The following is a 57,671-nucleotide window of genomic DNA, read 5'->3' as shown; positions in this document are numbered from 1 at the left end:
AAGGTTTGTAGATCTTGTCTACAACGTCATAATCAAAGGTCTCAACACAAGTTATACCTCTGTCTAAAAGATTATCAGAGATAAGTCTGTCAGCAATTCCTCCGATAAAGATTCTGAAGATGTTGCCTATTCCCAGATGAACCCAGCGAGGAGATTCAATCGTTTTACGGGCAACCTCCTGGACGTCGTAGGAAGGGAGCTTTACTCCCTTTGCTTCCCAGAAATCCTTGTTCTCAAGTGTTGCATATGAAAGTTTCATGGCAGTTTTTCCTTATTCCTCGGATGGATCAACGTCGATTAAAACTTTCATTGTGCTTTCACGATTGTTATCAATATATTCGTATGCCTTGTTGTAATCAGCAAATGCGAACTTGGCACTCTGAAGAGGCTTCAGCTTGATCTTGCCTTCGTTTACGAATCTGATTGCATCAACGAAATCTTCATGACGGTACATCATTGAGGTATTCAGATCCAGCTCTGAGTCATTAAGTTTTGCCAGATCAACATTTGCTTTCTTTCCGAATACAGCAACCAGAATGATGGTACTTCCCTTTCTTGCATTCTGAATAGCCTGGTCCATGGTGATATCGGTGCCGGCACACTCGTAGATTACATCTGCCTTATCAGGACCAAAGGCTTCTACCAGTGCCTTTGCATAGTCTTCCTTCATGGTGTTTACAACGTAGTCGGCTCCTAATTCCTTTGCCAGAGCAAGTCTGCCGTCAGAAATATCTGTTGCAAATACTTCCTTAGCGCCAAGAGCCTTTAGTGACTGAATCAGAAGAATACCGATAGGACCGCAACCTAATACTACAGCCTTTGCTCCCTTTAAGTCTGGGAAGCGTTTTGCTGCGTGAACTGTTACAGCCAGAGGTTCCATCATTGCGCCCTCAGAGTAGGTCATTTCCTCTGGAATTGGGGTGATCTTGCTTGAATCTACAGCAAAGAACTCACTTGCGGTACCGGTGGTCTGGAATCCCATCACCTTCAGTTTTTCGCACAGGTTGTATTTGCCGTGAAGACATGGATAGCATCTGCCGCAGAATACCTGTGGCTCAATGATAACCTTCTGACCAATCTTTAAATCTTTTACGTACTCACCTAAGGCCACAATCTGACCTGAAACCTCATGACCCTGGGTTACAGGATATGAAGTATAAGGGTGTGAGCCGTGATAAACATGGATATCAGATCCGCAGACACCGATTTTCTTAATTTTTACCAGAACCTGATCTGGACCTACTTTTGGTACTGGAACATCTCTAAAGGTGATTTTTCCTGGAGCGGTCATTACCTGCTGGATCATTGTGTCTTTCATTTTTTACTCCTTACTAATTATTTTATATAGGATTTTTTCCTGTTTATTTTTTGAAATCTTTTTCTAGTTCCTGGAATCTTGCCTCGCAGGATGGCTCGTAGGCGATAAGCTCTGCATAGCATGCGTCACACCACAGAGCCAGTTCTTTCTCAAGTCCGTATACACGGGCTATTCCCCGGGACATTTTCCATATATCCTCTGTGGTTCTCTGGAATTTTTCATCGTCAGAGGCTTTTTTCAGACCAAAGAAGCTTGATGCATACTTTGCGCTCTTGCAGGTTGACAGGTATCTGCGTACTGCATTGCGCATTTCAAGGTACAGCTCTTCACGCTGTTCGTCATTAAGCTGCTCTCTTAAAAAGAACTCATCTATGGTCAGATTGACCTCTCTTAAGGTCGCTTTCTTTAAAAACTTGCGACGGTACAGTCCTGGCAGGTAGACGCATTTGAAAAGCCACAGATCTGCGATACGGTCAGGTTTACGTCTGAATTCAAAGCGTTTTTTGTATAATTCACGGCGGAAACTTGCCTTATCCTTATCTATTTCCTCTAAAAGAGCCTTTCTTTTTTCAGGATCAAGTTCTTCAAAATACTGTCTTACCTGTTCTTCCATTTTTATTCCTTTCTATCATTTACCAGTTCATGGCCTTGATAGCAGCCTTTTCAACTTCAAGACCTGCTACATAATGACGGGTAAATGTTTCAAAACCTTCTACCTCTTCAGGAGTTGCCATAATTACTTCTCCCTTGAGGTTCTTAAAGATGCGGTTATTGAGGAAATCCTCAAGCTTGCCATCTTTCTTGCCGTCTGCAAGATAAGCTGCAAGCAGGGCAATACCCCAGGCGCCGCCTTCTGAAGCGGTCTCCATAACTGCAACCGGAGTGTTGATAGCTGCTGACAGAATTCTCTGCATTACTCCAGGAGTCTTGAATAGACCACCATGACCGAGAATCTGTTCAAGCTTAACTCCTTCATCCTTAAGCAGAATATCCATACCCAGCTTTACTGCACCTAATGAGGTATAGAGATTTGCTCTCATGAAGTTTGCCAGGTTAAATCTGCTGTCAGGCATTCTGGCAAACAGAGGACGCCCCTCATTGATAAAGGTGATATTCTCACCTGAATAGTATCCGTATGACAGAAGTCCACCGCAGTCCTTATCTCCGGTCAGGGCATGATTATACAGCTTGTAGTAAAGTTCGCCTGCATCAGCCTTGATTCCCATCAGATCACAGAACTCCTTGAACATCATAATCCATGCATTCAGATCAGTGGTTCCGTTGTTGGCATGAGACATTGCACAAGGGAATCCTGATGGTGTTGCCACCATGTCAATTTCTCTGTAGACCTTGGAAAGCTGCTTCTCTAATACCACCATTGCAAAGGAGCTCGTACCTGCAGATAGGTTACCGAAGCGAGGGGCAACACTGTTTGTGGCTGTCATGCCGGTTCCAGCATCCCCCTCAGGCGGACATAAAGGAATTCCTGCTTCAAGATCACCTGTCTTGTCTAATAGTTTTGAACCCTCGGCGGTTAGTTTTCCTGCATCATCACCTGCAACCAGAATCTTAGGGAAAACTTCTCTCAGTTTAAGCTTTGAGCTCTTTGAAGACAGCAGAGCATCAAACTTGTCTGCCATCTTCTGATCGTAATCTTTAATTTCTGAATCGATAGGGAACATACCTGCGCCATCACCGATTCCGATAACCTTGCAGCCGGTCAGCTTATAATGAATCCAGGCAGCTAGGGTAAATACTGAAGCTATCTTTTCAACATGTTCCTCTTTGTCTAAAAGTCTCTGATATAAGTGAGCTACTGACCATCTTAAAGGAATGTTGTAGTTAAACAGTTCTGTCAGTTCATCAGCTGCAGCTGTTGTATTGGTATTTCTCCAGGTCTGGAATGGGGCCAGCTGTCTGTCTTCCTTATCAAGTGCAATGTAGCCGTGCATCATGGCACTGATACCTATGGCTCCGATTTTCTTTAAGGTAACCTGGTATTTGTCTGAAACCTCTTTTTTCAGGTTTGCATAGCAGTCGCTAAGTCCGTTTAAAGCATCTTCAAGGGAATAGGTCCAGATTCCGTTTACAAGAGAGTTTTCCCACTCATGAAATCCTACTGCCAGCACATTGCCTTCGTAATCTGTTAATACACCCTTGATTCTGGTTGAGCCCAGTTCAATTCCTAATGCTGTCTTTCCTTCTGTTATAACTGTAGCAACTGACTTATCCATACTTGTTCCTATTTGTTTAATTGATTGAAAATTATTATTTTTTTTACTTATCTGTTTTGTTTTGTCAGTCCGGTACAGAGCGCGGTACCGGACTGTGATTGAGTTATGTCTTATCTCTTGCGACGCTTCTTGGACATACAGTCGATACCTACGGCTACAGCCAGTACCAGACCTTTTACCACCATCTGGGTGTATTCACTAACGTCCATCAGAATCATACCGTTGGTCAGGGAGCCGATAATCAGAACACCTGCGATAACACCTGACATGGAACCTACACCACCGTATACTGATACACCGCCCAGTACTACGCAGGTGATAACGTCGAACTCAAGACCTTTACCTACGGTGCTCTGTGCTGAGTTTGCACGTGATAGCAGTACGATACCAGCTAAGCCTGCAAAGAAGCCTGAGAATGCGTAAATCAGATACTTAACACGGTTTACGCGGATACCTGACAGTTCTGCTGCTTCCTCATTACCACCGATAGCATAGAAGTAACGGCCGAAATAGGTCTTGTTCAGAATGAAGCTGCCAAGTGCAAAGCAGATAATCATCAGAATTGCGCAGATTGGCAGGAAGTCAAAGGCTGACCAGCGACCGAAGATACCGAAGTCTGAATCAAAGCCTGCAATTGGACGACCACCTGAAATCAGATAGGCAACGCCTTCAAATACAGTCTGAGATGCAAAGGTTGCAATCAGAGCAGGAATACCTACTGCTGCCACCATTACTGCATTGATAAGACCGATACCGGTAGCCATGATTAGAGAAATGGCCACAGCAACCCACATGTTTACACCAGCAGCTACCATCAGCCAGGCACAGACTACGTTTACCAGGGTGATGATGGAACCGATTGACAGGTCGATATCTGCAATCAGAATAACGAAGGTCATACCGATTGCAGCGATTCCATAGTAGGAAACCTGACGTGAGATGTTGATGATGTTTCTTCCTGTAATAAAGGTTCCATCACTGGCAATAGCGAAGATGATGATTTCAGCGATGAAAACCAGCCAGATTGCGTTCTGTTTTAAAAAGTTTGCGTTTAACATTTATCGAGACTCCTTTGCCTCATCAGTGATACCGGATGCATACTGCATAATCTTGTCTGAGTCGAACTCATCTTTCTGTAGTTCGCCAGTGGTGCGATTTTCTGCAAGAACGATGATGCGATCCGACATACCCATTAACTCTTCCATTTCTGATGAAATCATCAGCACACTGCGGCCTGATTCAACCAGCTCATTGATAAGTTTGTAGATTTCATATTTGGCACCTACGTCAATACCACGGGTTGGTTCATCGAAAATAATCAGTTCACAGTCAGCGGCCAGCCATTTGCCTAGAATAACTTTCTGCTGATTACCGCCTGAAAGATTCTTAACCAGCTGATTCAGTGTAGGACACTTAATCTGGATTTCCTCACGGTACTTCTGAGCAATTTCTTTTTCCTTTTTGGAGTTTATTACACTCAGTTTGGAAATACGCTCATAAATAGGCATATTGATATTGTTCTTGATGGAAATTCCTAAAAGAGCTCCATGACGTTTTCTGTCTTCTGGTACCAGGGCGATTCCAAGATCAATTGCCTCTCTTGGAGACTGAGGATTGATTTCCTTTCCGTTGAAAATAATGGTTCCTGACTCTTTTGGCTTAGAGCCGAAAATAATCTCGGCAAGCTCGGTTCTTCCTGCGCCTACCAGACCACCCAGACCTAAAACCTCACCTGCATGAAGCTTCAGAGAAATATCCTTATCTCCGTTGCCGGTAACATTCTTAAGTTCAAGTACCACCTTGTCCTTGTTTACGCAGCTCTTGCGTGGTGGATATTTCTGGGTAAGCTCACGACCAACCATCAGCTTGATGAGTTCATCTACGGTTGCTTCAGGAGTGATCAGTGTTGTTACGTATTCACCGTCACGGATAACCTCGATTCTGTCTGATAATCTGAAGATTTCCTCAAGACGGTGTGAAATATAAATGATGGATACGCCTTTCTTTCTTAAAAGCTCAACTACCTTAAACATATTCTCAACTTCGTTTGAGGTAAGAGGCGCACTTGGCTCGTCCATAATCAGAACCTGTGCGTTCTGCTGTATTGCCTTGGCAATCTCAATCATCTGCTGGTAGCCTACGGTAAGGTTCTTTACCAGCTCTTTTGGATTGATTTTAATGTGCAGCTGATCAAAGGCCTTCTGGGCTTCTCTTTCCATAGCGGCTCTGTCAATTATCATTCCTTTGCGGATTGGTCTGCCTAGAAATAGGTTTTCTGCTGCTGAGAGTTCACCAACGTTGTTGAACTCCTGATAGATAACTGCAACTCCGTTCTCAGCTGCAAGCTGAGGACTCATTCTGTCGAATTCTTTTCCGTTGACACGGATTTTTCCTGATGTTGGAATCTCTGCTCCGGTACAGCATTTGATCAGTGTGGATTTACCTGCACCGTTCTCACCGATAAGACCTAATACCTCTCCCTTTCTAAGTCTGAGGGTAACGTCTTTTAGGGCTACTACACCTGGGTATTCCTTTCTTATATGTTCAAGTTCCAGAACATAGTTCTCGCTCATTCCCAATCTCCTTATGCAAGCCTTCCCATTTGAATGAGAAGGCTTTTTTTTTCTGTTTGGCTAGTTATTTATTATTTCATGCCAGAACTGATTTTTTCTACATTTTCTTTGGTAATAGGAGCTACACCACGAATTACGTTGTGCTCTGGAAGCTTGTTCTCAAGAATTAAAGCGAACATGCTTGCACAGCTGGTAGCTGTATCAACGTCTGAACCCTCAAAACCGATGATGCCCTTAGCAGGATAGGTAGGATCTGATAGGTGCTGTAACTGCTGCTTGGTTACGTCAGTTGTAAATACACCCATATCCTCTGGGATCTTGCCGTTTGTTGCGATCTGTAAGGCTTCATCTGCACCGATCATAGGACCTGCACCGATACCGGTAACAACCTTGCAGTCTGGTTCACGCTGTAAAATAGTTTCGATTGCTGTCTGTGCCTCGTTTGGACGTAGAGCTGCCTGACTTGCAACAATTTCATACTTGCCGTCAGCAACGTTCTTCATACCCTCACGGATACCTTCTTCACGCTCTAACAGGATCTTGGTCTGAGGGAAGCCTAAAACTGCAACCTTTGCCTTCTTGTCTGTGGTGTAGTGCTCATTGATGAAGTTACCAGCCAGCTCACCGATTGCAATACCCAGGTTGGTGTTGTTTAGAATCCAGTTACCGTCGGTATTGGTCATAGGATCATCCCAGCACATTACCTTGATGCCCTGCTTTCTTGCTTCTGCACATGCATCTTCAACTGCAGCTGCATCTGATGGGTGAACCAGAATGAAGTCACAGCCTGATGAGATGAAGTTCTCGATCTGAGCTACCTGCTTTGCAGACTTGTCATCGCACTCAACAATAGTGAATTTTGCTCCGTTGGCACTTAGAACATCTTCTAAAGCAGCCATAACACCAGCCCAGTATGCGTTACGCAGTGACTGAATGGTAATGCCGATCTTCTTGCCTTTTAAAGCACTCAGATTTGCCTTTGCATAGAACTCAGGACTTGCCTGGATACCCTGTGTTTCACTGGTAGTTGCAGCGAATGAAGGTGCTGTAAATGCTAGTGTAGCTGCACAGAAAAGTGCTGATAATAAAGTTTTTTTCATTTGTAAACTCCATGTATGTTTGTTGTTATATACTCTTGCGAGCGAGATTAGAAACAGGTGAATGCACCATCAACTATTACATCTGAACCGGTTGTAAATGAGCTTGCATCACATGCAAGATATAAGGTTACAGATTGTAATTCCTCTGGTTCGCCTAAGCGGTGCATTGGAGCCATCTCATTCCAGGTCTTGATTAGAGGAATCAGAGTTGGGCTTGCTTTAACCAGTTCAGTTCCGATGTAGCCTGGGCTGATTGAGTTAACTCTGATACCGTGCTTTGCCCATTCAATAGCTAAAGACTTGGTTAACTGAATTACACCTGCCTTTGATGCGTTATATGCGCACTGTGGCTGTGGAACGTTAACGATATGAGCAGACATTGAAGCGGTATTGATGATTGAGCCCTTGATACCCTTGCGGATCATGTACTTACCTGCTGCCTGTGCAGTCAGGAAAACACCGGTCAGGTTGATATTGATAACCTTGGACCACTGCTCAAAGGTCATTTTGTCTGCTTCTGCATTGATACATATACCTGCGTTGCAGAATGCGATATCTAATCTTCCAAATTCCTGATCGATAACGTCTATCAGATTGTTAACGCTATCAGGATTGGTTACATCAGTCTTGACAGCAATGCTTTTTACCTTGTACTCCTCGCTGATGAATTTAGCGGTTTTCTGAGCCTCTGCCTCATCAAGATCAGCGATTACGATATTTGCTCCTGCCTGAGCAAAGCCCTCTGATACAGCTTTACCAATGCCGCGGGCACCACCGGTTACAAAAGCGGTTTTACCTGTTAGTCTGAATTTATCTACTAGATTCATGAAGAAACTCCTTACAAATACGTATGTTTGTTAAATATGGAATATTATTTTTGTAAATTTCCTGTAAAATACTTTAACAAAGTTGTTTTAATAAAGTAACTTTTATTATATGACTTTATATAAGTAATTTGATATAAGTCAAAAAACAATAAAATTACCCCTAAAAAACGAGATATAAATCATGTTTTATGGCTTTTTTCGATTTTTTTTGCACCGTCTATACGGTACATTATTTTTATGAAAGCTATAAAAAGGATGTGGATGTGAACGATTATTATATAGACCCTAAAAAAGCTAATAAGGAAAGGATATTAGGTCTGTTCTTCCTGCATGAGGCTCTCTCAAAACCTCAGATTGCAGAGCTCACAGGCTTCAGTCTTCCAACCATTAACGGTCATATGAAAGATCTTGAGAATATGGGAATGATTGGTCCTGGTGAACTTATGGATTCCTCAGGAGGCAGACCTGCAATTTCATACAGACTTCTTCCTAGATCAAAACTTGCTCTTGGCGCTGAGATCAGAAAGGATTTTGTGAAAATCTGTCTTTGTGATTTAAAAGGCGAGGTGGTGAAGCTCTGGAATATAGGCATCGAATATAAGAATGAGAAAGCCTACTCCGCGAAGCTTAACAGTTTACTTAAGGAAGCAATTTCTACCTGTGGTTATCCTCTGGACAACATACTCGGTATCGGTGTTGCCATACAGGGTGTGGTCAACAAGGCTGGAACCGAGATTATTTTCTCAAAGATTCTGGATACCTCAGAGCTTGATCTAGAAATAATTAAAAAGGATATCTCAATTCCGGTCCGTCTGTGTCACGATGTCAAAACTGCAGCCTTAGCAGAACTTTGGCACAACCGAAAGATCTCCAATGGTATATACATAGCGATGTCAGAGCATCTTGGAGGTTCCCTGATAAAAAGCCGCTGTATTGAACACGGCCGTTCCGGATATGCCGGTTCCTGGGACCATGTGACCTTTTCAAACAAGGGAAAGCTCTGCTACTGCGGAAAACGCGGCTGTATTGATACCTACTGTAATTTTGAAACCCTGTTTGAGGGAGAGAGCATTCCTGATTTCTTCTTTAAGTTAAGAGAGGAGAAATCCAAAGAATATAAGGTTCGCTGGTCAAAATATCTGTCAACCATTGCTTTTGGTCTGTATCAGGCCTGGCTGATTCTAGAGCGACGAATCATTCTAGGCGGCGAGCTGGCTATGTGGCTTAATCCTGAGGATGTGGCCTTTGTTGAAAGTGAAATTATCAACAGGAGTACCTTTACCTGCAGACCTGGCTTTGTGATTAAGGCAAATGTAGAACATCATGCCTGTGCCATAGGTGCAGCACTGCCATATCTTGCTGAGGAGATCCCTGAGCCGGTAAGACCTATTGAGGCCTGGTCAACCTACTGCAAACCAGAAATAACAGAATATTAAGCTTTAAAAGATAAAAATATAAACATTTTTCAAGGAGTAATTTAAATGAACCCATATATTGGTCATGCTTCCCAGCTTTTTGGAGTTGAAGAGCATCGTCTTGTCGGCGGCAAGGGTGATGGAATGCGTATTTTTGAAATACACAACGGCAAAGGTATTGATCTGACTGTCTGTGCTGATCGCTGTGCCGATATTTCAAGACTTCGCTTTAAGGGACAGAACCTGAGCTACATGACAGCCTGCGGTTATGTTGCACCTGCATACTATGACAGCATCGGTGCCAACTGGTTAAATTCATTTACTGCAGGATTCCTGACCACATGCGGTTTTCAGAATGTTGGTATTCCAAATGAGGATGAGGGCGAAGAACTTTCACTGCACGGATCAATCGGCAACACTCCTTGTGAGCACATCTATTACCGTGAAGAAGGAGATGAACTCAATATTTATGCAACAGTTAAGGACGAGACTATTTTCGGCCGCAAACTGGTTTTAGAGCGTAAGATCAGTGTATCCACCAAGGAAAACGTCATTGTCATCACCGATAAGATTCTGAATACCGGAGACATGGATGAACAGGTTGGTATCCTTTATCACATGAATATGGGCTATCCTCTGTTAGATGAGGACAGTATCATCACCATTCCATCAACCCAGGTTATTGCCCGTAATGCTCATGCCCAGGAAGATATTGAAAACTGGATGAAGGTTGAGAAGCCAACTCCACACTATGAGGAGCGCTGCTACTACCACTACTTCAAGGATGGCAACGGCTATGCCTCTATTGAACAGCCTAAATCAGGAATGAAACTTGAGATTTCTTATGATGCAAAGACTCTTGATCATTTTGTTCAGTGGAAGATGATGGGCGTTCGTGATTATGTAATGGGGCTTGAGTGCGGTAATACCCTACCAGAGGGCAGAGCCGAGATGCGCAGACGCGGTCAGCTCAAGTTTGTAAAACCTGGTGAGTCTCTGGATTACAAGGTAACCATAAGATTAAGCTAGTCTGATGTTCTTCTTCGTTGTTGCAGCATATCATTTCAACGAAGAATTAAGGCCAGTGAGTTTTTCTCACTGGCCCTTTTTAACTGTACTTTCTGTTAACAGCTTAAATCTATTTTGCAAGTTCTGCCATCAGGTAATAAATATCTCGGTTCTGGAAGGTCTTGAAGTTACTCTTTGTAATCAGTTTCTGAGGTGTTACTACTACACGAGGAATCATCTGACCTTTGAGAATTCTGGCAACTACCTGTACGGCAATAGCTCCGGTAACCTCAGGGAAGGAGTCAACAGTTCCGGTAAGTTCTCCCTTTGCAATTGATTCATAGGCAGGAGAAATACCGTCAGTTCCAAAAACTGAAATACTGCCGAGTCTGTTTTTCTTCTTTAAAGTCTCAACGGCACCTAAGGCCATAACATCGTTATGACAGTAAATGCCGATGACATTTGGATGCTTAGAAATGATTTCCTCGGTAAGCTTCTTTGCATCTTCAAAAGCCCAGTTGCCGCAGACCTTTTCCACAATCTTGAAGTCATGATTCTTCTTAAGGGTATTGATAAAACCACGTGAACGCTGGGTGGTTGCATAAACCAGAGGCAGACCTTCGATAACTGCAACCTCACCGCCGTGTGGATATTTCTCTAAAAACCACTCTGCTACATCCATACCGTTGCGGTAATGCATGCCGCCTACGAAATAACGGGTCTGAGGTACAACTGCGTCTGAAACGTTAACAAATGGAATTTTTGCACTTAAGGATTCCTCAAAAGGCAGCTGCAGAGTCACATCTGTCTGAGGTGAAGCTAAGATAGCGGTAACATTTTTGGCAAGCAGCGTTTCGGCAATATCCAGCTGTCCAAGAGGATCATCCTCATTTTTAGCAGCTAGTGATTCAAGCTTTACTCCCATTTTCTGAGCCATAAACTCATAGCCTTTGTTGATGCTGTTCCAGAAAGGGATGTTCGCGGTTTTGACAATGGCACCTATAAAGGTATCCTTTGGGAAATCAGGGGCTTTTCCGTATTTCTGTTCAAGCTTAATCCAGCTTATGCGGTCAGCTTCAGTATCAGGACTTAAATCGGTTAACTCAGCACTGAAAGCTGTTAAAGAGGTAAAAACAAGAGAGGCCACAAAGAGTTTTAGGCCGGTTTTCAGGTTTTTCATAGACCACCATACACAAATCAAACAACGCAACGATTATAAATTAACCATTGCATAAGGAACGATTTTCTATAAAAGAAAAAAGTATATAAGGAAATTCACCTTGAATTATAGGCTAAGTTTTTGTCATGTAAAGCTGAAAATGATGTTTTTTTTAAAAATAATATATGGCTTGTGTCTGATGTTTACGGGGTTTATATGACTTTTATAAAGTCACTTTTATAAAATACAGTTGACTTTTATAAAGTGCACAATTTACTTAAAAGGAAAATAACTTTCAGACAATAGTATGATTTTATCTGAATATTGAAAATTTATTTCTGAATATTTTTTTCTGAAATGCAAACCTCCTCCTGAGATGAGAATAAGTCAGGCAGGAGGTTCACACTGTAGGATTTTCTCAAAGTATATTTCTATAGGTTGGCTCCATTGGAGGCAATTACCTCCTTATACCAGTAGGCGGAGTCCTTAAGAGTTCTTTTCTGGGTTCTGTAATCCACATAAATCAGACCGAATCTTGGATCATAACCCTCGGCCCATTCGTAGTTGTCCATGATTGACCAGTAGATATAGCCGATTAGTTTGTATCCTTCATCAACCGCTTTTTTTGCTGCCAGCAGATGTCTGTGGATGTAGTCAATTCGCTGAGGATCATGAACCTTGCCGTCAAGCATTACAAAATCATTGTTACACATGCCGTTTTCTGTGATAAGAACCGGCAGATTGTATCTCTCATTGAGGAATCTTATCGCCCAGTACATACAGTCAGAATCAATAGGCCAGCCAAGAGAGTTTCTTGGACAACCGATGTATTCATTGGTTTCATAGGCCTTATTGCCGTCCTTGTGGCCTGCTGCGATATAAATATTGAATCCCAGGAAATCCAGAGGCTGTTTTATCTCTAAAAGCTCTCCGTAGGTGAACAGTGGTTTTCCGAAATAATCATCAAGACCAACAGGATTTTTGCCCAGGATAACCGGATCAATCCACCAGCCGGTGGAGAATGGTCCTTTGATATCATTGGAGAAGGTCTTCTCATAAGCTATTCTGATTGCTTCTTTTGAATCATTTTCCGGTTTAAAGATAGGACCGGTTGGAGCAAAACCAACTACTGGTTTGGTCCTGGCATATTCTCTTATTGTTTTTACAGCTCTGGCATGGGCAAAGAGCACATTTCTGGTACATGGATAGAGGGCATCCTTATCGTGAAGGAATGGAGCATGAGTAGCACCAAAGTAGCTGATACCGATAAAACAGTTTGGCTCATTGATGGTCATCCAGTATTTAACCTTGTTGGATAGAGCTTCTACAACAACCTTAACATACTGTTCAAACCATTCTGGAGATTCGTCATTCTGCCAGCCGCCTTTCTTGTAAAGCTCATAAGGCAGATCCCAGTGATAAAGGGTAATCATAGGTTCAATACCGGCCTTGAGCAGTAAATCTACAAGCTTTCTATAGAAATCCAGACCTTTCTGATTAATACTTCCGGTACCTTCTGGCATAATTCTTGGCCAGCTTACAGAGAATCTGTAGTATTTAAGGCCAATATGCCTCATGTTTTCAACGTCCTCTTCAAGACGGTGATAATGATCGCAGGCTACATGAGGGGAATCATTGTGTTTGGTGTGCCCATCGTAAAGTACGTCCCAGATGCTTAATCCTTTACCGTCTTCGTTATAAGCACCTTCGACCTGGGCAGCAGCTGATGCTGCTCCCCATATAAAATCTGATTTAAATGCCATCTCTTATCCTTGAAAATTAAAATAATCTATCCTGTACAAATATATAACTTTTTTTGTATTCCGTTGCTCGCAAAAACTGTTTCTGCTCAAATATCTGAAGATTTGTGTTCTTAAATATGTTTATATTTCAGCTCATTTCTAGAACATTACTCCGGATAGAGCTAGAATATTCTGAAAATACAGAATATTAAACAGAATGTAAGCTGATTAAATCATTATGCCTTTTGTCCGTTTTCTGATCCTGGCCGTCTGTATAAATTCCTTCTGCGGCTCTTTTATGGGATCATCAATATTTATTGCAATTCCTGCTCTGTCCTCTGATTTCCATGTGCCTCCGGAATATATAACTGCGGTTATCAATGCCTATGTGATTGCGGTTACCGCTTTTCTGGTTCCAACTATAGCCATAGTTCAGAGAATAGGGCATAAACGTGGTTTTGTTATCGGATCAGTTGTCTCTGCCATAACTTCGGTGCTTATTGCTCTGTCTCCAAACTTTTATTCTCTGATTGCCTTCAGAACTCTTCAGGGGCTTTCAAACGCCTTTATTTTCAGTACAACCTATGCACTGCTTATAGACAATATCGACAGTAAATCCAAGGGCAGTGCTATCGGGATGACTACAGCATGTGTTTATGCTGGAATATCCTGTGCTCCTTTTTTAGGCGGTTTTCTGACTGATACTATTGGCTGGTGGTCTATGTTTATTATCAGTGCCTGCGGAAATTTTTCAGCGGCTCTGTTATGCAGAAATATTCCAACCGATAATCCTGAGCCACATAAGCTCGCCTATCTTAAAGGAATACTGTCTCTTATAGGTTTCGTAACCTTCTTTACCGGTCTTTCCATGTTTATCAATAATCATGATGGCCTGTATCTATTGGCGGCAGGTATTGTACTTCTGACTTTTTATGTTTATAGAGAACTTACCTCAAAAAATCCTCTATTGAAACTCAGCGTGGTGCTTGAGAATCGGATCTTAAACGGAAGTCTTCTAAGCTCCATGTTTCATTATCTGTCCACATTTGCCATAACCATGCTGCTGTCAATGCATCTTCAGCTTATAAACGGCTATACGGCCTCAATGGCAGGCATAATCCTGGTGATTCAGCCGGTGGTTCAGTGTCTGGTTTCTCCGTTTGCAGGAAAGGCTGCGGACAGATTCTCTCCGCATCTGATTTCTTTTATTGGGCTAGTGATCTCAGGTTCATCTCTTTGTATTCTGAGCTTTATTGAGCCTAAAACACCTTTTTATATGATTGCGCTGGCTCAGTTCATGTCCGGTCTTGGCTTTGGGCTTTTCTCAGCTCCTAACTCCACTATCATCATGAGTTCTGTACCTCGTGAGTTCTATGCCATGGGCTCAGGACTGCAGGCTCTGGTTAGAAACAGTGGTATGGCCTTCTGTATGGCCATGGTTACCTCGGTACTGTTTTATGCCATTAACTCCGAGGAAGGTACCACCTTATATATAAGAGAGTTATCAGCCGCAATGCAGATTATCTTTACTTTTTCAGCAATTCTGACCCTAATCTCTGCACTGTTTCTGTTAAGAAGCTTCAGAGCCATAAAACAAAAGCCATAAGTATCGGATTGGTTGGGATTTTTACTGAGAGTTTTCACACGCTTTGAATCCCCTATAATTTCTGTGTCTGGATAATTGTGCTAGTATGGGCTGAAACAGAATATTTTTAGGAGATTAAAATGCAGGAAGATACAGTCTCATCAAACGAACAGCACCCAGTCAGGATCAAGTGGATTCAGCGTTATTTTAAAATTGCCGAGCAAGTAAGCTCCTGGTCTAAAGATCCTTCATCAAAAATCGGTGCCATCATTGTTGGAGACAAGGGGCAGATCATATCTCAGGGATATAACGGTTTCCCTCGTGGAGTTATAGATAGCGAAGATCGCTACAATCAGCGTGAAACCAAATACAAGCTGGTGGTGCATGCAGAAATGAACGCCATTTTAAATGCTTTATACAACGGCTCATCCGTGGAAGGAGCTACTCTATATGTTCACGCGCTTCCGGTCTGTCATGAATGTGCCAAGGCAATTATTCAGGCAGGTATCGCCAAAGTATATATTGATACCAATATCAATGAACGCTGGCAGGAGAGCTGGCATTACACCAAGACCATGTTCTCTGAGGCAAAGGTGGAATGCTATTACTACAATGATGAAGACGGCTCAATAACCAGACAGTGTTAGCCGTTTCCTCAGAAGGCTGAGTCCGTTTTTAATAAATGATAAAACATGAGGAGTTTAAAGTGAGTCTATATAAAACAGTGCTGGTAACAGGTGCTTCTGCTGGTTTTGGCTATGCTATAGCAGAACTTCTGGCAACGAACGGTTATAAGGTTGTGGCCTGTGCCAGAAGAGCAGAGAAACTAAAGGCTCTTGCCGCAAAGAGTTCAAACATTTATCCCTTTGAGCTGGATGTAACCGATGAGAAGAGTGTTGAATCAATTCTGTCTAAACTTCCTTCTGAGTTTCAGAAAATTGATGTGCTTGTAAATAACGCAGGCCTTGCTTTAAGTCAGGATAAAGCCTTTGATTGCAAGGTTGATGAATGGAAAACTATGGTTAATACCAACATCAACGGTCTTTTATACATGACCCATGCATTGCTGCCTCAGATGGTAAAAAGAAATCATGGGTACATTATCAATATCGGCTCAACAGCTGGCTGCTGGCCTTATACAGGTGGCAATGTCTATGGTGGTACCAAGGCCTTTGTAGAGCAGTTCAGCAGAAATCTTAGAACTGATCTTAAGGAGACAGCAGTAAAAGTTACTGTTTTAAAGCCTGGTCTGTGCGGTAACACTGAATTCTCAAATGTCCGTTTCCATGGAGACAGTGCAAAGGCTGAATCTGTATATACTGATACCAGATCAATTGGTCCTGAGGATATCGCCAATACAGTGCTTTGGCTTCTGAGTACACCTGCCCATATGAATGTCAATGACATGGAAATCATGCCTGTCTGTCAGACCTATGGTGGACTTGCCGTAACCAGAAAACTGAACCTTAATGAAATTTAACAATCATTTCTTATAATTCTGATGCTGACGTTTTTTTTTAATCTGTCAGCATCTTCCTAATTCTCTCCTTATTCAATAAAACTCATAAATCCTTATAAAAGTGAATTTTTTTATAGTCGTTAATATGTTAATTTTTTATTAAAATTTACATAAAATACCGAGATAATGACATATATGTCATTATCGCAAAATGTGCACGGTTAGTCTTTGTGGTGTTTAATGGATTAAACAAGATGAAAAAATATGAAGAAAATTTTTATTTATTTTTAATGACAAAAATATGCAAGTCCGTCAGCATTTGAGAAATAGGATTTCAATACGTTAGAAATAAAATGTGAATATTTTATACAAGAAATAATGTATATAAGTAGTGAAAAATCAAATATCGAGGAGCATTTTTTCTCAGAAACTCTCTTTCTTTTCTCCTGAATGAGGATGTTTGATCCTCAGTCTGCATTTTTCAGTGACAAACGGATTGTCATTTCCCTGAATCTTCTGAATCATGTAATTACGTTTGCACTCGTTGTCTGTTGGTTTGTATTTCTGATTCCACTCTCTGTAAAGACGAAGATGCTCACTGTCAAGATGAAGACCGTAGCGGGAATACATGTAAAGATATGCTCTGGCAATAATTCCTCTTGCTCTCTCTGTAGGCTCAGCAAGATAATTACTTTTATTGAAATACATCAGGCACTTACCAAAGCCCTGTGGATTATCCCTGTTGGTGAGTTTATCTACAAAGGCATAACTGCTTCGTCTTTTATTAACCTCACCTACTGCAGGATATAGATTGTGCAGATCTGCTTCAATCCGGTTGAAGCGTTCATCCGAATTTTCGCAGTTGTCTCTTCCTTCTCCTTTTGGCGCTGAAGTCCAGCATCTCATGCTGTGGGCAAATTCCCATACTGGAACAATATGTTCTGCCTCGATTCTGTTTCCTCTTTCGTAATCCTCGTCAATCTCGTAGCCACAGCTTTTAAGATCGGGCTTATAGCCACGCTTCGTGAAAACAATGCTGCAGCCGCAGTAGAGTGTAGTTGGCTTGTTTAGTTTGTTGAAGATTTTTACCATCTGCTTTTTTGCTTCCATAAAATTGGCTGGAGGCTCACTGCTGTTTGCAAAAGCTGATGGAATAAGAAACATAAGACTTAAAGCTGTAAGTGTTTTTTTCATGATAATGCTGGATCTAGAATCTTTAACTGAACATAGAGGAGTATAGATGATTTTTTTGTCAAAAACTCAATAGAACACTGCAGGTTTAATATTCTAATGTTTTGCTATGTTTTCATCATTATTATCTGTCTAATCCATCACAAACAGATCAGACTGTAAAATTACGGAGAAAAGGTTAAAAAAATGGATAAAGCTAAAAGAATGAAAGCTCTTGAAGGTTATAGAGATTTTTTGGATGTATATCTGAACCGTCCGATGAATGCTCAGGAACAGCAGATTTTCGATGACTGTGCCGACTGTAAAATCAGCTTTGAAGCGTATAAAGATAAGCTGATTGAGCTTACTATGGAGCAAGGCAGAAAACTTACCTGCCTTTTCTCTGATAATGATGAAGCAAATGAAAGCAGAAAAGCAGAAACTGCCTGCTAGTCAATTCGAGCTATCGCCGGCTGTCACCCACATAGCTGCAGATACCTTTCTTTAGAGAATTAAGATTATGCGAAAAAAAATCCTGCACAAAGCTGTGCAGGAATGAGGAGATTTTCCCTTTTAATGCATCATATCTGGAACGAATGTGATGATTGAAGGGAAATATGTCAGAACGAGTAAATCGACAATGAACATTGCCAGATAAGGCAGAATCTTTGCGGTTACTTTGTCTACGGAAATACCGGTAATTGAAGATACCACGAACAGATCCAGACCTACAGGTGGGGTTACACAGCCGATAGCCAGGTTAACAACCATCAGCACACCGAAGAACATAGGATCGATTCCCATGCCGACAGCAACTGGCAGTAGAATAGGGGTAAGAATAACAACAGCTGCAGAAGCGTTAACCAGAGTACCGATGATCAGTAACAGAACGTTAATCATCATCAGGAATACGAACTTGTTGTCGGTTACGCTTGCAAAGAACTCTGCCAGCATGTGAGGTACATGTGCGTTGGTCAGGATCCAGCCGAACAGGTTAGCGGCACCAACCACGAACATGATCATGGTGGTATTGTAAGCAGCACTTAGAAGAGTTTTTGGCAGATCACTCCACTTTAACTCCTTGTAAATGAACAGACCTACAACTGCACCGTAGACAGCTGCAACTGCAGCAGCCTCAGTTGGGGTGAACAGACCCAGATAGATACCGCCTAGAATAATAACCGGCATCATCAGTGCCCAGAAACACTCCTTGAATGATTTTGCTACCTTGATAATTGAGAAGCTGCCTTCTCCGCTGTATCCGTTTTTCTTGGAAATGAACCAGGAAACGATACACATGGTAATACCCATCAGAATACCAGGAGCGAAACCTGCCATAAACAGATCTGCAACAGATACGTTAGCGATAGAGCCGTAAACCACCATGGTGATGGATGGTGGAATAATAATACCCACCGTACCGCCTGCCGCCACAACAGCCGCTGCGAAGGCTCTAGGATATCCGCGTTTTTCCATCTCATCGATCATAGAGGCACCGATAGCTGCGGTAGTTGCTGCAGATGAACCTGACAGGGCAGCAAAGAACATACCTGCAACTGATACCACCAGTGCCAGACCTCCTGACAGAGAACCTACCAGTGACATTGAGAAATCAACGATTCGCTTGGTAACGCCACCGTCAGACATGAAGGCTCCAGCCAGCATGAAGAAAGGCACTGCCATGAAGGAGAAGGAGTCCACTGAAGTGAACATACGCTGTACGATAACCAGAAGCGGAGGCATATGTTCGCCGAAGAATAAACCCGCTGCAGAAGCCAGACCCAAACCAACACCAATTGAGGCACCGGTAGCCAGGATTACTGCAAAGGATACTAAAACGATTAAAAGAACCATATTTTCCTAAGCTCCTTATACTATTCACTGCCCTTTGGCTTAATCTCTGATGCTGGTGTTTTCAGTGTCTTGATAAGATTTGCGATGACATAGATAAGCATAACTGCACAGCCAAATGGTATTACCACATATACATATGACATAGGGAGCTGCATAGCAGGTGAGGTCTGGAAGCTGGTCCTTGATACCATGATACAGCCGTAGTAGACCATTATCCCCAGGAATACAATTGAGAATACGTCGGCGACAATATTAAGGAACTTAAGAGTTGCGCCCCTAACTCGACTGGTTAAGGTTTCAATACACATGTGTCCGCCGTAGCTGGCTACAAGAGGCATTGAAAGGAAAACGACCCAAACGAAAAGATAGCGAGCCAGCTCTTCACCCCAGGCAGGAGTCCAGCTGAAGATGTATCTGGTGATTACCTGAGCGAAAACCAGGAGCAGCATCAGTCCGTTGGCGAATGTAACCAGAAGCTTTAGGAATTTTTCTAATGCCTGAAATAAAGCTAGCATAAAATCATCCTTGAATTCTGTTAAAAAAATCCTCGCCCTGAGGCGAGGAAGTAGGTTTTATTTTACGTTTACAATTGCGTCAACGGTTTCGTTACCGAATTTCTTAGTATAGAGTTCCCAGACGCTCTTGGTTGCATCGATGAAGGCCTGCTTATCAACATCATCGTTGATCTGAGCACCGCCCTCTACGATGGTCTTGGCGAACTTGTCCTCAAGATCACGGCATAGCTGACGCTGCCAGTCTTTGGTCTCAAGTGCTGCCTTGGAAATGATTTCCTTCTGGGAATCATTCAAGCCGTCCCAGGCAAACTTGCTGATCAGAACAACTTCTGGTGCATAGGTGTGAGCTGTTAGAGAAACATACTTCTGAACCTCGTAGAAATGCTTGGTGGCAATCTGACTTAATGGGTTCTCCTGGCCGTCGATAACGCCCTTCTGAAGTGCTGTATATAGCTCACTCATTGCCATTGGGGTTGGGCTTGCCTTAAGTGACTTCATAAGTTCAATGTAAACAGGCTGTTCCATAACACGAACCTTCAGACCTTCCATGTCTTTAGGTGTCTTGATTGGACGCTTGTTGTTGGTCATATGACGGATACCGTTTTCCCAGATGGCCAGTGTAATCATGCCTTTTGGCTCAACATATTTCTTGCACAGATCCATACCGATGGTGTCCAGTGCCTTATAGGCGTGGTCGGTATCTCTGAACAGGAAAGGAAGATCGAATACTGAAACTTCTGGAGCAAAGTTTCCTAATACAGCGGTACCTGTCAGGGTCATCTCAACAGTACCTAAGGTTAGACCTTCAACAAGATCACGCTGGTTACCTAGCTGTGATGAAGGGAATACCTGAACCTCTATGTCTCCGTTTGAATAGTTCTTAACCAGTTCTGCAAAATGCTCTGCTCCCATGCCGTATGGGTTTGAAGGCTCTGCGATATGTCCCAGTTTAAGAGTTACTGAAGCAGCATTTGCAGCACTTAGAGAAAACATGCAGGCTGCAATGCAGGTTGCAACAAAACGAAACTTCATATGAGCTCCTTTATATCTGTAAAAAACGTAATAAAAACCTTAAAAAGTTTCAGATATGTTCAGAAAACGACGCCTGTGCACGTTTAATAAAACATACATCCGTTGTCAAAATTAAAATTTAGAGGGAAGTTAGTCAAGAAACATAAGTATTTATGTATAACATCTGATAGCTTTCTCACACTTGAATTAATTTCTAAAAAATATTTTTGAAGTGTGTCACTTTGGGGGAGGTTTTTTGAAAAAAAAAGCCTGCAGACGTGAGCCATGGACTGCAGGCAAAACAATAAAGACTTAAAACTAGAAACTATTTGTAGTACTGAGTAGCCATCTTCTCAAGATCAGCCTCAGTGGTGTCCTCACCGATGCAGATAAGCTCAGTGCCTGTTAACTTGGCGAACAGAGCGATATCCTCACGGGTCAGAGCGGTTGATACAACGCTGTGGTGAGCACCACCGGCGTAGCACCAGCCTGCAGTACCGATACGGAAGTTTGGCTTGTGACGGTACATGATTCTTGCAACTGGAAGTTTTGGCATTGGCTTAGGCTGCTTTACAAGCTCGATATCAGCACAGATGATTCTAAAGTGGGTGCCCATATCAACTAAGGTTACCTGAATGCCGTCACCTTCAACACCGTCGAAGATCAGACGTGCAGGATCTTCCTTGCCGCCGATGCCTAAAGGTAGAACATCAATCTCAGGCTTGGTTGCAGCGAAGGTTACAGGAACCTCAAGCATGTGAGACGCAAGCTCAAGTTCCTTGCCCTCGGTTAAATCGTAGGTGTAATCCTCGATAAAGCCAGTTGCACCTTTACGTCCTTCTGCCATGTTCATCAGAACAGCTGACAGAGCTGAAATCTTGTAGTCACCCTCAGGACCAAAGCCGATACCCTTGCCCATCAGATTCTGAGCTGCAATACCTGGAAGCTGCTTTAGACCATGCAGATCCTGGAAGGTATCAGCAAATGCACCTAGCTTTCTTGCTGACAGGAACTTCTCTAAACCAACCTCATAGCGGGCCTGTTCACGAACTGCTGCAATGTTGGTGGTCTTCATGGTGTACTTTGAGGTGTACTCATTCATCTTGGTATCAACTTCAGCTTCTGAAACAGCATTGATTTCCTTAACCAGATCACCCAGAGCAAAGTAGTTGCACTCCCAGCCGTAACGGATCTGAGACTCAACACGATCACCATCGGTAACTGCAACTTCACGCATGTTGTTACCGAATGATGCAACCTTCAGGTGTCTTGAGAAGTTGATTGCTCTTGCAACATCAACGAATCTTGAAATTCTGTCGATTACGTCCTGGTGCTCATAGTAGCCTGCAACAACCTGGTGAGGTATACGCAGACGGGCTAGAATAAAGCCGTATTCACGGTCACCGTGGGCAGCCTGGTTCAGGTTCATGAAGTCCATATCAATTTCGTCGTATGGTAGCTTCTCATTTGCCTGAGTGTGCAGGTGAATCAGAGGCTTGCGCAGCTCCTGTAAACCCTTAATCCACATTTTTGCAGGAGAGAAAGTATGCATCCAGGTCATAACACCGATACAGTCATCATCAGTGCTTACCTTTCTCATGTCTTCAATACAGGTTTCTGAGTTAACAACGGTTGGCAGAAGCTCTACCTTAACGCCCTGAAGTTTCTTGTTAAAGAACTCGGTCATTCTGGCAGCATCTGCTGCAACCTGCTTTAAGCACTCATCACCGTATAGATCCTGTGAGCCTACAACGAAATATAACTTAGCCATAATTTATGTTTATCCTTAAATGAATTTGATTGAAAAAAATTATTCTTATTGTCCAAAAAACACCCCGCATAAAATGCGGGGGAACTGCTACTTGATAACGTGAATTGCTTTTCTGTCGGCAAAGATTGCTACGAAGATTAAGAATACGATACCCTCGATTAACTGCATCATTGGGATGCTGAAACCGATCATGTTCAGGCCTGAGTTCAGAACTACGAACAGCAGAGAACCTACGATGAAGTTACCGAATCTTGCCATAGCACCGCCAGAGATTGGCATACCGCCTAAAACTAGAGCGATAAGGATCTGGGTCTCTAACTGGTTACCGCCTGAAGAGGTAACAGAACCATTCTTGATTGAAAGAATGAATGCTGCGAAACCGGTAATAGCACCTGATAATACGTAAACCAGGAACTTGATTCTGTCGGTACGGATACCTGAGAACTTGGCAGCCTTCTCACCAGCACCGATAGCCTTTAGGTAGGTACCGAACTTGGTGAAGCAGAAGAATACGAAGCCAACAGCAACTACTGCAGCAGTACAGCCAACCTTAAGTGCGGTGCTGTCCAGCTCAATCAGTTCGAATGAACCTGCAACAGGAGCCTCAGTGGTCAGATACTTGATTAAGCCTCTGAACAGGAACATGGTACAGATTGTTACAATGAAGGATTTGATCTTACGGTTTACGTAGAAATATCCGTTGATTGCACCGATTGCTGCACCGGTCAGAATACCACCGATGATTGCCAGAGGAATGCTGTACTCAGACAGTGAGCAGACCACGATTGCGGATAAGCCCAGAATCGAACCCTGTGAGAAGTCCAGACCGCCCATGGTCATGATGAAGAACACGCCCATTGATGCAATCATGATTACGTATACCTGAGACATAGCCAGTGGCAGTTTTGCCATCATCTTGCCGTCGGTCAGGAAGTTGAACAGGAAGAATACTAAAAAAAGTCCAACAATTGGCAGTAGAGAACGAATCATTCTCATTCTGCGAAGTTTTTTCTGTTCCAGTTCTTTCTTGTTGTTATTCTGGTCTTTATTTCCTAGTGTGTCTGACATGGTCTGGCTCCTTAAACCAATATCTAATGTTGTATTGTTTGCAATGTCTGTCATTTTTTGTTATTGCTCCGTTAAACCATCATGGAGATCAGGCTGTTTTCATTCAGTTCGCGAGAACGTGGCAGCTCACCTTTCAGAGCGCCGTCCTTCATAATGATGATACGGTCGCACATACCGATAAGTTCCATCAGCTCCTCAGAGATCATGATGATTGACTTACCTTCTTTTCTCATGCGGTTCATCAGCTGGTAAATATCCTGCTTTACCTTGATATCGATACCACGGGTAGGGGAATCAAGTACGACGATGTCTGAACCCTTACCAATCCAGCGAGCCAGAACAACCTTCTGCTTGTTACCGCCAGACAGTTCAGATACAAACTGATCGGTATTTACCATCTTTACAGACATTTCCTTTGCATAGTCGATTGCAAATTTCTTAATCTTGCCCCAGTTTAGAATACCGGCATTGTTTGATAATTCACTCAGTGAAGGTAGAGCAATGTTGTCACGGATACTCTGATTCAAAACAACTGACTCATTGTCTCTATCCTTTGAGGTGTAGGCGATAGAGTGGGTGATTGCTGTTGGAATATCGTTAATCTGTGTGCCGTCTGCAAGTACAACAGAACCTTCTCTGTCAAAGCTTGCACCGAAGATTGCCTTGCCGATTTCGTGCATACCGGACTCTGACAGACCACCGAAGCCTAAAATCTCACCCTTGTGAAGATCGAAGCTTACGTTGGAAATCAGACCTGGAACAGTAACGTTCTTAACTGAAAGCACAACCTCATCGCTTACCTTCTCACCGTAGTCTGAACGGTAGTAGTCACCGGTAACCTCACGGCCAACCATCAGTTTCTTCAGATCATCCTCATTTACATCCTTGCTCTTTACGGTGTCGATGTACTCACCGTCACGAAGGATGGTAATGGTGTCTGACTTGTCCAGAATTTCTGACAGGTCGTGGGAGATGAAGATAACTGTATTTCCCTGCTCACGGATGCGGTTCATGTGCTTGTACAGCTCTTCACGGCCTTCCTGTGAAAGTGCAGTGGTGGTCTCATCGATAACTACAATCTTTGGATTGAAGTAGGTTGCTTTTACGATTTCGATCAGCTTTCTTTCCTCGAAATTGTAGTTGTCTACAAGATCGGATGACTTGATGAAATTGAATCCGTATTCGTTTAACAGGCGCTGTGCCTCTGCATTCATAGCAGCGGTATTTCTGAATCCGTAGGTGATGAATCTTTCCTCATGACCTAAAAAGATGTTCTCTGCAACGGTCAGACCTGATAGAGTACCCAGTTCCTGAACAATGATGGATACGCCTCTGTTGTTGGCATCAACCTGATTCTTTGGATGGATATCCTCTCCGTCTAAGGTAAAGGTTCCGCTTTCCATTGGATAAATACCGGTTAACATGTTGGTCATGGTTGACTTGCCAGAGCCGTTTTCACCGATAAGTGCGTGTACTTCACCTTTGTTGATATCAAAAGAAACGTTATTTAATGCTCTGTTGATACCGAAATGTTTGGTAATGTTTCTAACCTGTAATCTTACTTCGCTCATTTTTCTTATCCTTATTACTTAACGATTTCGCCCTTAGATACCTTGGTGGTTAATGTGATGATTACCAGCAGAGCAAGACCTGTGATAACGTCCTGAATAGCTGTTGGAGCACCAAGTGAAATGAAGCCGAAGAAGATGATGTTTACGATGAACTCACCTAAGATAATAGCCTGAAGTGGAATACCGTATTTCATGAATGCAAGACCGAAGAAGCATCCCATGGTAGGAACGAAGTTACGTGCCATTGATGACATACCGGTTGCTGCAACCATTGATGAACCGTAGCTGATGGTTAGAACAGCCATGGCACCGAAGAATGCGCCTGAAAGAATGAATGCGTATACCTTGAACTTGTCAACATTGATACCCATGTTCTTGGCTACGAACTCGTCAGAACCGATTGCGTAGGTGTAAGTACCGAACTTGGTGTAGTTAAGAATACCGTATGCAATGATGAAGGTGATTACTGCAAGGATGATGTTGCCTGGCATTGAACCGAAAGCTCGCAGTGATGAAGGCAGAGTCTGAACTACGCCACCTGCCATATAGTTGGCAATTGACTCATAAATAAGTGCTAAGCCTGCAGTAACAATCATTGATGGAATACGCAGCTTTACGTATAGAACACCGTTAACCAGTCCGACTAAAGCACCGGTTGCAATTGCACCTCCGATAAGACCGGTATAACCCATGCCAAAGTGGTTGGCTAACTGACAGCCTACAACTGCTGACAGGATGATGTTAGCACCGATAGAAAAGTCGAACAGACCCATATCCATCACGAAATAGAATCCGATGGCACCAACTGTGGCAATCAAACTTGCCTGAAAGTAGTTAAGCAGATTGTCTGGGGCACCGAAGTTGTCTGGAGTTAAAACTTTGAATATAGCCCAGGATAGAAATACCAGTGCTACTAAAACTATGTAACCTTTAGTTGCACCGGAGAGATTTTTTATTCCAGTCATGATGTTGATTCCTTTTTTGCATGTGAGGTAAAACCTGACATGGGTTTGTTTTGAGTCTTTGGCAGATGCCATTTGTTGTACTTATGCACATTTGTGCATTTCTGTTGATTTAAATGTATACGAAATTTAATTTAAAATCACGTAAACGGTTACGATAATATATGAATACGCACAAATTTTAATTAAATTTGGTCGTTTTTATGAATTAAATCACAAAAACTTTCAAAAAGATTTTATGTAACAGATGGTTATGAACCTTTGTCTTCTCTATATTTGTGAAGAAGTAGCCATATTTAATCACAGTAAATGCGCATCTCATTGCTATTACTAAAAAAATTTACAAAGCTTTTCGATGAGTTTTTGATACTGTTAAAAAAATACACAAATGTAAATTTTTAAAGAAAATATTAACTTGTTGAAATATAAGTAAAAGATATAAAAAGTTGACCTGCGGTGAAAAATAGTTTTCTGAATTTGTGATCTCCGCACACGTTTACGACTAAAAAATTTGTATTATTTACACATGTAACGAACGAGAGTTTTCTCTTCATTACGTGCAACCATATCAAGTTGCCAATCAAACATTGAAGGATAAATATATGAAATTTACTATGAAAAAATTTGCAAAAGCAATTGCTTGCGCAGCTGTTGCTACTACAATTGCATCTTTCAGCACCACTGCAAGTGCAATTGAAAACAAAGACATCAAGATTGGTGTTTCAATCTGGTCATCAACAGACGTTCTAGGTTCATGCTGTAAGAAAGTTCTTGATGCAGCTGCCAGCGCTTTAGGTGTTCAGGTTCAGTACATCGATCAGGCTCACGTATCAGAGAAGGTTACTTCTTCAGTAGAGCAGTTAGCCGCAGCAGGCTGTCAGGGTATCATTATCTGTAACTCTTCAGATACTGAAATGACTTCTGCAATTAAGACTGCAAATGATAACCAAGTATATTTAACTCAGTTCTTCCGTATTATTTCTAAGGATGCAAGCCCAGCTATCTACAAGATGGCAGAGAAATCACCTTACTACATCGGTGCAGTTCACGAGAACGAGCCAGAGAATGGTGAGAAGTTAGTAGGCATCCTGTTAGACAAAGGCTGCCGTAACATCGGTCTGATTGGCTGGGAGCAGGGTGACGCTACCTGGTTAGGCCGCTGGACTGGTTACAAGGCTGGCGTTGAAAAGTGGAACAAGGATCATCCAAATGATCAGGCTGTTCTATCAGATCCACAGTACGCAGGTACCACTTCAGAAGGTGGTTCAAAGGCTGCTGAAGCTTTAATGGCTGCAAATCCTAAGCTAGACGCTTTAATCCCAGCTGGTGGTGGCGGTGACCCATTACAGGGTGCTATTGCTGCTGTTGAGCGTGCAGGCAAGACCGGCAAGATCCAGATCGTTTCAACCGACTTCCTACCTGATTTAGGTGAGAGATTAAAGAACGGCTCAATGGCTGGTCAGTCAGGCGGTCACTACTGCGATCCTCTATTTGCCTTCATGATGACCTACAATGCAATCAAGGGCAACTACAAGGATTTCGAAGGCAAGTTTGAAGATGTTAACTTCCCATATCTATATGTATCTTCACCAGCTGACTATGCTGAGTACGAGAAGTATTTCGTAGAGAAGTTACCATATACTGCTGAAGAGTTCGTTGAGATGTCTAAGTTAGACATGGAAGGCTTAAAGGCTGCTGCTGCTAAACTATCAATCCAGGACGCAGCTGCTCGTTCAGCTAAATAATTTCCAAAACTCAATTTAAATAACGTAATGCTCCGGCTAAATAAGCCGGAGTTTTTTATTTGTAAATCTTGAATAGAACGTTGTTTAAAAGCTCAATAAGCTCTTTTTTCTCAAAGGCAATCTCACCTGACATCCAGCGGTTAATAACACCGACAAAGCCGCAGATAGCAAAGGTTCCTTCAATAATGTCCTGTCTCAGAACCTTCTCCTGCGTATCCTTGTAATCACAGCTGATGTATTTTTTAAGAAAGATATTTACTGCTCTTGCTGTGAATTCTCCATTGGAATTTCTGATTAACAGTAGGATGTTATCTCTGTTTTTTTCAAAATATTCAATCAGATATACAACCAGACATCCCACATTCTCAATCTTTTTGTCCTGAGCGTTCTGATCGTAGATTTTCTCCATGTGAGAAATAGCTTCATCTTCAATGGTTCTGACAAGATCATCAATGCTACGGTAATGCTGGTAGAAGGTACCTCTTCCCAAAAGAGCGTGTCTTGAGATTTCCGCAACGGTTATTTCGCTTGATTTCTTGTTTTTTAAGAGGTGGAAGACGCTTTCTCTTATGGCAAGTTCTGTTTTTTTAAATCGTAAATCTTCTTTCATTATCTGATCCTTATTGTCTCTGAGCGGGCAGAGTAAAAAAAAGATAATGAACACATGTTTAATAAGTGTTTATTATCAGACAGATCATATCCTACGTGAATTGACGCCTTATATATAGTTTATATACTTCTAAAAAACAGGTGTTCAATAATTTATTATCTTTAAATTATCTATCTGATTTTATGACAGAATTTTTTGTGATTTAAAGTGGATTTAAGGGTTAAATAATGAAATTTTCACGTAAGCAGTACCTGTGCGGATTTGCCGCAACCGTGCTCTTTACGGTTATTGCGATCTTCAATATAGGTATCAGCAGAGAACAGACTCCGACAAAGGTTATGCCTTTAAGAGTAAAGACAATGACTGTATCCTCGGATATGATGTCATCTTCGCTGATTTTTGCTGGTGAAATTCATAGTCAGTTTGAAACTCCATTATCTTTTCAGGTGGCAGGCAAAATTCTTGAAAGACACGTGGAAGTGGGTGATCGTGTAAGTAAAGGACAGGTTCTGTTGACTCTGGATAAAAAAGATCTGGAGCAGAGTATCAGAAATGCATCTGCACAGGTTAAGCACGCAAAATCAGCACTTGAGCTTGCACAGAAGAATCTTGCTCGTTACAGAAAACTTTTAAGTGCAGGCGCCGTAAGTAAGCTTGCCTATGACCAGACTCAACATGAATATAAATCTTCCTTATCTTCTCTGGAGCAGGCTAATGCCAATTATGAGGAGTGCAGAAATCAGCTGAATTATGCTGAGCTTAAGGCCGATAAGGACGGCATAATCATACAGACGCATGCTGATCCCGGTCAGGTGGTAAATACAGGTACTACTGTGGTTACTATGGCTGTAGATTCAAATCTTCAGGCTCAGTTCAATGTTCCAGAACAGACAGTTTCAATGCTCAAAACGGGAGATGCTGTAAAGATTTCCTCAAATTACAGTAAGGAAGAAATCGACGGCAGTATCTTTGAGATTTCCCCTATTGCAGATGAGAAAACCCATACTTTCAGGGTTAAGGCCTCTTTTGCCGATAGAGGAGCTCTTAAGCTGGGAATGACTGTAAGAGTTGCCCTGTCAGCTGCTCCTTCAGAGCAAAGCAGCTTCATACCTCGCTGTGCAGTAACAGCAATAAACGGTGAGAGTGGAGTTTACTCAATAGAGAACAGTAAGGCTGTTTTCAGAAAGGTAACCTTAGGTCGTCTTAAGGAAAATCAGGTTGAGATTAAATCCGGGCTTTCCAATGGTGAGGTTATAGTGATTGCAGGAGCCTCAAGACTGCATGAAGGTCAGCTTGTGGAGATCATGTAATGCGTTTTAATCTTGCAAAATGGAGCCTTTCACATAAGGCTCTTGTCTATTTCTTTTCTTTCCTGTTAGTCATATCGGGAATTTTCTCCTATTTATCTCTTGGCCGTATGGAAGATCCTGACTACACCATAAGGCAGATGGTTATTTATACACAGTGGCCTGGAGCTGATGCCAGACAGGTGGAGGAGCAGGTTACTGATGTACTCGAGAAAAGGCTGCAGGATCTGGAGAATTTGGATAATCTGGAAAGCTATTCCATGCCAAATTCAAGTATTATTTACGTAAATCTTAAGGATTCTGTAAATAAGCATGATATTCGCCGTCTGTGGACTGATGCCAGAAATCTTGTGATTTCGGAAACTCCAAATCTTCCTGCCGGTGTGAAAACTCCTCAGGTAAATGATCATTTTGATGATGTTTACGGAATGATTTACGCTCTGACCGCAGATGAAGGTTATACCATGCGTGATCTTAAGGATGAGGCTGAAAAGATTAAAGCTTCCATTCTTAATCTTAAACAGACCAAGAAAGTCATGCTTTTGGGTACAAGAACCCAGTGTATTTATGCTGATGCCAATCCTTATGTGATGCTTAAGTCCGACATCAGTGTCTCTGAGATCAGAAAACTTATCCAAAGTGAGAATACTGTAACTGATTCTGGAATTATATCCGGTTCACAGGACATGATTCCTCTGAGGCTTAACAATAACTTCAAATCGGAGGACGAACTCTCCCTGTTGCCACTCAACAAGAACGGAAAAGTTATCAGGCTGGCTGATCTTCTGAAGATTAGAAATACCTATCTTGAGACCGGTGAAACCGCTTTTTTCTATAATGGTGAGCCTGCCATTGGTATCGCCGTTTCCATGGTTTCAGGAGAGAATATCATTAAATTTGGCGATGAACTGGGTAAAGTCATAAACGAGTGCAGTAACTCTCTTCCCGCAGGTATGGATCTTCATCAGGTGGCTAATCAGGCCAGAAATGTTGATAATGCGATTTTTAGCTTTGTTCGCTGTCTGGTTGAAGCTCTCATAATCATTTTCGGTGTAAGTATCTTCAGTTTAGGAACACACGCAGGACTGGTGGTTGCTCTATGCATTCCTCTGGTTCTTGCCATTACCTTCAGCATCATGTATTTCCTGGGTATTGATCTTCAGAGTGTGTCTTTAGGAGGTCTGATTATAGGTCTGGGGCTTCTGGTGGATGATGCGATGATTGTTATTGAAATGATTATCGTGAAACTGGGAGAAGGTCTTGGCAAGGTTGATGCCGCAGTGGCTGCCTTCAGTGAAACCGCGGTACCGATGCTTACAGGAACTCTTATCACCTGTGCCGGTTTTATACCGGTAGCACTTGCTGAAGGTTCTGCCTCAGAGTTCTGCTGCTCTCTGTTTTATGTGATAACTATTGCTCTTATAGTGTCATGGCTTGTAGCTGGTCTTGCAACTCCACTTTTTGCCTATCATCTGATTGGAAGAATCTCAGAGAAAAAGGAAAGCCCTGTTGCCGCCTTTATACTTCGATTCAGAGCAGAATATAAAAAGCTTCTGATTTTCTGTATCGAGAAGAGAAAAGTTGTTCTCCTTTCTGTCTTTGTGCTTTTTGCAGTCTGTGCCTATGGCTTCACGTTATTGCGTACAGAATTCTTTCCTGCCTCCTCTCATCCTGAACTGGTTCTGAGAATGGAACTGCCGGCAGGAGCCTCCTACAAAAACAGTGAGGAGGTTGCCGGACGTTTTGCTAAGGCAATTCAGGAAAGTAAAAATCTTGAATACTATTCCTACACCATAGGTCAGGGGAATCCACGTTTTGTGCTTACTTTCTCTCCTGCCAATGCTAAACCTAATATGGCTGAGTTTATTATGGTAGCAAAGGGAATTGAGGAGCGAACAAAACTTGAACGGGAGGTTAAGTCTCTTATAGAAGAGAAATTCCCTGAGGTTATCGGGCATACCATGCTGATTGTGACCGGCTCTCCTACTGAATATGCGGTTACTTTCAGAATTCAGGGGCCTGACCTTAACAAGGTAAGAGATATCACCTCAAAGGTAGAGGAGATTATGTACACCTATGACAGCCTGAAGAATATCAGGAGAAAAGGAGGCGAGGAGATGATTGGCCTTGATACCAGAGCTGAGAACCTTAAACTGAAACAGTTAGGTTTAACCTCTGGCTCTATAGCCTCTCAGGTGAAGCTTTTAACCTCAGGTGAAGTTATCAGTTCAATGCAGGATAAGGATGTAACTATTCCTATTATCTTAAGACTTAAAGCAGAGAATTCTGATATTTACCAGACTCTATCGGATATGCCTATTGAACTCCCTGATGGTAAGAAATTAACCTTAGGATCAATAGCAACCCTTGAAGGAGGGGTAGAAGAGGCAAATATTCTGCGTCGAGACCGTCTTCCTGCAGTTAAAATCTGTGCAGAAGTCAAAGACGGGCTTAGTGGTGATGATGTAACCGCTCAGATTTACAGTGATCTTACGGAGTTCAGAAATTCTCTTCCGCATGGTTACAGTATTGAACTGGATGGCGGACTTGAGAACAGCCAGAAGAACACTGCTTCATTCCTAAAACCAGCACCGGTAATGGCGATTATTATTCTGGTTATTCTGATGTTTGAACTTCAGAGTATCAAGAAGGTTGTGATTACACTGCTGACAGCTCCTCTAGGAATTATCGGTGTAACCATAGGGCTTGGAATTACAGGAAGACCGGTTGGTTTTGTGGTGATATTAGGTTTACTTGCACTTTTTGGAATTATCATCAGAAACTCTGTAATTCTTATCGATCAGATTGAAAAGCATATCAGAGAGGGAATGAGTATCTATGATTCTCTGATCAGTGCCTCTATCAGTCGTCTAAGACCTATTATGCTGACAGCCATGGCTGCAATCCTTGCCATGATCCCTCTGGCCACCAACGCTCTGTGGGGGCCGATGGCTACTGCAATGGCCTTTGGTCTGCTCTTTGCTACTATTCTGACTTTACTTGTTCTTCCTGCCATGTACGCTTCTGTGTATTTGAAAATAGAGTAACTCGTAAATAGACCTGATTGTCAGCTTTTAAGCTCTCATCAGGTCTTGACTGATTATTCAACCACTACTCCTTCCTTAATAACTATAACTTCAGTAAGTTACTCAGAGTTCCATATCATAGGCTGAATACCTAATGGGAAAATCTCTTTGTTTAGGTGGATAAATAAAATCGAATGAAAAGGAAAGACAGGAAAGGAATAAGATAACTCCGCAGAGCAACTGCGGAGTTCAAAGTAAAGATTAGCCGAACTTGATTCCGAATAACTGAGTTACCATGATGAAGATAATCAGTAATGGAATGATATATTTCAGCAGAATCAGGAATGGACCAACAAGAGTGAACTTATGGGTACCATTTGAGGTAAGTTCCTGAATAAGCTGTGATCTCTGCATTCTGTAGCCAACGAACAGTGATGCGCCTAAACCTGTTAGAGGAAGAACGATCTGAGCTGTGAAGAAGTCAAGGAAGTCGAAGAAGTTCATTCCGAAGAATACCTTGACATCCCATGGTCCGTAAGACAGAGATGCTGCAATACCGACAACAAATGTACCAATGGTAACTACCAGTGCAGCGGTACGTCTGGACATATTAGCTCTTTCAGCAATGAATGCAGTACCAACCTCGTGGAGGAAGATACATGAAGTGATTGCTGCCACCAGCAGAATCAGATAGAAAGCTGATGGAATAATCCAGTTGAAGAATGGCATTGTGTGCAGAGCACTGTGGAATACGTTTGGTAATGAAATAAATACCAGACCGGCACCAGCAGATGGCTCAACTCCTGAAACAGAGAATACTGCAGGGAAGATAATCAGACCTGCCATTAAAGCAACCAGGGTATCAAGACCTGCTACTGACAGAGCTGTACGCCCAAGATTAACCTCTGATCTGAAGTATGAAGCGTATGTAACAATACCCATACCTAAGGAGAATGAGTAGAAGCACTGTCCCAATGCAGCCAACCATACATCTGGATTCTTGATTGCATCAAAGTCTGGCTTGAACAGGAATGAATAAGCATCACCTGCACCTGGCATGGTTGCAGCAAAGATTACCAGCATAACCATGATAACGAACAGAGCTGGAACCAGAAGTTTTGATGATCTTTCGATACCCTTCTGAACACCGCAGACGATAATACCGTGGATAATAGCCAGAACAATGAACAGACACATGATTGGCTTCCATGGATTGGAAATGAATCCAACGAAGTGATCTGTGAATACGTCTTTACCTGCTTCAGCAGTTGCCTGAATGGCGGCTAAATCATTAAAGGTTCCGGTTACAGAGTCCCATGCATAATATAAAACCCAGCCCACAACTACGTTATAGTAGCAGAGGATAACGGTAGCCACGGCAACAGAACCAAAACCAACGAATTTCCAGAAAGAATTTGGAGCCAGAACGCTATAGGCATTACCTACGTTAGCTCTTGAATGACGACCAATTGAGAATTCTGCAATTAAAAGTGGAATTCCGAATGAAATAATAATCAGGAAATACACCAGTAAAAAGGCTGAACCTCCGTTTTCACCACACTGGGTAGGAAAACGCCAGATGTTACCTAAACCGATAGCAGAACCGGCAGCGGCTAGCAGTCCACCAATCTTAGATGAAAAGCCTACACGTTTTGTAGAAGTCATAGTCTTACCTAAATTTGAAAAACAAAACTTATTATTAAGTCTAATAAAGCGCTCAATTATAAGGTGTTATAGCTGATAAAATAAAGAGTTATTTTATTTTGCAATTTACAAAAAGTTTGAATTAACGCTATTTATTTTAGTTTCTAAGACTATTAAAAAAAATGTTTATATGATTTTGCTGTGTTTTGGTGCAGAAAATTCTGATTATGTAAAGAAATGAGTACTGCTAGTTTCTGTATCAGTGCAGAATGAAATACCAGACAATCTATATGACTCCTTCCTCTAGTCAGTCCGTTGACTGAGAGAATGGATCCAAGTCAAAACCAACTGTTTATCCTCCATGAGCCATCTAGGTTGTTCAGAAATGTTAATGGCTTCGTTTGGGAACTTAGTTCCTCCTCAGAACATAAATATGTTATGTAAAAAAATGGAGGTGACATAAAAAATCCCCAGATACTACTTTAGCTGAGGATTTGTCTTTCCAATATTTACACAAAAATGTGCAAAGAATAGGCTTATGGTGCTTAAATTCCTAAAAGAGGTTTAATCTGACTGCACCATTCTTTTATACGCTCGTCTGTAAGTTCTGGCTGATTGTCTTCATCGATAGCCAGACCAACAAAATGATCATGGTCCAAAAGAGGAAGAGGACTGGTGAAATCGTAGCCTACAGTAGGCCAGTAGCCAATGAAATTTGCACCTCTGTACTGAAAGGTCTCATAAAGCATTCCCATACCGTCCAGGAAAGTGTCTGGGTAGCCTACCTGATCGCCTGTACCAAAGAGGGCTACTGTCTTGCCTGTAAAGTCCATCTTCTGCAGCTTAGGCATAAAATCATTCCAGTCTTCCTGAAGTTCACCGATACTCCAGGTGGATGTTCCGATAATGAGCTTCTTATAGTTTTCCATCTTATCGCCATCTTTGCTGATATTGAATATATCAACCTTATCGGCACCAAGCTCATTAACAATTTTCTGGGCAACCTCTCCGGTTACGCCTGTATAAGTTCCATAAAAGAGTGCTACTTCTTTCATAAATCTTCCGAAATCTAAAAATAACCAACACAGGAATTATATTTTTTACAAGGGAAATAAAAAAGGCTTTTTGCTAACCTTTATCATCTTTAATGAAAATTCTTTGGGTTTGTAAAAAAAAGTCTGAAAAACTGTGTTTTTCAGACTGTATCGCTTCAATGTGTCTGGCATGCTAAATAAGAAAAAAAAGATAAAATTTCAAAAAAAGAGTTTTCTATATGAAAAAGGCTCTTTTCTGATGAAAAATCATAGAAAAGAGCCTGTTTTTTGCGAATAATTATCAGAAACTATTCTTCCTTGATTACTGCTTCATAAACTGCAGGAAGATTGCGGTATCTGCCATCAAAATCCATACCGTAACCTAAAATAAAGCCTCTATCCAGCTCAAAACCGTAGTAATCAATGTTAACGTCAACCTCACGGCGCTCTTTCTTGTTGATCAGAGCACAAAGTTTTACTGACTTGGCTCCACGCTCAATGAATACTTCCTGTACTCTCTTCATGGTCAGACCTGAGTCAATCAGATCCTCAATGATCAGAACATTCTTTCCTGCCATATTGAATTTAACGTCTTCAATAATCTTTACAACTCCAGAGGTCTCGGTTGCGCTACCGTATGAAGATACACGCATAAAATCCAGTGAAACTCTGGTGGAATCAATATTCTTCAGCAGATCTGAAAAGAAGATTACTGCACCGCTCAGAACACCAACACAGATGAAGTCCTTTCCTTCATAATCGCGGGTGATCTGTTCACCTAGCTCTTTTACTCTTTTCTGAATCTGTTCTGCTGTAAAAACTGGTTTTAATTCCTGAATTGTAATCATATTGAAAACTCCAGACAGGCTTTTCCTGTAGGTTATATTCAGGCAGAGAGGATCGCTCTCGTACCTATAAAAATCTTTGTCTTATCACAATAGTATGGTTTACTATTGCAAATTTTGAAGGGCTAATTATATCACCATTAGGCAGATAAATCGAAAAATGTGAGGTGAATTACAGTATTTTCAAGAGTTTCATAATTTCTGGTTTTTTTTCAGTGAAATATGATTAAAGTGGGGGTACTTAAAAAGGAAGAGTTCTTGTCATGAATCTCTTCCTTTGTACATCCTCTAAACCAGATTGAATCTTTCTGGTTCTGACTCTCTTTCAATAGAATCGGAAGAAAGATTTCCTTCTTTGAACCTATCCTTCCAGCTGCGGACGCTTTTGATCATGTGTATTTATGACTTTTTTCTATTGCTTCTATTTTCTGTTTCTAGAGACTGCATTTTATAAGGTAAAAATAATCCTCAGAAGCTATGCTGCTGAGGAGCTGATTTTTGCATCAGTTGTTTTACTGATCTGTACAAATAAACTATTTACAGTTTTAAGCTTGAATTGTAGCTTTGTTTTCTGTAAATACGTATGGACCTTCACCGTATTTGTTAGGACCCTGAGTACCAGGGAAGATAAAGTAGATGGATAAGGCTATACCGCCAAAACATCCAATAACCAGCATAAATACAGCCAGGTACATGATAATTTCGCTCTGTCCTGAAAAAGCTAAGGCCAGAACAATACCGCCCAGAATAATCATTAAAGCTGGAGCAAGCAGAAGCCATCCGGTTCTGTTCAGATCATGACAGCGTCTTACGGCTACGGTTATGCTTGGAATAACAAGCGCAAGAGCGATTAAAATTCCGATTAGAGGAATAAAGTTGGCAATAAAATTAACAATATAGCTAAAAAGTATAAACCACCAGTACTCAGAACGGCTGGCTCTGCCCTGAACTGAGATGTATTTCTGCATTATGCAGGTTTTGATTGATTCAACGAATGTCATTTTTGATCCCCAATTTTCAATGTGTACGTTTTATTCGAAGGACAAGTTTCTTAAATAGAAAAACTAAATGAAAATTATTTTAATTTATAGAAGATGATAAATTAAAATTTATTACATTTTTTTTGCGCTCTGAATTTACTCTTTGAAACTTAGAGGAAAATTAGCATAAGCAAATTTTGAGCTGATGCTCCTTTTTACTACATATTGAATAATTAGAAAAATAAACAAGAATAATTATCAATAAGAAAAAATAAATATACAAATAAAAGTATCATGTAGCTGAACAGTAATTTTTTTTTCAAAAGCGTGAGAATTGAATCATAGTAAATGCCTTATCATTTCTTTATTATTTGCTCACGTTCTTAAAGAGTTAGAGATATTTATATGACAAGTTTTATTGTAGATGAAAGCAAGTTCATGATTTCAGATGAAGAGAGTGATGCTTTTTTTGATTCTGAATATAAGCTTGCATCTGGTATTGTAATCGGTGAGCTTGAGGATGAGTCCGATACCTGGCAGCTGTATATAAGTGCTGATGGCAGACATTATATTCTTGCAGTTCTTCCTGAACTTCGTGATAAATGGGTTGAAAGCCGTTTACTAAAGGACAGAGATTTTGAATGTGTTGAGGTTAATTCAAGAAAACTTTATCTTTTATTTTCCTCCTCAGTTCATAGAGTAACCCGTCTGACCAATATCAGAGTTAATAATTCTCTGCGTTATGCTCATGCTCTTTTCTCTGCCTTTGTTCATACAAGACAGTTTGATCTTGATTCTAATTTAAGAGATGGTCTGTATTTTGAAGCTCATTCAGTTATTCTTCCAACCTATTCTCTTGTAGGTAAGGTTTCAGACAGATGTCTGTTTGAAAATGCGTTAAGAGGGAAGAATGATCCCGAGAAGCTGACTGCTCCTGATGGGCTGAATGATTCCGTATCCTATTTCTATTTCAGAAAATATCTTTCTGACCATGGATATAGGATTAATGCAAATGAACCTTTATTTGAGGCAGGTGAAATTGTTGATGATTTCCTGCTTGGAGAAGAGAGTAATTCAATGATTACCGCTCCGCTTATTATCAGAGATCACTATCAGCTCTTTGATACTACCTCAGACAGCTACATTCTGATGATTGACAGTCTGTGGGGAGAGGCTCTGATTGCCTCTAATCTGGTAAATCAGATTCAGATGAACTCATTCCCAATCAATTCTCAGAAATACTTTGTCTTATCCTTTAAAAAGGATCAGATCATTGAGTGTATGGATAACAGACACGGTGGCCTTAACAAGGAGAATGCCTTTGAGCTGACTGAAGCTATCAGAAGAACCCGTGCGCTGCTTCCTGAGTGCGACCTGACTAATGCACTGTATATTCAGAAACTAGGCTATCTCCTGCCAGAAAAATTCACAGCTTCAGAGAATACCAATGACAGGGAGCTTCTGGTTGACTGTCTGTCTCATGGTCCATTTGCCATGGCTCCGCTGATGGATGATATCAACCATGATCTTGTAACTATTCTGATTCATCAGTAGAAATATTTAATTCGAGCAAAAAAAATGGTCACTATTTGCAGTGACCATTTCAACAGAACCCTTTCTTAAATACTAATCTTCTTCTTTAGCTTCTTTTATCTGAGAAACAACTTTCTCCTGATGAACTTTTGCCTTTTCCTGTTTTACATCGGCTGGAACATACTTGGTGAAGTATCTCATGATCAGCACGAAGAATACAGGAACATAGAAGATAGCAAGTACAGTTGCTGTCAGCATACCACCGATAACGCAGATACCGATTTCGTTACGTCCTGCAGCACCTGCGCCTGAGGATACAGCCAGAGGCAGCACACCTAAAATAAAGGCCATAGAGGTCATGATGATAGGACGGAAACGCAGTCTTGCAGCATGTACAACAGCCTCGGTAAGTCTTTCACCTCGGTCGTACAGATCCTTTGCGAACTCAACAATCAGAATTGCGTTCTTAGAGGCCAGACCTACAGTGGTCAACAGACCAACCTGGAAGTATACGTCGTTGGTAAGTGATGTAACAAACGGAATATACTGTGTCAGGATTGCAGATGCGATAGCACCGATAATACCTAAAGGTACAACCAGCATTACAGCAAAAGGAATTGACCAGCTTTCATATAGAGCAGCCAGTGACAGGAATACAACCAGCAGAGAAACGAAGTAAAGCATAGGTCCCTGAGCACCTGCCAGTCTTTCCTGATAGGAAACGCCTGTCCAGGAGATGCCAAAGCCAGGAGGAAGAACCTCTTTTGCTATACGCTCCATTTCGTTCATTGCCTGACCTGATGACACTCCAGGTACGGCTGCACCCTGAATTTCCATTGCAGACTGACCGTTGAATCTTTCAAGACGTGGAGAACCGTAGGTCCACTCCATGGTAACAAAAGCGCTGAATGGAACCATGCTGCCGTTATTGCTCTTTACATACCATTTCTTAAGATCGTTCTCGGTCATACGATCCTTTGCGATACCCTGAACGTATACCTTCTTAACACGGTTTCTGTCCATGAAGTTATCAACATATGCTGAACCCCATGCAGTAGAGAAGGTATTGTTGATCTGTGCTGCAGTCAGACCTAGAGCCATACCTTTTTCGTAATCAATCTTGATCTTTAGCTGAGGGGTATCATCCATACCGTTGGCACGGACCTGGGTTAGAAGTTTAGACTGTGATGCAGCATAAAGAAGCTGATTTCTGGCCTCGGTCAGTTTCTCATGACCCTGTGAAGCACCATCAACAAGATAGAAGTCAAAACCGTCAGCAGTACCTAGTTCTGGAATTGCAGGAATATTGAAAGCAAAAGCCAGGCCATCACGAATACCGCCTAAAAGAGGCATCTGAGCACGGTTTGAAATCATGTCAGGATGCTGTTCTCGTGAAGTACGTTCTGACCAGTTTTTAAGCTTGATAAATCCCATACCGGTATTCTGGCCCTGACCTGCAAAGGAGAAGCCTGCTACGGTCAGAATACTTTCAACATTCTCTGTTTCTGCGTGCAGGAAGTACTCTGCTACCTGATTCAGAACACCTTCGGTCTTTTCCTTGGTGGAACCTGCAGGCAGGCTTACCATGGTCAGCAGCACACCCTGATCCTCACTTGGAAGGAAGGCTGTAGGAATTCTGGTGAAGCCGAATACCAGAGCAATACAGATAATTGTGTAGTAAACCAGATATCTGCCGATTCTGTGAACAATTACCAGTACCATATCCTGATATTTCTGGGAAACATAGGCAAAGAAGTTGTTCCACATTGCAATCAGTTTACGTACAGGAGCGTAGAACTTGTCGAATCTGTAGACAATATAGGTAAACAGGTTGCGTTTTTCTGGCTTGTATCCTGGAGGCAGAAGGATGGTTGCACACAGTGCAGGGGTCAGCACGATAGCAATGAATACTGACAGCACCATGGCTGATACGATGGTAATTGAGAACTGACGGTAAATAATACCGGTAGAACCACCGAAGAAGGCCATAGGCACGAACACAGCTGACAGTACCAGAGCAATACCTACTAGAGCACCGGTAATTTCATCCATGGACTTAACTGTTGCCTGTTTTGGTGTCAGATTTGGTTCTTCATGAAGAATACGCTCAACGTTCTCGACCACAACAATAGCATCGTCAACCAAAAGACCGATTGCCAGTACCAGACCGAACATGGTCAGAGTATTGATTGAGAAGCCAAAGGCCTGCATGATGGCAAATGTACCTAAAAGTACAACCGGCACTGTGATAGATGGTATCAGAGTTGCACGGAAGTTCTGCATAAACAGATACATAACCAGAACCACCAGCAGAATAGCTTCAAACAGGGTGTGATAAACCTCGTTGATAGACACATCAATGAACTCGGTGGTGTCGTAAGGATAGGTCAGCTCAACCCAGTCCGGGAAGTACTGAGCCTTTTCGCTTACAACTTCCTTGACTCTCTTGGCGGTTTCAAGTGCGTTGGCACCTGATGCCAGCATGATAGCCAGACCAGATGATGGTTTGCCGTTGTATTTTCCACTGGTATTGTATGATTCTGAGCCTAGCTCAATCTTGGCGACATCCTTTAGTTTTACCATGGTGCCGTCAGGATTTACCTTCAGCAGAATATTCTCAAACTGATCAACAGTTTCAAGTCTCTTCTGACCGGTGATTGTATAAGTGTACATCTGACCGGCAACAGCAGGAGTACCACCTAGAGAACCGTAGGTAACCTGAGCATTCTGTGCCTGAATTGCAGCGGAAACTTCAGCTGCTGAAATTGAAAAGTTGTTTAGCTTTTCTGGATCAAGCCAGACACGCATTGCATACTGGGCACCGAAAACCTGCAGGGAACCTACACCGTCAACACGAGACAAAGGCTCTTTAAGGTTGGTTTCCATGTAGTCTGAAATATCGGTTGAGTTATGCTCATTGTCTGTTGCTGACATGGACACAATCAGCAGGAAGGCATCGGTTGATTTTGAAACATCAACACCGTTCTGCTGAACTGTGGTTGGCAGCTGAGACTGTGTCTGCTGCATCTTATTCTGTACCTGAACCTGAGCAATATCTGCATTGGTACCTGGTTCAAAGGTGATAGTAATGCTGGAATTACCGAATGAATCTGAGGATGAGCTCATATACATGTAGCCATCCAGACCTGTCATGTTCTGTTCGATAATCTGAGTTACTGATCTTTCCACTGTCTGGGCATCAGCACCTGGATATGATGATCTGATGGAGACGGATGGAGGTGCAATTGTAGGATACTGTGAAACAGGCAGAGTATTAACTGCGAATATACCTGCAAGCATAATACAGATTGCAATCACCCATGCGAAAATTGGGCGGTTAATAAAAAAACGAGCCATCTACTGTTTTTCCTCGTTACTATCTTATTTCTGCTGTGGCTGTGGCTGCTGAGCCTGCTGTCCATCCTGAGGTGCCTGTCCTGGAATGATTGGAGTTACAGGTACACCTGGGCGGATTTTCTGGGTGTTGCTGGTAATAACCTTGTCACCTTCTTTTAGTCCGTCAATTACCACGTATGCGTTTTCGCTCTGAGCTCCAAGCTTTACGTTGATTCTCTGAACCACATTCTGATCATTTACAGCATATACATAGGTGATACCGTTAGCCTCACGCTGAACACCGTTTGCTGCAACGGTCAGAGCCTGTGGCATAACACCCTGGTTGATTTCACCGCGCAGGAAGATGCCTGGCAGCAGAATATGTTCTGGGTTAGGAACCAGAGCTCTGAGGTTAACCATGCCGGTTGACTCATCTACGCTCATTTCTGCAAACTCAATGGTGCCTGAATGGGCATACTTGGTACCGTCAGACAGGAAGATATCAACCTTTGCCTTACCATCGTTCAACAATTTGCCGTCGGTCAGATTCTTACGTAAAAGAATGTTTTCCTCAGCGGTCTGACCTAAGTCAACATATATAGGGTCAAGCTGCTGAATGGTAGTCAGAGGGGTAACCTGTCCTGATGAAACCAGTGCTCCCTCGGTAATGTCTGAACGGCTGATGGTTCCTGTAATAGGAGCGTAAACCTTGGTGTATGCAAGATTAATGTTGGCGGTAGCAAGATTTGCCTCTGCTGACTTAACATTGGCATTTGCGGTCAGATAAGCTGCCTGAGCATCATCATAATCCTGTTTGCTTACAGCCTTTTTCTCAAGAAGGCTTCTGTATCTTTCTGCCTTCAGACGGGTTGAGTGCAGGGTTGCCTTGGCACTTGCAAGGGCTGCTTCAGCGGATTTTACATTTGCCTCATAGACAGAAGGATCGATCTGATAGAGCTGGTCGCCCTGTTTTACGATAGAACCTTCAACAAAAAGACGTTTCTGAAGAATGCCTGTAACCTGAGGTCTTACTTCAGCCTTACGGGTTGCTGAGGCTCTTCCTGTCAGTCGGGAAATAACTGCAACATCGGCTTTTTTAACCAGTGTAACATCAACTGGTAGAGCTCCGTGCTGCTGATTTTCTGATTTACCACATCCTGCTAAAGAAACGATTGCGGCTGCAATCGCACAAGGTAATATGAATTTGTTTGCTCTGAACAATAACATACACAAGGGTCCTATGGGTAATGAGGAGTTATTTATAAGTATAGTGTGAAAATGCTTAATATATAGCAGGTTGTAATTATGCAACTTAAATCGCATTTTGTTATTAAACACAAATAAGACAAATGTATGTCATTTTGCTAAAAAGCTTTAGTTTTTTCAAAAGATTATGTGGATTTTGAGATTTTTTCTTGAAATTAATCTGCATATGTCAGTTTTATACATTAATAGATTGTGTAATCTAACTGTTGCATTAATAAGGGGTATTTATGTTTTGAACTCCTAAATTCATTGACAAATACCACAGATTTCATAAAATCTAGCTAGATTTACATACAAAAAACAGATTCTTGTTCAAATTATATAATAAAAGGTGATTTTTATGCCTCGCAGAACACAGGAAGACTCCCAAGCTACAAGAAGAAAAATCCTTGAAAGTGCTCAGAGATTATTTACACGCAGAGGTTATGAGAGAACCAGTCTTTCTGATATTGCTAAGTATGCAGGGGTTACCAGGGGTGCTATCTACTGGCATTTTGAGAATAAGGAAGAGCTTCTGGTTAATCTGATGGATTTTATGGATAAGGAGAAGTTCTCTATTGATCTTCTTCACGATGCCTCTGATCCAGATGAAAAAGATCCATTTGGCAAACTTAAATCCTGCATCAGATCAATGGTAGATGAGGAAGGAAACAAATTCATCAGTTCCTCTCTGATGTCCATGATTATCTCAATTATGAGCGGATCTGCCGGCAATGACGAGGTAAGAGAAAGAATTCTTGATTTTATAAAATCAAGACATGAACTTATGCACAAGATTTTAAGAAACTGTATTTCCAAAGGGCAGCTTCCAGCAAATCTTGCCGTTGAAGCTGCAGCTGAACATCTGGCTATTTTCTGTGTAGGTTTCTTCCATCAGTCCAGACTTGGCTATACAGAGAATGTTAAGAAGAATTTTGATTTCTTTATTGATAGAGAATTTGAGGAGATCAAAACTTTAACCACTGACGTTCTATAAACATTGAAACTGACAGATTGTCTCTGTCAGTTACTGTCAGTTTTTCAGCGTACCGTCGCTGTTCAGGCCTACTCTGGCCGCATCAATTCCCTGTTCAGCCACAATCTTTGCTGTAGGAGGCAGAGGTTTTGGCTTTCCATCCTTATCCACGCTTACATATATAAAGTTAGCTTCGGTAACCAGATATCTATCCACGTGTTCATCTGTAGGTGAGACTATAAATTTCTTTACCCAGATTTCCATATGTACCTTAAGTGAGGTGTGTCCTACATGGGTACATTTACCGTAGCAGCAGACTATATCTCCTACAGCAACAGGCTTTAAAAATGACATACCCTCAACCGCAACGGTTACAACTCTGCCGTTGGCTACCTCTCTTGCAAGCAGGGCTCCAGCTATATCCATCTGCGACATGATCCAGCCGCCGAAAATATCTCCGGCCGGATTTGTATCTCCAGGCATTGCCAGGGTTCTTAATAAAAGGTTTCCTACAGGAGGATGTTCTCTTTGTAAGCAGTTATCCATGATATACTTCTATCCAAATCTTATTTTTATATTTTTCTGTTGACTGTATCATTATAGAAAATTTTGCGTGACGGGGTTTTTTCAAAGTGTTAACTGAAATTGATTTTTCTTCTCAGCAGGAACACCTGAAAAATGTTTCAAGAACCTTTGCTCTTACTATTCCAATGCTTCCTGAAGCACTGGTAGATTATATATCAAACGCTTATCTTTTATGTAGAATTGCTGATACCGTAGAGGATGATCCCAAAGCAGCGGTGGATAAAAAAATCTCCTGGTTAAAGTCTTTTTCTCTTTTCTGCAAGGAAGGCTTTAATGATGAAATGGAACTTTTAAAACTACACAAGCAGGCAGTTGATCTGGTTCGTGACGGGGCTGTAGATAAGGAATTTGATCTGATTTCCGATATGCCTGCCGTTGTTAAAAGGACTCTTACCTATCCGGTAAAGATTAAAAATATTCTTTCCAGAGGTGTTTCTATTCTTTCTTTGGGAATGTCCCGCTCCCTTGAGGGAACGGAGATTAAAGACCTAAATGATGTGGATCATTACTGCTATTATGTGGCTGGTGTGGTCGGTGAACTTCTTGCGGCACTGTTCTATGAGCACAACCATGATATCGACAGAAAAGAGCTGATGGCTCTCTCTGTAAGCTTTGGTGAAGGTCTGCAGCTTACAAATATCCTAAAGGATCGTCTTGTTGATAAGGATCGTGATGCCTGTTTTCTGCCGATTGCAAAGGATGGATCCAATGCGGCTGATGTTACCAGGGAATATATTTCAATCTGTCAGGGTCACCTAGATGATGCTCTGAGTTTTATTCTCATGATCCCTACCAAAGAGTCGGGAATAAGATTATTCTGTCTCCTCAATATTGCAATGGCTACTGCTACGCTGAAACTTCTAAGTGAAGCGGATGTGGCCGAAGACAGGAATGTTAAAATTTCCCGAAGAACCGTAAAAATACTTTATATTTTAAGTAAAATGGTGGTAAAGAATAATATTCTTACAAGAATGTTCTTTTCCTATATCAGTCGAGGGGTTAAAAGAGTAAAGCGTGACCCTCACGAACTGCGCAGCAGAGTTTCCTGCTGGGAAAGACTGCCTTTTTAATTAAGGATTTACTGATGTTTAAGAATGCATTTAAAGTTTTTCTGGCTCTAACAGTCGGTGTGTTTTTAGTAAACAGTGTTTCTGCAAAGGAATACAAGCAGGGGTCTGATTACAAGATTGTAACAGAGCATATCACCACTACTCCTCAGATCAGAGAGTTCTTCTCATTTTTCTGCTCCCACTGCTATGCTCTGGATCCAAGCTTTAATGAGATAAAAAAGGCTTTTGCCGGCAAGGCTGAGTATATCTATAATCCAGTAGGTGTCATCGGCGGAGATGCCGGAGTCGAAACTCAGAAGGCCTATGCTGTTGCTCTGAATCTTGGAATTGGTGAAGAATTAAGAGAAGAGCTTTTCGAAAGAATTCACGTTAAGGAAAAGTTTCCTGAAGGGCCTGAATATTTCACTGATCTTTTTGAAAGTCTTGGAGTTTCCAGGGAAAGATATGAGCAGGAATCTAAATCCTTTATAACTGCAGCAAAAATCTCAGAGTTTGATCGCTATGTAAAGGAGTATGGCATTGAGGCTGTGCCTGAGATTGTGGTGAATGGCAAATATCTTGCCATGACAGACAATATTGATACTGCAGAGCAATATATTGAACTAATCGGATATCTTCTGACGCTTAAGTAGACTTCAAAAGAATTCGTCTATTTAATACAAAGGCTAAACGGTGATTTCGTTTAGCCTTAGCATTAGATTGGAGTAGCTCAATTTCGTTGATAGCTCTCTCTCTCTTTTTCAGCTCATAAGACGTACTTAAGATATAAACTGAACTGCTATTTAATCTCGTCAATAAACTCCTGATAGTCCATACGGGACTTAACTTTTATCAGAGTCCCCTTTGGTACTATAAACTCACTGACTCCGACGTGGTTTTTAGAGTTGCTGTTCCAGTCATAACAGTATCCCAGCTGAGTAAAAGGATAGGCAGGGGTACCCTGATATGACTGCATTTTTAGGTTCTCAAACCATTCTCTGTATTCAGCTTTAGTGCCAGCAGGATATTCAATTGAGGCAACACTGTCGCTTGTCTCCGGATCTTTTGCAGGTCTGAATATTTTTTCTGCATCTGCATAAAACTCAACTACAACTGAATAGTGGCTATCCTGAGGGATGCCAACCAGCTGCTGCATTCTGATCATCTTTTGGGTATCGCTCAGCGGTTCAAATTCCTTTTTAAACCTGCTCCATTCTGAAGGGACGCTGACCCAGCAGTCAACTCCGACTTCAAATGGTTCGTCATTCATCCAGTACTTTAGAAACTCATCTTTAATCACTGAAGTAACAAGTACCATATTCCGGCCGTCTACAGTAATCCATTCCTGTCCTGAACTGTTATCAGGTCCCTTTATCTGCACAAGTTCTGAATATACTTTGCTTCTGTCAGGAATAACCGCATCAATGACGGCATTCTCATAATCTCTTGTAAGTAGTGACGCATCTGAGAAATATTTATCCTGTGGACTCTGTTTTAAAGTCGTACAGGCAGTCAAGGTACAGACAAAAAGGTAAGTGAGCAGCGATATTTTTTTCATAGGGGGAGCTCTTCAGTTAATTTGAACAAGACTGTTAGAAGTTTTATGTATCCAGAAGGTCTTGTCTAGAGAAAAGCTAATGTTTTGTGAGAGATAGATGATTATTTAAAAAATAAGCCAAGCAGAAAACTGCTCGGCTTAGACTATCACACATACTACCAATTACTTGAATAGGTTTACTTGAATTTAGATTTTGCTGAAAAAAGTGCTAATTCAGTGATTAGCACAAAAATCAACATAGTGATTGGAATTCACTATCTATCAGGTGGCCTCTGATAACAAAAAAAAGGTGGCAAATATAGCCACCTTCCTGAAAAAACGGATAGTTATTTGTTATTTTTTCTGCTGCGATAGTCGGCTTCCATCTCATCTAATAGCTGATCTTTCTTTTCCCACAGTTCACGCAGATACATGGTGAAATCGTGCTTGAAGGTCTTGTCTTCAAGATAATTACCACGAAGACGGTCGTTCTTTTCTATGATTTCGATGTTTACATAAACATCCTTGATCTTTCCGAACATCATATCCATGAAAGCTCCCTTTGAGTTTTCAGGATAGTAGAAGGTGTTATTGAAGATGTACTCTACCTCGTCATAGATTTCTGACAGGGCAACACCTAAAGATGCAGCCTTTGGAGGCATCAGGTGTCTGTAGGTTGATTTTGCCTTCTTGGCTTTTTCCGGGGTAAAACGTGTACCTTCACAGAAGTTAATCAGTGATGAAGGGTATTTTATCAGATCCTTGCATACCTTCTTGGTGGTCTCAACATCCTTGGTTCTTAATGCGGGATTCTTTAATAGCTTCTCTTTTGGATATCTGCGCAGGAAAGGCATCCCAAGGGTATAGCAGGCTAGACCTACAAAGGGAATATAGATAAGGTTCTGTTTCATGAAGAACTTGGTGATAGGAATTCTTCCGCCATATACAGAGCCGATGAAAAGAATATCAAGCCAGCTGATGTGATTTGACATCACGATACAGGATTTACGGGTAAATGGGATCTCATCTCCTGTAATATGCCATTTGATGTCATTGGTCAGAGCCATCAGCATTCTGTTGTTCACTACCCAGACCTTATAAAGGTAATAGTTACAGTTGTCTACAAGGCGCAGAATGAAATCAAAAGGAAGAATAATCTTGACTATTCCAAGTATCAGAATTGGCGTAGCAATCAGGATTACATTTATTGCAATCAAGAGACTGTTGATGATAAACAGCAGCGGAGCTGGTAAAAAAGACAGCATATTAATAGTTAACCTTATACGTTGGATAATTGAGTTCACATTCTACCACTTTTTGAGCATAATTCTATTTTTGCAAAAAAAGGAACATAATATTAACTATGTTTCATTTTTTGAGATATAATCAGATTAGACTTCAAATTAAAAAAATTGCTTCAGACCATGATTTATTTGGCAATTTTGGTTTGAACAAGGTGATAGACTTTTCAGAACTTACGTTCGATTGAAATAACAAAAGGGGATTAAAAATGGACTCAGATACAACTAAGTTTATATGGTTCAACGGAAAGATGGTTCCATGGGCTGATGCCAAGGTTCACGTAACCGCTCATGCTCTGCACTATGGTTCAGCTGTGTTTGAGGGTATTCGTGCATATAAGACTGCAAAGGGACCTCAGATTTTCCGTCTTAAGGAGCATATCGACAGATTATTCAATTCTGCAAAGATCTACAGATTCCCTGTTGCTCAGACTAAAGAAGAGATGATGGATGCCTGTAAGAAGGTTATCACCGAGAACGGTCTGGAGTTTGGCTACATCCGTCCTCTGATCTTCATGGGTGAAGTTGGTCTGGGTGTTAAGTTCAAGAAAGGGGTTAATGCCGATGCAATGGTCTGTGCTCTTCCATGGGGTGCATACCTGGGTGAGGAAGGCTTGAAGAAAGGTATTAAGGCCTGTGTTTCCTCATGGCGCCGTCTTGCTCCAGATACCATTCCTACAGAGGCTAAGGCAGCTGGTAACTACCTGTCATCAATTCTGATTGCAAATGAGTGCACCAACAATGGCTACACCGAGGCAATCGCTTTAGATTCAAACGGTTATGTTTCAGAAGGTTCAGGTGAGAACGTATTCTTTGTAAAGGATAACGTAATCTATACCGCTCCAACCACAGCCGGTCTGCTTCCTGGTATTACCCGTGATGCTGTTATCAAGGTTGCTCAGGATTTAGGCTATGAGGTTCGTACACAGCCTCTTCCACGTGAGTTTGTATACCTGGCTGATGAAATGTTCTTCACCGGTACCGCTGCAGAGATCACTCCAATAGCCTCTGTTGACGGAATTGATGTTGGTCAGGGCTACAGAGGTCCAGTTACCGAGAAGCTTCAGAATGCATTCTTTGCAATCGTAAGAGGCGAGACTGAAGACAAGTACGGCTGGTTAACTCCTTGCAAAGCCTAATCTAAAAAAACAAGACTGCTCCTTAAATGGAGCAGTTCTGTCTTTGAATACAAAATAACACATGCATCAGTAGAATTGCGCAGATAAAAAAGGAAACCGCATATGTCAAACAACTATCGTTCTAAGGTAACCTATGAAGGCAAAATCATGGCCGGTGCCCGTGCTTTATGGAAGGCAACCGGTGTAAAGGACAGTGATTTTGGAAAGCCAATTATTGCGGTTGCAAACTCATTTACCCAGTTTGTACCAGGACATGTTCATCTTCACGAGATTGGTCAGCTTGTAGTTGAGGAAATTCAGAAGGCTGGCGGTATTGCCAAGGAATTCAATACCATTGCTGTTGATGACGGTATTGCCATGGGCCACACCGGTATGCTTTATTCTCTGCCAAGCCGTGATATTATTGCCGACTCTGTTGAGTACATGGTAAATGCACATAAGGCTGATGCTCTGGTCTGCATCTCAAACTGTGACAAGGTAACCCCTGGTATGCTGATGGCTTCAATGCGACTGAACATTCCTGTAATCTTTGTTTCAGGCGGTCCAATGGAAGCCGGTCGTATGGATGGCTGTGACCATAAGGTTGATCTGATTGATGCCATGGTGGTATCAGCTGAACCAAATGTTACCGATGAAGAGGTTCGCGCTGTTGAATCTGCAGCATGTCCAACCTGCGGTTCATGCTCTGGCATGTTTACCGCAAACTCAATGAATTCCCTGACCGAGGCCTTAGGTTTATCCCTACCTGGCAACGGTTCACTTGTTGCAACTCACGAGTACAGAAAGCAGCTGTTTGTTAAGGCTGCTCAGCGAATTGTAGAAATGGCCAAGGCTCACTATGAGCGCGGTGACAATTCAGTGCTGCCTCGTTCAATTGCAACCAAGAATACTTTTGAAAATGCCATGAGCCTGGATATTGCAATGGGCGGTTCTACCAATACCGTTCTGCATCTTCTGGCTGTAGCTCAGGAAGCCGGTGTCGATTTTACCATGGCAGATATCGACAGATTATCAAGAAAGGTTCCTCACATCTGCAAGATGTCCCCTTCAACTCCCCTATGGCATATGGAAGATCTGCACAATGCCGGCGGTATCATGAACATTATGGCTCAGCTCAAAAAGAAAGGTCTGCTGCATGAGGATTCAAAGACCGTTCTTGGTATGACCATTGGTGAGCAGATTGATAAGTATGATCTTGAAAAGAATCCATCTGAGGATGTTAAACAGTTCTACAAAGCCTGTGCCGGCGGTAAGTACAATATCAAGGCCTTCTCTCAGAACAATACCACTGACAAGCTGGATACCGACCGTGTAAACGGCTGTATTCACGATATCGACCATGCCTACTCAAAGGACGGCGGACTGGCTGTACTGTACGGTAATCTTGCTGAGAACGGCTGTATCGTTAAGACTGCCGGTGTTGATTCATCTATTCTCAAGTTTGTCGGTCCTGCACGAATCTTCGAGAGCCAGGAGGACGGTGTAGACGGAATTCTGGGCGGCAAGGTTAAGGAAGGCGATGTCGTAATTATTCGTTATGAAGGTCCTCGCGGCGGTCCGGGTATGCAGGAAATGCTGTACCCAACCTCATATATTAAGTCTGTTGGTCTTGGCAAGAAATGTGCTCTGGTAACCGACGGCAGATTCTCCGGTGGTTCTTCTGGTCTTTCCATCGGACACGTTTCCCCTGAAGCTGCAAACGGTGGAAATATCGGTCTTCTGGAGGAAAACGATCTGATTGAGATTGATATTCCAAACAGAACCATTCGTATGGCGGTTTCAGATGAGGAACTTGCAGCAAGACGCGCCAGAATGGAAGAAAAAGGAAAGAACGCCTGGCAGCCAGTAAGCCGTGACAGAGAGATTTCCTTTGCACTTAAGGCTTACGGTAAGTTAGCCTCAAGCGCTGATAAGGGCGGTGTGCGTGATCGCAATAAATTAGAAGGATTATAAGAATATGGCAGAAAAACAGTTAGATGCACAGGGCTATCTTAAGAAAACTCTATTAGCCCGTATTTATGACTTGGTGAAGGTTACTCCTCTGCAGAGTCTTGACTCTCTTTCTTCAAGACTGGGTGTGAATGTACTGCTCAAGAGAGAGGACTATCAGAAGATCCATTCTTTCAAGCTTCGCGGTGCCTACCACAAGATCAAGAATCTGGACGAGGCTGCTTTAAAGTCAGGTATTATTACCGCATCCGCAGGCAACCATGCTCAGGGTGTTGCCCTTTCTGCCAAGAAGCTTGGCATCAAGGCTGTAATTGTAATGCCTACAACCACTCCTGATCTTAAGATCGATGCCGTTAGAAATTTCGGTGCCGAGGTTGTGCTTTACGGTGACAGTTTCAATGAGTCCTATGATTATGCTCAGCAGCTGTCTAAAAAGAAGAATCTGACCATGATCCCTCCTTATGATGATCCTGACGTGATTGCAGGTCAGGGCACAATTGCTCATGAGCTTATCGGTCAGTGCGACAATATCGATACCATTTACGTACAGATCGGCGGCGGGGGTCTTGCAGCCGGTATTGCCTCCTATATCAAGGCAATTCTTCCTCACATCAAGGTTATAGGTGTTGAAGCTGAAGGTTCTGCCTGTATGAAGGCCGCCTTAAAGGCTGGTGCTCCAGTGGATATCGGTTATGTTTCACACTTCGCTGACGGTGTTGCTGTAAGCAAGGCCGGAACCGAGACCTTCAGAGTATTAAGCAAGTATCTCGATGACATCATTACCTGTTCAAATGATGAGATCTGTGCTGCTATGAAGGATATCTTTGATGATACCCGTGCTATTGCTGAGCCTAGCGGCGCCTTATCTCTTGCAGGTCTTAAGAAATATGTTCGCGAGAACAACATCAAGAGCGGCAACCACATTGCAATTCTGTCAGGTGCCAATGTGAAGTTCCATTCTCTGCGTATGGTTGCAGAACGCTGCGACGTTGGTGAGATGTCAGAGGGTATTCTTTCAGTGGAAATCCCTGAGAAGATCGGTGCCTTCCTTGATCTGGTGAAGTCCCTGGGTGATCGTGTGGTAACCGAGTTCAGTTACAGATATAATAAGGACGACAGAGCACGTGTGTTTGCATCAGTTGAACTGACTGAAGGCAAGAAGGAGCTTAATGATATCTGCAAGTCGTTAAAGAAGAACGGATATCTGGTTACCGATCTGACCGATGACTCCCTGGCAAAGGATCATCTGCGTTATATGGTTGGCGGCCATCCTTCATCCAAGCTCAATGAGAGACTGTTCCTCTTCGAGTTCCCTGCAACCTCAAATGCACTGTTAAGATTCCTTGAAACTCTGGGTAACTCCTACAACATTACTCTGTTCCACTTCCGTATTACCGGTCTCGAGTTCTGCTCTGTACTGTGCGGACTTGATGTAACTGATAAGGAAGAAGGTGTTAACGAGTTTATCAAGGCTATTAACTACCCTGTAGAGGAGGTAACCTCCAATACAGCTTATCAGCAGCTTGTAAGGTAACTTTGTTTATGAAGAAGCTTTTTTCTCTGTTTCTGATCTTCCTTTCTCTGAGTGCCGCTGCGGCAGTAGAGGATTTTGAAGAGGTGATAGTAGGGAACAAGGCTTCATACTACGATGAGCAGGGAGGCAAGAATGCTTCTCTGCAGATCCTCGATCCAATCGTTAATCTCTCAACTACCAAACAGTATGCCCAGTATATGATGGACTCCTATCAGGGCTGGGATTTAAAAGCTGTTGTGGATTTGAGAGGTTTTGCCTTCAAGTATGTGGATAATGCTCCTTGCTCAGGTCTTCTGACTTACTTTGACGGAAGATCATATCTTTTCTTCCTGGCCTGCGGAAACTTCGAGAAGGATGAGCTTACAGCCCTGTATAAAAAAGCCAATCAGGCCCTGAAAGTAAGCGAGATTCTGAAGCTTCAGGCCCGTCCAAACCTTTACTGATCTGTGAATACAGCTTGTACAAGATCCTAACGCGCTAAATTTCAAATAAAAATCTGCCTTATATCTAATTTTTCTACTCTTTTCTTCAAAAGAGATGAATATGTTCACATTCCTGATATTTATCTGATATATCAACAGCTCCGACCACAAATTGGTTTCGTATAATAGAGTGACCAATTTCGGGTATTTTTATGAAGGACTATATTATGAAACTAAACGTATTGGCTGTTGCTGTTGTAACTGCTTTTGCTGTTGGTTCAGCAAATGCTGCATTACCAGACTCATGGACCGTTGGCGGTGCTTTAGGCTGGGCTCATATGTATGATCATAAATTCCCTAAGAGCATGACTTACGACGATGTTGATGTTGCTATGGATTGGGGAAGAAATGGCTATGGCATCAAGCTGTTTGGTGAATATAACTTCACTGACTGGTTCGGTCTAGGTCTTGGCTATAACTATATCGGCGGTCAGGATGGCTATCTGAAGGGAACCTATGCTGGTGAAGCCTTTAAAGAAGGCTCAAAGATGCACTTCAACATTGCCGAGCTATATGGTAAGTTTGGATATACCTTTGATGATAACGGTTCAGACGTATTCTTCAAAGCCGGTCCTACCTACAACTGGGCCTCATGGGCAGGTGAGAAGTCTCATAAGGTTGGCGGTGTAGTCGGTGTTGGTGTTACCTATGCATTTACCAAGAATCTGGCAATCCGTGCCGGTTATGATTACTTCTTCCGTGTAGCTAAAGTCGATTTCTCTGATGTTAAGGGATATGACGATGAGCGTATGGACGAAGGCTTACTATATTTAGGCTTCCAGTACACCTTCGGTGGTCCAGCAGCTCCTGCTCCTGTACAGAAGGTTAAGGCAACCCAGACTCATACTCTTGACGCAGGCGTCCTGTTCCCATTTGACAGCGCCAAGTTATCAAGTGAAGGCCAGAGTGCTGTAGCTAATGTTGTTCAGTCTGCAAACAGCATGGAGAATCCAGAGTTTGAGGTATACGGCTATACTGATCGTATCGGTTCAGACGCTTATAACCTGAAGCTGTCTGACAAGCGTGCAGATGCAGTTAGTGCAGAACTTCAGAACAATGGTGTAACACCAAAGGTATCTGATGGTAAGGGTAAGGCAAATCCTGTAACTGGCAACAAGTGCGATGGTGTAAAGGGACGTAAGGCTTTAATTGACTGTCTTGCTCCTGATCGTCGTGTAGAAATTGTTGTTACCGGTGAGACCACACAGGCTAAGTAGTTTTTAACCTCTAAATAAATGTAAAAGCTCTGAGTAAAATCAGGGCTTTTTTTATGGGATTGAGCAGACGATGAAAAGTTCTTCGAAATCCCTGGTAAAGGCAATAAACATGTCTTTGAGCACAGGAGTTAAAGCTTCTTTAATTCCTGCTGGCAGAGTATCTAAAGGAAGGGGCACTTGTTATAGCTGTCCTCCAGCATGATTTTTATGGCATCGATGTGCTGCAGCATAACCTGTTTGATACGGTTGCCAGCCTTACCATCATTATCGTCATATAGGGAGGTATCAGAAGGCATAAAGAGATCTGCTATAAAATTGTGAATAACCTTCTGATTATCTGTCATTTCCTGCTGAGGATCGGTATTAAAGTAAGGTCTTATTTTTTTCTGACTCTATACAGGAATTCTAAGCTGTGATTTTTTGCAAAGTATATGTGGTTATAGGGGGCTTAAACTGTAAATTATGCCTGCTGTACAGATAAAAACAGTCTCAGATTATGATTAATTGCAGCTTTTTTTAGCAAAATGTTCATAAATGATCAAAAAAAATTTTTTTAGTCGAAAAAAATGTAAATTTTGCACGTAATACTTCACATTTTAGAAAATTCAGCTCTCTTTGTTTCTTTTTGATTTATTTTGCAACTGTATAATAGGTTAACTAATCTATTTAGTTTACTAATACAAAAGGAAATATATTATGAAATTAAATCTATTAGCAGCAGCTGTTGTAGCAGCTTTTGCTTTCGGTTCAGCTAATGCAGCTTTACCAGATTCATGGACCGTTGGTGCTGCTGGCGGTTACTCATACGGTTATGATCATTCTTTCAACAATGCAACTATCAACGGCATTAAGGCAAAGGATGTTGTTTCTTTCGATAAGGAAGGCTATGGCTTAAAGCTATTCGGTGAGTACAATATGTACAACTGGTTCGGTTTAGGCTTAGGCTATAACTATATCGGCGACCAGAATCTTCGTTATTCAGGTGAAGATGAGAACGGTAATGAAGTTTCAGGCGGTTCAAGCCTTCACTTCAATATCGTAGAGTTATACGGCAAATTCGCATATACCTTTGATACCAAGGGTTCAGACGTATTCTTCAAGATTGGTCCTACCTATAACTGGGGTTCATGGGATGGCGAGTCAGAGCACCGTTTCGGTGGGGTAGCTGGTGTTGGCGTTCAGTACGCATTCACTCCTGCATTCGCAGTTCGTTTTGGCTATGACTATTTCGTAAATACTGCTAAGTTCGAATTAGACTCAAAAGAGCGTCTTGACGAGAGCTTACTATATTTAGGCTTCCAGTACACCTTCGGTGGCGCACAGCCTGCAGCTCCTGTAGCAAAGAAGAAGGTTAAGACCACTCAGACCCACACCTTAGATGCAGGTGTTCTATTCCCATTCGACAGCTCAAAGCTATCTGCTGAAGGTCAGAGCGCAGTTTCAAATGTTGTTCAGTCAGCAAATCAGCTAGAAGAAGCTGAGTTTGAAGTATACGGCTACACCGACCGCATCGGTTCAGACGCATACAACAACAAGCTGTCTCAGAAGCGTGCTGACGCTGTTACCGCAGAACTACAGAACAATGGCGTAGCTGCTAAGGTTTCAGAGGGTAAGGGTAAAGCAAATCCTGTAACCGGCAACAAGTGTGATGGCGTAAAGGGTCGCAAGGCTTTAATCGACTGCTTAGCACCAGATCGTCGTGTTGAGGTTGTTGTTTCAGGTTTAACTTCAGAAGTTAAGTAATTAACGTTTTCTCTGAGATTACATCAAATCCAGTGTCCTGACAGATGCTGGATTTTTTTTTCTGTATATTCAGAAAACTGTTTTATGTGGTGTCAAAACAAATCCAAATTAGTGATATCTCTCCTCCTTTAATCGTACTTTTCTCAATTTGTCTTTGTACTCGTCGATAAAAAAATATAAGAAAACTTCATTCGTTAAGTATTAAAAAGCAGAGTTTGTGAAAGCCAAAAATCTTGGAAGTTTCTGTATATCCTTTTTTTATTGATTTTGGGCTGTTAAGAAGAGCTTTTTTAGTTAAATGAAGGTCTTTTATCTATACTTAAATTAAAAACTGTTTTATCAGTGACTCATACCTGTGTATTTAGGTGGAAGTCATAGAAAAATAATAATTAAGACTGATTCTGTTTGGTGGCATGCATGGTTGGTTAAGCATTTTTAGGCATCCTTGGAGTTTTAGATACAACCTCAATTATATGTCTAATGCTTTTACCTCTCATGCGGTTAGTAAAAC

At 42.0% G+C, this 57,671-nt stretch carries 49 protein-coding genes (1 of these 49 running past the window's edge); 19 read left to right on the top strand and 30 right to left on the bottom strand.

Features of this window, described 5'->3' with window-relative positions; all coding sequences use genetic code 11:
- From QZU45_RS01835 to QZU45_RS01800, 8 genes are all read right to left on the bottom strand, one after another.
- Positions 1 to 259, bottom strand: partial view of a mannitol dehydrogenase family protein gene (locus QZU45_RS01835; RefSeq protein ID WP_295350911.1) — the beginning only. Its footprint begins 1,349 nt before the window's first position; the window shows 259 of its 1,608 coding nt (coding positions 1-259); it begins with the start codon at positions 257 to 259; the stop codon falls past the left edge of the window.
- Between the two features lie 12 nt (positions 260 to 271).
- The gene (locus tag QZU45_RS01830; RefSeq protein WP_366925479.1) at positions 272 to 1,306 is read right to left on the bottom strand and encodes an alcohol dehydrogenase catalytic domain-containing protein; all 1,035 of its coding nucleotides are present in this window, start codon (positions 1,304 to 1,306) and stop codon (positions 272 to 274) included.
- Positions 1,307 to 1,361: 55 nt separating this feature from the next.
- Positions 1,362 to 1,931 (bottom strand): DUF6553 family protein, encoded by a 570-nt coding sequence (locus QZU45_RS01825; protein ID WP_074840460.1) that lies wholly within the window; start codon positions 1,929 to 1,931, stop codon positions 1,362 to 1,364.
- Positions 1,932 to 1,950: 19 nt separating this feature from the next.
- A complete protein-coding gene (locus QZU45_RS01820; RefSeq protein ID WP_295350904.1) occupies positions 1,951 to 3,552 on the bottom strand; it encodes an FGGY-family carbohydrate kinase in 1,602 nt (533 codons plus the stop codon).
- A gap of 110 nt (positions 3,553 to 3,662) precedes the next feature.
- Entirely contained in the window at positions 3,663 to 4,610 is a 948-nt protein-coding gene (locus QZU45_RS01815; RefSeq protein ID WP_074840457.1) for an ABC transporter permease, read from the bottom strand.
- On the bottom strand, positions 4,611 to 6,125 hold the full coding sequence (locus tag QZU45_RS01810; RefSeq protein ID WP_294998533.1) for a sugar ABC transporter ATP-binding protein: 1,515 nt from the start codon (positions 6,123 to 6,125) through the stop codon (positions 4,611 to 4,613). It lies immediately after the preceding gene.
- 71 nt (positions 6,126 to 6,196) lie between these two features.
- Positions 6,197 to 7,225: a sugar ABC transporter substrate-binding protein gene (locus tag QZU45_RS01805; RefSeq protein WP_074840453.1), complete on the bottom strand. Its 1,029-nt coding sequence runs from the start codon at positions 7,223 to 7,225 to the stop codon at positions 6,197 to 6,199.
- A gap of 47 nt (positions 7,226 to 7,272) precedes the next feature.
- Entirely contained in the window at positions 7,273 to 8,052 is a 780-nt protein-coding gene (locus QZU45_RS01800) for an SDR family oxidoreductase (RefSeq protein ID WP_074945221.1), read from the bottom strand.
- A gap of 263 nt (positions 8,053 to 8,315) precedes the next feature.
- Between QZU45_RS01800 and QZU45_RS01795 the strand changes: the two genes are divergently transcribed.
- The gene (locus QZU45_RS01795; RefSeq protein WP_295350897.1) at positions 8,316 to 9,488 is read left to right on the top strand and encodes an ROK family transcriptional regulator; all 1,173 of its coding nucleotides are present in this window, start codon (positions 8,316 to 8,318) and stop codon (positions 9,486 to 9,488) included.
- Positions 9,489 to 9,533: 45 nt separating this feature from the next.
- The gene (locus QZU45_RS01790) at positions 9,534 to 10,496 is read left to right on the top strand and encodes an aldose 1-epimerase family protein (RefSeq protein ID WP_295350894.1); all 963 of its coding nucleotides are present in this window, start codon (positions 9,534 to 9,536) and stop codon (positions 10,494 to 10,496) included.
- A 109-nt stretch (positions 10,497 to 10,605) separates the two neighbouring features.
- On the opposite strand, the gene QZU45_RS01785 is transcribed toward QZU45_RS01790, so the two are convergent.
- Together QZU45_RS01785 and QZU45_RS01780 are read right to left on the bottom strand one after the other, a co-directional pair.
- Entirely contained in the window at positions 10,606 to 11,655 is a 1,050-nt protein-coding gene (locus QZU45_RS01785; protein WP_295350892.1) for a substrate-binding domain-containing protein, read from the bottom strand.
- Positions 11,656 to 12,065: 410 nt separating this feature from the next.
- Positions 12,066 to 13,397 (bottom strand): family 1 glycosylhydrolase, encoded by a 1,332-nt coding sequence (locus tag QZU45_RS01780; protein ID WP_295350889.1) that lies wholly within the window; start codon positions 13,395 to 13,397, stop codon positions 12,066 to 12,068.
- A gap of 217 nt (positions 13,398 to 13,614) precedes the next feature.
- Between QZU45_RS01780 and QZU45_RS01775 the strand changes: the two genes are divergently transcribed.
- The 3 genes from QZU45_RS01775 to QZU45_RS01765 all read left to right on the top strand — a co-directional run bounded on the left by QZU45_RS01775 (position 13,615) and on the right by QZU45_RS01765 (position 16,441).
- Positions 13,615 to 14,982 (top strand): MFS transporter, encoded by a 1,368-nt coding sequence (locus tag QZU45_RS01775; protein ID WP_295350886.1) that lies wholly within the window; start codon positions 13,615 to 13,617, stop codon positions 14,980 to 14,982.
- A gap of 119 nt (positions 14,983 to 15,101) precedes the next feature.
- Complete coding sequence (locus QZU45_RS01770) at positions 15,102 to 15,608, top strand: dCMP deaminase family protein (RefSeq protein ID WP_295350883.1); 507 nt, start codon at positions 15,102 to 15,104, stop codon at positions 15,606 to 15,608.
- Positions 15,609 to 15,667: 59 nt separating this feature from the next.
- Positions 15,668 to 16,441: an SDR family NAD(P)-dependent oxidoreductase gene (locus QZU45_RS01765; protein WP_295350880.1), complete on the top strand. Its 774-nt coding sequence runs from the start codon at positions 15,668 to 15,670 to the stop codon at positions 16,439 to 16,441.
- A 402-nt stretch (positions 16,442 to 16,843) separates the two neighbouring features.
- Here the strand turns inward: QZU45_RS01765 and QZU45_RS01760 are convergent, their stop codons facing one another.
- On the bottom strand, positions 16,844 to 17,614 hold the full coding sequence (locus QZU45_RS01760; protein ID WP_295350877.1) for an endonuclease: 771 nt from the start codon (positions 17,612 to 17,614) through the stop codon (positions 16,844 to 16,846).
- 183 nt (positions 17,615 to 17,797) lie between these two features.
- Here QZU45_RS01760 and QZU45_RS01755 point away from each other — a divergent pair, with 183 nt between their 5' ends.
- Entirely contained in the window at positions 17,798 to 18,043 is a 246-nt protein-coding gene (locus tag QZU45_RS01755; protein WP_295350874.1) for a hypothetical protein, read from the top strand.
- 120 nt (positions 18,044 to 18,163) lie between these two features.
- On the opposite strand, the gene QZU45_RS01750 is transcribed toward QZU45_RS01755, so the two are convergent.
- From QZU45_RS01750 to QZU45_RS01720, 7 genes are all read right to left on the bottom strand, one after another.
- Positions 18,164 to 19,444 carry a TRAP transporter large permease gene (locus QZU45_RS01750; RefSeq protein WP_074840430.1) on the bottom strand — a complete coding sequence of 427 codons (1,281 nt, stop codon included), beginning with the start codon at positions 19,442 to 19,444 and terminating at the stop codon, positions 18,164 to 18,166.
- Between the two features lie 20 nt (positions 19,445 to 19,464).
- A complete protein-coding gene (locus QZU45_RS01745; RefSeq protein WP_295350870.1) occupies positions 19,465 to 19,959 on the bottom strand; it encodes a TRAP transporter small permease in 495 nt (164 codons plus the stop codon).
- Positions 19,960 to 20,016: 57 nt separating this feature from the next.
- Positions 20,017 to 20,991: a DctP family TRAP transporter solute-binding subunit gene (locus tag QZU45_RS01740; RefSeq protein WP_295350867.1), complete on the bottom strand. Its 975-nt coding sequence runs from the start codon at positions 20,989 to 20,991 to the stop codon at positions 20,017 to 20,019.
- A 304-nt stretch (positions 20,992 to 21,295) separates the two neighbouring features.
- A complete protein-coding gene (gene araA / locus QZU45_RS01735) occupies positions 21,296 to 22,741 on the bottom strand; it encodes an L-arabinose isomerase (protein WP_294998574.1) in 1,446 nt (481 codons plus the stop codon).
- Between the two features lie 87 nt (positions 22,742 to 22,828).
- Positions 22,829 to 23,809, bottom strand: coding sequence for an ABC transporter permease (locus QZU45_RS01730; RefSeq protein ID WP_295350863.1), 981 nt, complete (start codon positions 23,807 to 23,809; stop codon positions 22,829 to 22,831).
- Positions 23,810 to 23,880: 71 nt separating this feature from the next.
- The gene (locus tag QZU45_RS01725; protein WP_295350860.1) at positions 23,881 to 25,380 is read right to left on the bottom strand and encodes a sugar ABC transporter ATP-binding protein; all 1,500 of its coding nucleotides are present in this window, start codon (positions 25,378 to 25,380) and stop codon (positions 23,881 to 23,883) included.
- Positions 25,381 to 25,394: 14 nt separating this feature from the next.
- Positions 25,395 to 26,345 (bottom strand): ABC transporter permease, encoded by a 951-nt coding sequence (locus QZU45_RS01720; RefSeq protein WP_295350857.1) that lies wholly within the window; start codon positions 26,343 to 26,345, stop codon positions 25,395 to 25,397.
- A gap of 599 nt (positions 26,346 to 26,944) precedes the next feature.
- Here QZU45_RS01720 and QZU45_RS01715 point away from each other — a divergent pair.
- Positions 26,945 to 28,087: a sugar ABC transporter substrate-binding protein gene (locus QZU45_RS01715; RefSeq protein ID WP_295350855.1), complete on the top strand. Its 1,143-nt coding sequence runs from the start codon at positions 26,945 to 26,947 to the stop codon at positions 28,085 to 28,087.
- Positions 28,088 to 28,142: 55 nt separating this feature from the next.
- Here QZU45_RS01715 and QZU45_RS01710 read toward each other — a convergent pair whose 3' ends face one another.
- A complete protein-coding gene (locus QZU45_RS01710) occupies positions 28,143 to 28,697 on the bottom strand; it encodes a TetR/AcrR family transcriptional regulator (RefSeq protein ID WP_295350853.1) in 555 nt (184 codons plus the stop codon).
- Between the two features lie 227 nt (positions 28,698 to 28,924).
- Between QZU45_RS01710 and QZU45_RS01705 the strand changes: the two genes are divergently transcribed.
- Entirely contained in the window at positions 28,925 to 30,007 is a 1,083-nt protein-coding gene (locus QZU45_RS01705) for an efflux RND transporter periplasmic adaptor subunit (protein WP_295350850.1), read from the top strand.
- Positions 30,007 to 33,051, top strand: a complete 3,045-nt coding sequence (locus tag QZU45_RS01700; protein ID WP_295350847.1) for an efflux RND transporter permease subunit — start codon at positions 30,007 to 30,009, stop codon at positions 33,049 to 33,051. Before QZU45_RS01705 ends, QZU45_RS01700 begins: the two co-directional genes overlap by 1 nt.
- Before the next feature lie 240 nt (positions 33,052 to 33,291).
- On the opposite strand, the gene QZU45_RS01695 is transcribed toward QZU45_RS01700, so the two are convergent.
- The 4 genes from QZU45_RS01695 to QZU45_RS01680 all read right to left on the bottom strand — a co-directional run bounded on the left by QZU45_RS01695 (position 33,292) and on the right by QZU45_RS01680 (position 37,554).
- Positions 33,292 to 34,695 carry a sodium-dependent transporter gene (locus QZU45_RS01695; protein ID WP_295350844.1) on the bottom strand — a complete coding sequence of 468 codons (1,404 nt, stop codon included), beginning with the start codon at positions 34,693 to 34,695 and terminating at the stop codon, positions 33,292 to 33,294.
- 524 nt (positions 34,696 to 35,219) lie between these two features.
- On the bottom strand, positions 35,220 to 35,729 hold the full coding sequence (locus QZU45_RS01690; RefSeq protein ID WP_295350841.1) for a flavodoxin: 510 nt from the start codon (positions 35,727 to 35,729) through the stop codon (positions 35,220 to 35,222).
- Positions 35,730 to 36,016: 287 nt separating this feature from the next.
- Entirely contained in the window at positions 36,017 to 36,556 is a 540-nt protein-coding gene (gene hpt, locus QZU45_RS01685; protein WP_294998599.1) for a hypoxanthine phosphoribosyltransferase, read from the bottom strand.
- A gap of 542 nt (positions 36,557 to 37,098) precedes the next feature.
- Positions 37,099 to 37,554 carry a DUF805 domain-containing protein gene (locus QZU45_RS01680; RefSeq protein ID WP_295350837.1) on the bottom strand — a complete coding sequence of 152 codons (456 nt, stop codon included), beginning with the start codon at positions 37,552 to 37,554 and terminating at the stop codon, positions 37,099 to 37,101.
- Positions 37,555 to 37,938: 384 nt separating this feature from the next.
- Between QZU45_RS01680 and QZU45_RS01675 the strand changes: the two genes are divergently transcribed.
- Entirely contained in the window at positions 37,939 to 39,087 is a 1,149-nt protein-coding gene (locus QZU45_RS01675; protein WP_295350834.1) for a hypothetical protein, read from the top strand.
- A gap of 72 nt (positions 39,088 to 39,159) precedes the next feature.
- On the opposite strand, the gene QZU45_RS01670 is transcribed toward QZU45_RS01675, so the two are convergent.
- Together QZU45_RS01670 and QZU45_RS01665 are read right to left on the bottom strand one after the other, a co-directional pair.
- Positions 39,160 to 42,423 carry an efflux RND transporter permease subunit gene (locus QZU45_RS01670; protein WP_295350831.1) on the bottom strand — a complete coding sequence of 1,088 codons (3,264 nt, stop codon included), beginning with the start codon at positions 42,421 to 42,423 and terminating at the stop codon, positions 39,160 to 39,162.
- Positions 42,424 to 42,447: 24 nt separating this feature from the next.
- A complete protein-coding gene (locus QZU45_RS01665) occupies positions 42,448 to 43,629 on the bottom strand; it encodes an efflux RND transporter periplasmic adaptor subunit (RefSeq protein ID WP_295350828.1) in 1,182 nt (393 codons plus the stop codon).
- 379 nt (positions 43,630 to 44,008) lie between these two features.
- Between QZU45_RS01665 and QZU45_RS01660 the strand changes: the two genes are divergently transcribed.
- Positions 44,009 to 44,644, top strand: a complete 636-nt coding sequence (locus QZU45_RS01660; RefSeq protein WP_295350825.1) for a TetR family transcriptional regulator — start codon at positions 44,009 to 44,011, stop codon at positions 44,642 to 44,644.
- A 36-nt stretch (positions 44,645 to 44,680) separates the two neighbouring features.
- On the opposite strand, the gene yciA is transcribed toward QZU45_RS01660, so the two are convergent.
- Positions 44,681 to 45,169 carry an acyl-CoA thioester hydrolase YciA gene (gene yciA / locus QZU45_RS01655; RefSeq protein WP_363667948.1) on the bottom strand — a complete coding sequence of 163 codons (489 nt, stop codon included), beginning with the start codon at positions 45,167 to 45,169 and terminating at the stop codon, positions 44,681 to 44,683.
- Positions 45,170 to 45,255: 86 nt separating this feature from the next.
- On the opposite strand from yciA, the gene QZU45_RS01650 reads away from it, so the two are divergent.
- Together QZU45_RS01650 and QZU45_RS01645 are read left to right on the top strand one after the other, a co-directional pair.
- Positions 45,256 to 46,278: a squalene/phytoene synthase family protein gene (locus QZU45_RS01650; protein WP_295350822.1), complete on the top strand. Its 1,023-nt coding sequence runs from the start codon at positions 45,256 to 45,258 to the stop codon at positions 46,276 to 46,278.
- A gap of 14 nt (positions 46,279 to 46,292) precedes the next feature.
- On the top strand, positions 46,293 to 46,910 hold the full coding sequence (locus QZU45_RS01645) for a thiol:disulfide interchange protein DsbA/DsbL (RefSeq protein ID WP_295350820.1): 618 nt from the start codon (positions 46,293 to 46,295) through the stop codon (positions 46,908 to 46,910).
- 146 nt (positions 46,911 to 47,056) lie between these two features.
- On the opposite strand, the gene QZU45_RS01640 is transcribed toward QZU45_RS01645, so the two are convergent.
- Both QZU45_RS01640 and QZU45_RS01635 read right to left on the bottom strand, forming a co-directional pair.
- A complete protein-coding gene (locus tag QZU45_RS01640) occupies positions 47,057 to 47,815 on the bottom strand; it encodes a hypothetical protein (protein ID WP_295350817.1) in 759 nt (252 codons plus the stop codon).
- A 326-nt stretch (positions 47,816 to 48,141) separates the two neighbouring features.
- Positions 48,142 to 49,059 (bottom strand): acetyltransferase, encoded by a 918-nt coding sequence (locus QZU45_RS01635; RefSeq protein ID WP_295350814.1) that lies wholly within the window; start codon positions 49,057 to 49,059, stop codon positions 48,142 to 48,144.
- A gap of 245 nt (positions 49,060 to 49,304) precedes the next feature.
- On the opposite strand from QZU45_RS01635, the gene QZU45_RS01630 reads away from it, so the two are divergent.
- The 5 genes from QZU45_RS01630 (at position 49,305) to QZU45_RS01610 (ending at position 55,417) form a co-directional block, all read left to right on the top strand.
- Complete coding sequence (locus QZU45_RS01630; protein ID WP_295350811.1) at positions 49,305 to 50,234, top strand: branched-chain amino acid transaminase; 930 nt, start codon at positions 49,305 to 49,307, stop codon at positions 50,232 to 50,234.
- 102 nt (positions 50,235 to 50,336) lie between these two features.
- The gene (ilvD, locus tag QZU45_RS01625) at positions 50,337 to 52,187 is read left to right on the top strand and encodes a dihydroxy-acid dehydratase (protein ID WP_295350808.1); all 1,851 of its coding nucleotides are present in this window, start codon (positions 50,337 to 50,339) and stop codon (positions 52,185 to 52,187) included.
- Positions 52,188 to 52,191: 4 nt separating this feature from the next.
- Positions 52,192 to 53,718 carry a threonine ammonia-lyase, biosynthetic gene (ilvA, locus tag QZU45_RS01620; RefSeq protein WP_074839398.1) on the top strand — a complete coding sequence of 509 codons (1,527 nt, stop codon included), beginning with the start codon at positions 52,192 to 52,194 and terminating at the stop codon, positions 53,716 to 53,718.
- 8 nt (positions 53,719 to 53,726) lie between these two features.
- Positions 53,727 to 54,161 (top strand): hypothetical protein, encoded by a 435-nt coding sequence (locus tag QZU45_RS01615; protein ID WP_295350805.1) that lies wholly within the window; start codon positions 53,727 to 53,729, stop codon positions 54,159 to 54,161.
- A 206-nt stretch (positions 54,162 to 54,367) separates the two neighbouring features.
- Complete coding sequence (locus QZU45_RS01610; RefSeq protein ID WP_295350802.1) at positions 54,368 to 55,417, top strand: outer membrane beta-barrel protein; 1,050 nt, start codon at positions 54,368 to 54,370, stop codon at positions 55,415 to 55,417.
- A gap of 51 nt (positions 55,418 to 55,468) precedes the next feature.
- Here QZU45_RS01610 and QZU45_RS01605 read toward each other — a convergent pair whose 3' ends face one another.
- Both QZU45_RS01605 and QZU45_RS01600 read right to left on the bottom strand, forming a co-directional pair.
- Positions 55,469 to 55,594 carry a hypothetical protein gene (locus QZU45_RS01605; protein ID WP_295350799.1) on the bottom strand — a complete coding sequence of 42 codons (126 nt, stop codon included), beginning with the start codon at positions 55,592 to 55,594 and terminating at the stop codon, positions 55,469 to 55,471.
- Positions 55,579 to 55,761: a hypothetical protein gene (locus QZU45_RS01600; protein ID WP_295350796.1), complete on the bottom strand. Its 183-nt coding sequence runs from the start codon at positions 55,759 to 55,761 to the stop codon at positions 55,579 to 55,581. The genes QZU45_RS01605 and QZU45_RS01600 overlap by 16 nt, the downstream gene beginning before the upstream one ends.
- Positions 55,762 to 56,113: 352 nt before the next feature.
- Here QZU45_RS01600 and QZU45_RS01595 point away from each other — a divergent pair, with 352 nt between their 5' ends.
- Complete coding sequence (locus QZU45_RS01595; RefSeq protein ID WP_295350793.1) at positions 56,114 to 57,160, top strand: OmpA family protein; 1,047 nt, start codon at positions 56,114 to 56,116, stop codon at positions 57,158 to 57,160.
- Positions 57,161 to 57,671 lie beyond the last annotated feature (511 nt).

The sequence above is a fragment of the uncultured Succinivibrio sp. genome (assembly GCF_902756765.1).
Lineage (GTDB): Bacteria > Pseudomonadota > Gammaproteobacteria > Enterobacterales > Succinivibrionaceae > Succinivibrio.
Note: the sequence above shows the minus strand (reverse complement) of the source record. Positions and strands in the feature narration are given on the sequence as shown.

Bases quoted from the DNA above. Each gene is read 5' to 3' on its own strand.
- QZU45_RS01830 (WP_366925479.1), bottom strand. From the start codon at position 1,306: ATGATCCAGCAGGTAATGACCGCTCCAGGAAAAATCACCTTTAGAGAT.
- QZU45_RS01825 (WP_074840460.1), bottom strand. From the start codon at position 1,931: ATGGAAGAACAGGTAAGACAGTATTTTGAAGAACTTGATCCTGAAAAA.
- QZU45_RS01820 (WP_295350904.1), bottom strand. From the start codon at position 3,552: ATGGATAAGTCAGTTGCTACAGTTATAACAGAAGGAAAGACAGCATTA.
- QZU45_RS01815 (WP_074840457.1), bottom strand. From the start codon at position 4,610: ATGTTAAACGCAAACTTTTTAAAACAGAACGCAATCTGGCTGGTTTTC.
- QZU45_RS01810 (WP_294998533.1), bottom strand. From the start codon at position 6,125: ATGAGCGAGAACTATGTTCTGGAACTTGAACATATAAGAAAGGAATAC.
- QZU45_RS01805 (WP_074840453.1), bottom strand. From the start codon at position 7,225: ATGAAAAAAACTTTATTATCAGCACTTTTCTGTGCAGCTACACTAGCA.
- QZU45_RS01800 (WP_074945221.1), bottom strand. From the start codon at position 8,052: ATGAATCTAGTAGATAAATTCAGACTAACAGGTAAAACCGCTTTTGTA.
- QZU45_RS01790 (WP_295350894.1), top strand. From the start codon at position 9,534: ATGAACCCATATATTGGTCATGCTTCCCAGCTTTTTGGAGTTGAAGAG.
- QZU45_RS01785 (WP_295350892.1), bottom strand. From the start codon at position 11,655: ATGAAAAACCTGAAAACCGGCCTAAAACTCTTTGTGGCCTCTCTTGTT.
- QZU45_RS01780 (WP_295350889.1), bottom strand. From the start codon at position 13,397: ATGGCATTTAAATCAGATTTTATATGGGGAGCAGCATCAGCTGCTGCC.
- QZU45_RS01775 (WP_295350886.1), top strand. From the start codon at position 13,615: ATGCCTTTTGTCCGTTTTCTGATCCTGGCCGTCTGTATAAATTCCTTC.
- QZU45_RS01770 (WP_295350883.1), top strand. From the start codon at position 15,102: ATGCAGGAAGATACAGTCTCATCAAACGAACAGCACCCAGTCAGGATC.
- QZU45_RS01760 (WP_295350877.1), bottom strand. From the start codon at position 17,614: ATGAAAAAAACACTTACAGCTTTAAGTCTTATGTTTCTTATTCCATCA.
- QZU45_RS01755 (WP_295350874.1), top strand. From the start codon at position 17,798: ATGGATAAAGCTAAAAGAATGAAAGCTCTTGAAGGTTATAGAGATTTT.
- QZU45_RS01750 (WP_074840430.1), bottom strand. From the start codon at position 19,444: ATGGTTCTTTTAATCGTTTTAGTATCCTTTGCAGTAATCCTGGCTACC.
- QZU45_RS01745 (WP_295350870.1), bottom strand. From the start codon at position 19,959: ATGCTAGCTTTATTTCAGGCATTAGAAAAATTCCTAAAGCTTCTGGTT.
- QZU45_RS01740 (WP_295350867.1), bottom strand. From the start codon at position 20,991: ATGAAGTTTCGTTTTGTTGCAACCTGCATTGCAGCCTGCATGTTTTCT.
- araA (WP_294998574.1), bottom strand. From the start codon at position 22,741: ATGGCTAAGTTATATTTCGTTGTAGGCTCACAGGATCTATACGGTGAT.
- QZU45_RS01730 (WP_295350863.1), bottom strand. From the start codon at position 23,809: ATGTCAGACACACTAGGAAATAAAGACCAGAATAACAACAAGAAAGAA.
- QZU45_RS01725 (WP_295350860.1), bottom strand. From the start codon at position 25,380: ATGAGCGAAGTAAGATTACAGGTTAGAAACATTACCAAACATTTCGGT.
- QZU45_RS01720 (WP_295350857.1), bottom strand. From the start codon at position 26,345: ATGACTGGAATAAAAAATCTCTCCGGTGCAACTAAAGGTTACATAGTT.
- QZU45_RS01715 (WP_295350855.1), top strand. From the start codon at position 26,945: ATGAAATTTACTATGAAAAAATTTGCAAAAGCAATTGCTTGCGCAGCT.
- QZU45_RS01710 (WP_295350853.1), bottom strand. From the start codon at position 28,697: ATGAAAGAAGATTTACGATTTAAAAAAACAGAACTTGCCATAAGAGAA.
- QZU45_RS01705 (WP_295350850.1), top strand. From the start codon at position 28,925: ATGAAATTTTCACGTAAGCAGTACCTGTGCGGATTTGCCGCAACCGTG.
- QZU45_RS01700 (WP_295350847.1), top strand. From the start codon at position 30,007: ATGCGTTTTAATCTTGCAAAATGGAGCCTTTCACATAAGGCTCTTGTC.
- QZU45_RS01695 (WP_295350844.1), bottom strand. From the start codon at position 34,695: ATGACTTCTACAAAACGTGTAGGCTTTTCATCTAAGATTGGTGGACTG.
- QZU45_RS01690 (WP_295350841.1), bottom strand. From the start codon at position 35,729: ATGAAAGAAGTAGCACTCTTTTATGGAACTTATACAGGCGTAACCGGA.
- hpt (WP_294998599.1), bottom strand. From the start codon at position 36,556: ATGATTACAATTCAGGAATTAAAACCAGTTTTTACAGCAGAACAGATT.
- QZU45_RS01680 (WP_295350837.1), bottom strand. From the start codon at position 37,554: ATGACATTCGTTGAATCAATCAAAACCTGCATAATGCAGAAATACATC.
- QZU45_RS01675 (WP_295350834.1), top strand. From the start codon at position 37,939: ATGACAAGTTTTATTGTAGATGAAAGCAAGTTCATGATTTCAGATGAA.
- QZU45_RS01670 (WP_295350831.1), bottom strand. From the start codon at position 42,423: ATGGCTCGTTTTTTTATTAACCGCCCAATTTTCGCATGGGTGATTGCA.
- QZU45_RS01665 (WP_295350828.1), bottom strand. From the start codon at position 43,629: ATGTTATTGTTCAGAGCAAACAAATTCATATTACCTTGTGCGATTGCA.
- QZU45_RS01660 (WP_295350825.1), top strand. From the start codon at position 44,009: ATGCCTCGCAGAACACAGGAAGACTCCCAAGCTACAAGAAGAAAAATC.
- yciA (WP_363667948.1), bottom strand. From the start codon at position 45,169: ATGGATAACTGCTTACAAAGAGAACATCCTCCTGTAGGAAACCTTTTA.
- QZU45_RS01645 (WP_295350820.1), top strand. From the start codon at position 46,293: ATGTTTAAGAATGCATTTAAAGTTTTTCTGGCTCTAACAGTCGGTGTG.
- QZU45_RS01640 (WP_295350817.1), bottom strand. From the start codon at position 47,815: ATGAAAAAAATATCGCTGCTCACTTACCTTTTTGTCTGTACCTTGACT.
- QZU45_RS01635 (WP_295350814.1), bottom strand. From the start codon at position 49,059: ATGCTGTCTTTTTTACCAGCTCCGCTGCTGTTTATCATCAACAGTCTC.
- QZU45_RS01630 (WP_295350811.1), top strand. From the start codon at position 49,305: ATGGACTCAGATACAACTAAGTTTATATGGTTCAACGGAAAGATGGTT.
- ilvD (WP_295350808.1), top strand. From the start codon at position 50,337: ATGTCAAACAACTATCGTTCTAAGGTAACCTATGAAGGCAAAATCATG.
- ilvA (WP_074839398.1), top strand. From the start codon at position 52,192: ATGGCAGAAAAACAGTTAGATGCACAGGGCTATCTTAAGAAAACTCTA.
- QZU45_RS01615 (WP_295350805.1), top strand. From the start codon at position 53,727: ATGAAGAAGCTTTTTTCTCTGTTTCTGATCTTCCTTTCTCTGAGTGCC.
- QZU45_RS01610 (WP_295350802.1), top strand. From the start codon at position 54,368: ATGAAACTAAACGTATTGGCTGTTGCTGTTGTAACTGCTTTTGCTGTT.
- QZU45_RS01600 (WP_295350796.1), bottom strand. From the start codon at position 55,761: ATGACAGATAATCAGAAGGTTATTCACAATTTTATAGCAGATCTCTTT.
- QZU45_RS01595 (WP_295350793.1), top strand. From the start codon at position 56,114: ATGAAATTAAATCTATTAGCAGCAGCTGTTGTAGCAGCTTTTGCTTTC.